Source organism: Clostridium ihumii AP5 (assembly GCF_000612845.1).
Classification (GTDB): Bacteria; Bacillota; Clostridia; order Clostridiales; family Clostridiaceae; genus Clostridium_J; species Clostridium_J ihumii.
In genome coordinates this window covers 1-57,671 of sequence record NZ_CCAT010000008.1, presented here as the reverse complement: position 1 = coordinate 57,671, position 57,671 = coordinate 1, and the positions used below count along the sequence as shown (strand labels likewise).

66 protein-coding genes and 3 pseudogenes are annotated in these 57,671 nt (G+C 28.6%); 4 read left to right on the top strand and 65 right to left on the bottom strand.

All coding sequences use genetic code 11. The features are described from left to right. Window positions 1–289 precede the first annotated feature (289 nt). The 5 genes from BN346_RS02175 to BN346_RS02160 all read right to left on the bottom strand — a co-directional run bounded on the left by BN346_RS02175 (window position 290) and on the right by BN346_RS02160 (window position 3,628). Window positions 290–859, bottom strand: coding sequence for a TetR/AcrR family transcriptional regulator C-terminal domain-containing protein (locus BN346_RS02175; RefSeq protein ID WP_034438878.1), 570 nt, complete (start codon window positions 857–859; stop codon window positions 290–292). A gap of 161 nt (window positions 860–1,020) precedes the next feature. Beyond that, entirely contained in the window at window positions 1,021–1,203 is a 183-nt protein-coding gene (locus BN346_RS02170; protein WP_081770893.1) for a hypothetical protein, read from the bottom strand. After that, the gene (locus tag BN346_RS21485) at window positions 1,203–1,355 is read right to left on the bottom strand and encodes a hypothetical protein (protein WP_158644438.1); all 153 of its coding nucleotides are present in this window, start codon (window positions 1,353–1,355) and stop codon (window positions 1,203–1,205) included. The genes BN346_RS02170 and BN346_RS21485 overlap by 1 nt, the downstream gene beginning before the upstream one ends. 170 nt (window positions 1,356–1,525) lie before the next feature. After that, the gene (locus BN346_RS02165) at window positions 1,526–2,761 is read right to left on the bottom strand and encodes an aminotransferase class I/II-fold pyridoxal phosphate-dependent enzyme (RefSeq protein WP_034438876.1); all 1,236 of its coding nucleotides are present in this window, start codon (window positions 2,759–2,761) and stop codon (window positions 1,526–1,528) included. A gap of 63 nt (window positions 2,762–2,824) precedes the next feature. Beyond that, a complete protein-coding gene (locus BN346_RS02160; protein WP_034438874.1) occupies window positions 2,825–3,628 on the bottom strand; it encodes an SDR family oxidoreductase in 804 nt (267 codons plus the stop codon). A gap of 206 nt (window positions 3,629–3,834) precedes the next feature. On the opposite strand from BN346_RS02160, the gene BN346_RS02155 reads away from it, so the two are divergent. Then, window positions 3,835–4,263 (top strand): Lrp/AsnC family transcriptional regulator, encoded by a 429-nt coding sequence (locus BN346_RS02155; RefSeq protein ID WP_034438873.1) that lies wholly within the window; start codon window positions 3,835–3,837, stop codon window positions 4,261–4,263. Between the two features lie 167 nt (window positions 4,264–4,430). Here BN346_RS02155 and BN346_RS21100 read toward each other — a convergent pair. The 14 genes and pseudogenes from BN346_RS21100 to BN346_RS22015 all read right to left on the bottom strand — a co-directional run. Further along, window positions 4,431–4,635 (bottom strand): annotated as a pseudogene (locus tag BN346_RS21100) (GreA/GreB family elongation factor); the annotation flags it as partial. 240 nt (window positions 4,636–4,875) lie between these two features. Continuing rightward, entirely contained in the window at window positions 4,876–5,100 is a 225-nt protein-coding gene (locus tag BN346_RS02145) for a hypothetical protein (protein WP_034438871.1), read from the bottom strand. Next, a complete protein-coding gene (locus tag BN346_RS02140; protein ID WP_034438870.1) occupies window positions 5,097–5,318 on the bottom strand; it encodes a hypothetical protein in 222 nt (73 codons plus the stop codon). Before BN346_RS02140 ends, BN346_RS02145 begins: the two co-directional genes overlap by 4 nt. 631 nt (window positions 5,319–5,949) lie before the next feature. Continuing rightward, window positions 5,950–6,459, bottom strand: coding sequence for an RNA polymerase subunit sigma-24 (locus tag BN346_RS02135; protein WP_034438869.1), 510 nt, complete (start codon window positions 6,457–6,459; stop codon window positions 5,950–5,952). A gap of 220 nt (window positions 6,460–6,679) precedes the next feature. Further along, window positions 6,680–7,468, bottom strand: a complete 789-nt coding sequence (locus BN346_RS02130; RefSeq protein ID WP_034438867.1) for a hypothetical protein — start codon at window positions 7,466–7,468, stop codon at window positions 6,680–6,682. A 113-nt stretch (window positions 7,469–7,581) separates the two neighbouring features. Continuing rightward, complete coding sequence (locus tag BN346_RS02125; protein ID WP_034438866.1) at window positions 7,582–10,740, bottom strand: sacsin N-terminal ATP-binding-like domain-containing protein; 3,159 nt, start codon at window positions 10,738–10,740, stop codon at window positions 7,582–7,584. Between the two features lie 18 nt (window positions 10,741–10,758). Beyond that, window positions 10,759–13,455, bottom strand: a complete 2,697-nt coding sequence (locus BN346_RS02120; protein ID WP_034438864.1) for an ATP-dependent helicase — start codon at window positions 13,453–13,455, stop codon at window positions 10,759–10,761. 200 nt (window positions 13,456–13,655) lie between these two features. Continuing rightward, on the bottom strand, window positions 13,656–14,987 hold the full coding sequence (locus BN346_RS02115) for a recombinase family protein (RefSeq protein WP_034438863.1): 1,332 nt from the start codon (window positions 14,985–14,987) through the stop codon (window positions 13,656–13,658). Continuing rightward, window positions 14,932–16,221 carry a recombinase family protein gene (locus BN346_RS02110; protein WP_034438861.1) on the bottom strand — a complete coding sequence of 430 codons (1,290 nt, stop codon included), beginning with the start codon at window positions 16,219–16,221 and terminating at the stop codon, window positions 14,932–14,934. The genes BN346_RS02115 and BN346_RS02110 overlap by 56 nt, the downstream gene beginning before the upstream one ends. A gap of 226 nt (window positions 16,222–16,447) precedes the next feature. After that, on the bottom strand, window positions 16,448–17,005 hold the full coding sequence (locus BN346_RS21480; RefSeq protein WP_034438860.1) for a hypothetical protein: 558 nt from the start codon (window positions 17,003–17,005) through the stop codon (window positions 16,448–16,450). Window positions 17,006–17,107: 102 nt separating this feature from the next. Further along, window positions 17,108–17,781 (bottom strand): annotated as a pseudogene (locus tag BN346_RS02100) (N-acetylmuramoyl-L-alanine amidase). Further along, on the bottom strand, window positions 17,774–18,181 hold the full coding sequence (locus BN346_RS02095; RefSeq protein WP_034438858.1) for a phage holin family protein: 408 nt from the start codon (window positions 18,179–18,181) through the stop codon (window positions 17,774–17,776). The pseudogene BN346_RS02100 and the gene BN346_RS02095 overlap by 8 nt, the downstream one beginning before the upstream one ends. A 40-nt stretch (window positions 18,182–18,221) precedes the next feature. Next, window positions 18,222–19,580: a hypothetical protein gene (locus BN346_RS02090; RefSeq protein ID WP_101541662.1), complete on the bottom strand. Its 1,359-nt coding sequence runs from the start codon at window positions 19,578–19,580 to the stop codon at window positions 18,222–18,224. A 51-nt stretch (window positions 19,581–19,631) separates the two neighbouring features. Next, the gene (locus tag BN346_RS22015) at window positions 19,632–19,871 is read right to left on the bottom strand and encodes a hypothetical protein (protein ID WP_034438855.1); all 240 of its coding nucleotides are present in this window, start codon (window positions 19,869–19,871) and stop codon (window positions 19,632–19,634) included. 287 nt (window positions 19,872–20,158) lie between these two features. Between BN346_RS22015 and BN346_RS02080 the strand changes: the two genes are divergently transcribed. Then, window positions 20,159–21,610 carry a hypothetical protein gene (locus BN346_RS02080; protein ID WP_148361069.1) on the top strand — a complete coding sequence of 484 codons (1,452 nt, stop codon included), beginning with the start codon at window positions 20,159–20,161 and terminating at the stop codon, window positions 21,608–21,610. Between the two features lie 38 nt (window positions 21,611–21,648). Beyond that, window positions 21,649–21,861 (top strand): helix-turn-helix domain-containing protein, encoded by a 213-nt coding sequence (locus BN346_RS20835; RefSeq protein WP_074432664.1) that lies wholly within the window; start codon window positions 21,649–21,651, stop codon window positions 21,859–21,861. Between the two features lie 175 nt (window positions 21,862–22,036). Here the strand turns inward: BN346_RS20835 and BN346_RS02075 are convergent, their stop codons facing one another. Together BN346_RS02075 and BN346_RS02070 are read right to left on the bottom strand one after the other, a co-directional pair. After that, window positions 22,037–25,975: an N-6 DNA methylase gene (locus BN346_RS02075; RefSeq protein WP_034438852.1), complete on the bottom strand. Its 3,939-nt coding sequence runs from the start codon at window positions 25,973–25,975 to the stop codon at window positions 22,037–22,039. 830 nt (window positions 25,976–26,805) lie between these two features. After that, window positions 26,806–27,294 (bottom strand): hypothetical protein, encoded by a 489-nt coding sequence (locus BN346_RS02070; RefSeq protein WP_034438850.1) that lies wholly within the window; start codon window positions 27,292–27,294, stop codon window positions 26,806–26,808. 474 nt (window positions 27,295–27,768) lie between these two features. Here BN346_RS02070 and BN346_RS02065 point away from each other — a divergent pair, with 474 nt between their 5' ends. Continuing rightward, a complete protein-coding gene (locus tag BN346_RS02065; RefSeq protein ID WP_034438848.1) occupies window positions 27,769–28,458 on the top strand; it encodes a hypothetical protein in 690 nt (229 codons plus the stop codon). 237 nt (window positions 28,459–28,695) lie between these two features. On the opposite strand, the gene BN346_RS02060 is transcribed toward BN346_RS02065, so the two are convergent. From BN346_RS02060 to BN346_RS01860, 44 genes and pseudogenes are all read right to left on the bottom strand, one after another. Beyond that, complete coding sequence (locus BN346_RS02060; RefSeq protein WP_034438846.1) at window positions 28,696–30,201, bottom strand: hypothetical protein; 1,506 nt, start codon at window positions 30,199–30,201, stop codon at window positions 28,696–28,698. Between the two features lie 11 nt (window positions 30,202–30,212). Next, window positions 30,213–31,274 (bottom strand): nucleoid-associated protein, encoded by a 1,062-nt coding sequence (locus BN346_RS02055; RefSeq protein ID WP_034438844.1) that lies wholly within the window; start codon window positions 31,272–31,274, stop codon window positions 30,213–30,215. 218 nt (window positions 31,275–31,492) lie between these two features. Further along, entirely contained in the window at window positions 31,493–32,233 is a 741-nt protein-coding gene (locus BN346_RS02050; RefSeq protein ID WP_051539891.1) for an N-acetylmuramoyl-L-alanine amidase, read from the bottom strand. Between the two features lie 3 nt (window positions 32,234–32,236). Further along, complete coding sequence (locus BN346_RS02045; protein ID WP_034438169.1) at window positions 32,237–32,431, bottom strand: hypothetical protein; 195 nt, start codon at window positions 32,429–32,431, stop codon at window positions 32,237–32,239. Between the two features lie 12 nt (window positions 32,432–32,443). Continuing rightward, complete coding sequence (locus BN346_RS02040; protein WP_034438842.1) at window positions 32,444–32,677, bottom strand: hemolysin XhlA family protein; 234 nt, start codon at window positions 32,675–32,677, stop codon at window positions 32,444–32,446. A gap of 212 nt (window positions 32,678–32,889) precedes the next feature. Continuing rightward, complete coding sequence (locus BN346_RS02035; protein WP_034438840.1) at window positions 32,890–33,084, bottom strand: hypothetical protein; 195 nt, start codon at window positions 33,082–33,084, stop codon at window positions 32,890–32,892. Between the two features lie 157 nt (window positions 33,085–33,241). Continuing rightward, window positions 33,242–33,385, bottom strand: coding sequence for an XkdX family protein (locus tag BN346_RS20830; RefSeq protein WP_081770892.1), 144 nt, complete (start codon window positions 33,383–33,385; stop codon window positions 33,242–33,244). Window position 33,386: 1 nt separating this feature from the next. Then, complete coding sequence (locus BN346_RS02030; protein ID WP_034438838.1) at window positions 33,387–33,716, bottom strand: hypothetical protein; 330 nt, start codon at window positions 33,714–33,716, stop codon at window positions 33,387–33,389. A gap of 40 nt (window positions 33,717–33,756) precedes the next feature. Then, a complete protein-coding gene (locus BN346_RS02025) occupies window positions 33,757–34,323 on the bottom strand; it encodes a hypothetical protein (RefSeq protein WP_034438836.1) in 567 nt (188 codons plus the stop codon). Then, entirely contained in the window at window positions 34,324–34,737 is a 414-nt protein-coding gene (locus tag BN346_RS02020; RefSeq protein WP_034438834.1) for a hypothetical protein, read from the bottom strand. After that, entirely contained in the window at window positions 34,730–35,323 is a 594-nt protein-coding gene (locus tag BN346_RS20340) for a putative phage tail protein (protein ID WP_051539887.1), read from the bottom strand. The genes BN346_RS02020 and BN346_RS20340 overlap by 8 nt, the downstream gene beginning before the upstream one ends. Continuing rightward, window positions 35,316–36,374, bottom strand: a complete 1,059-nt coding sequence (locus BN346_RS02010; protein WP_034438832.1) for a baseplate J/gp47 family protein — start codon at window positions 36,372–36,374, stop codon at window positions 35,316–35,318. The genes BN346_RS20340 and BN346_RS02010 overlap by 8 nt, the downstream gene beginning before the upstream one ends. After that, entirely contained in the window at window positions 36,367–36,789 is a 423-nt protein-coding gene (locus BN346_RS02005) for a DUF2634 domain-containing protein (protein WP_051539884.1), read from the bottom strand. Before BN346_RS02005 ends, BN346_RS02010 begins: the two co-directional genes overlap by 8 nt. Beyond that, window positions 36,789–37,091 (bottom strand): DUF2577 domain-containing protein, encoded by a 303-nt coding sequence (locus tag BN346_RS02000; RefSeq protein WP_034438830.1) that lies wholly within the window; start codon window positions 37,089–37,091, stop codon window positions 36,789–36,791. The genes BN346_RS02005 and BN346_RS02000 overlap by 1 nt, the downstream gene beginning before the upstream one ends. 12 nt (window positions 37,092–37,103) lie before the next feature. Then, window positions 37,104–38,096, bottom strand: coding sequence for an XkdQ/YqbQ family protein (locus tag BN346_RS01995; protein ID WP_034438828.1), 993 nt, complete (start codon window positions 38,094–38,096; stop codon window positions 37,104–37,106). Continuing rightward, entirely contained in the window at window positions 38,093–38,548 is a 456-nt protein-coding gene (locus BN346_RS01990; protein ID WP_034438827.1) for a phage baseplate protein, read from the bottom strand. Before BN346_RS01990 ends, BN346_RS01995 begins: the two co-directional genes overlap by 4 nt. Then, entirely contained in the window at window positions 38,541–40,895 is a 2,355-nt protein-coding gene (locus BN346_RS20335) for a phage tail tape measure protein (RefSeq protein WP_051539880.1), read from the bottom strand. The genes BN346_RS01990 and BN346_RS20335 overlap by 8 nt, the downstream gene beginning before the upstream one ends. Before the next feature lie 3 nt (window positions 40,896–40,898). Next, on the bottom strand, window positions 40,899–41,060 hold the full coding sequence (locus BN346_RS21475; protein WP_158644437.1) for a hypothetical protein: 162 nt from the start codon (window positions 41,058–41,060) through the stop codon (window positions 40,899–40,901). Between the two features lie 8 nt (window positions 41,061–41,068). After that, complete coding sequence (locus BN346_RS01980; RefSeq protein ID WP_034438824.1) at window positions 41,069–41,482, bottom strand: phage tail assembly chaperone; 414 nt, start codon at window positions 41,480–41,482, stop codon at window positions 41,069–41,071. Between the two features lie 72 nt (window positions 41,483–41,554). After that, a complete protein-coding gene (locus tag BN346_RS01975) occupies window positions 41,555–41,983 on the bottom strand; it encodes a phage tail tube protein (RefSeq protein ID WP_034438822.1) in 429 nt (142 codons plus the stop codon). Window positions 41,984–41,997: 14 nt separating this feature from the next. Continuing rightward, complete coding sequence (locus BN346_RS01970; RefSeq protein WP_034438820.1) at window positions 41,998–43,062, bottom strand: phage tail sheath subtilisin-like domain-containing protein; 1,065 nt, start codon at window positions 43,060–43,062, stop codon at window positions 41,998–42,000. Between the two features lies 1 nt (window position 43,063). Continuing rightward, a complete protein-coding gene (locus tag BN346_RS01965) occupies window positions 43,064–43,483 on the bottom strand; it encodes a phage tail terminator family protein (protein WP_034438817.1) in 420 nt (139 codons plus the stop codon). Between the two features lie 9 nt (window positions 43,484–43,492). Beyond that, the gene (locus BN346_RS01960) at window positions 43,493–43,897 is read right to left on the bottom strand and encodes an HK97 gp10 family phage protein (RefSeq protein ID WP_158644436.1); all 405 of its coding nucleotides are present in this window, start codon (window positions 43,895–43,897) and stop codon (window positions 43,493–43,495) included. After that, window positions 43,890–44,261 carry a phage head closure protein gene (locus BN346_RS01955; protein WP_034438813.1) on the bottom strand — a complete coding sequence of 124 codons (372 nt, stop codon included), beginning with the start codon at window positions 44,259–44,261 and terminating at the stop codon, window positions 43,890–43,892. Before BN346_RS01955 ends, BN346_RS01960 begins: the two co-directional genes overlap by 8 nt. Beyond that, window positions 44,261–44,533, bottom strand: a complete 273-nt coding sequence (locus BN346_RS01950; RefSeq protein WP_034438811.1) for a phage head-tail connector protein — start codon at window positions 44,531–44,533, stop codon at window positions 44,261–44,263. The genes BN346_RS01955 and BN346_RS01950 overlap by 1 nt, the downstream gene beginning before the upstream one ends. After that, window positions 44,533–45,684, bottom strand: coding sequence for a phage major capsid protein (locus BN346_RS01945; protein ID WP_034438809.1), 1,152 nt, complete (start codon window positions 45,682–45,684; stop codon window positions 44,533–44,535). The genes BN346_RS01950 and BN346_RS01945 overlap by 1 nt, the downstream gene beginning before the upstream one ends. Before the next feature lie 3 nt (window positions 45,685–45,687). Next, window positions 45,688–46,344 carry an HK97 family phage prohead protease gene (locus BN346_RS01940; RefSeq protein ID WP_034438807.1) on the bottom strand — a complete coding sequence of 219 codons (657 nt, stop codon included), beginning with the start codon at window positions 46,342–46,344 and terminating at the stop codon, window positions 45,688–45,690. Next, a complete protein-coding gene (locus tag BN346_RS01935; protein ID WP_051539877.1) occupies window positions 46,325–47,440 on the bottom strand; it encodes a phage portal protein in 1,116 nt (371 codons plus the stop codon). Before BN346_RS01935 ends, BN346_RS01940 begins: the two co-directional genes overlap by 20 nt. 57 nt (window positions 47,441–47,497) lie before the next feature. Next, entirely contained in the window at window positions 47,498–49,126 is a 1,629-nt protein-coding gene (locus BN346_RS01930) for a terminase large subunit domain-containing protein (protein WP_034438803.1), read from the bottom strand. After that, window positions 49,113–49,619, bottom strand: a complete 507-nt coding sequence (locus BN346_RS01925) for a P27 family phage terminase small subunit (RefSeq protein WP_423219649.1) — start codon at window positions 49,617–49,619, stop codon at window positions 49,113–49,115. The genes BN346_RS01930 and BN346_RS01925 overlap by 14 nt, the downstream gene beginning before the upstream one ends. A gap of 157 nt (window positions 49,620–49,776) precedes the next feature. Further along, on the bottom strand, window positions 49,777–50,082 hold the full coding sequence (locus BN346_RS01920) for an HNH endonuclease (protein ID WP_034438799.1): 306 nt from the start codon (window positions 50,080–50,082) through the stop codon (window positions 49,777–49,779). A gap of 76 nt (window positions 50,083–50,158) precedes the next feature. Further along, the gene (locus BN346_RS01915) at window positions 50,159–50,383 is read right to left on the bottom strand and encodes a hypothetical protein (protein WP_034438797.1); all 225 of its coding nucleotides are present in this window, start codon (window positions 50,381–50,383) and stop codon (window positions 50,159–50,161) included. 193 nt (window positions 50,384–50,576) lie between these two features. Then, window positions 50,577–51,122 (bottom strand): site-specific integrase, encoded by a 546-nt coding sequence (locus tag BN346_RS01910; protein WP_034438795.1) that lies wholly within the window; start codon window positions 51,120–51,122, stop codon window positions 50,577–50,579. After that, a complete protein-coding gene (locus BN346_RS01905; RefSeq protein WP_034438793.1) occupies window positions 51,119–51,358 on the bottom strand; it encodes a hypothetical protein in 240 nt (79 codons plus the stop codon). Before BN346_RS01905 ends, BN346_RS01910 begins: the two co-directional genes overlap by 4 nt. A 243-nt stretch (window positions 51,359–51,601) precedes the next feature. Beyond that, the gene (locus tag BN346_RS01900) at window positions 51,602–52,750 is read right to left on the bottom strand and encodes a helix-turn-helix domain-containing protein (RefSeq protein ID WP_034438892.1); all 1,149 of its coding nucleotides are present in this window, start codon (window positions 52,748–52,750) and stop codon (window positions 51,602–51,604) included. An 18-nt stretch (window positions 52,751–52,768) separates the two neighbouring features. After that, on the bottom strand, window positions 52,769–53,425 hold the full coding sequence (locus BN346_RS01895) for a hypothetical protein (protein WP_034438791.1): 657 nt from the start codon (window positions 53,423–53,425) through the stop codon (window positions 52,769–52,771). A 171-nt stretch (window positions 53,426–53,596) separates the two neighbouring features. Further along, complete coding sequence (locus tag BN346_RS01890) at window positions 53,597–54,043, bottom strand: sigma-70 RNA polymerase sigma factor region 4 domain-containing protein (RefSeq protein ID WP_034438789.1); 447 nt, start codon at window positions 54,041–54,043, stop codon at window positions 53,597–53,599. A gap of 14 nt (window positions 54,044–54,057) precedes the next feature. Continuing rightward, the gene (locus BN346_RS01885; protein WP_034438787.1) at window positions 54,058–54,318 is read right to left on the bottom strand and encodes a hypothetical protein; all 261 of its coding nucleotides are present in this window, start codon (window positions 54,316–54,318) and stop codon (window positions 54,058–54,060) included. A 108-nt stretch (window positions 54,319–54,426) separates the two neighbouring features. Then, complete coding sequence (locus BN346_RS01880; protein WP_034438785.1) at window positions 54,427–55,044, bottom strand: hypothetical protein; 618 nt, start codon at window positions 55,042–55,044, stop codon at window positions 54,427–54,429. 199 nt (window positions 55,045–55,243) lie between these two features. Continuing rightward, entirely contained in the window at window positions 55,244–55,783 is a 540-nt protein-coding gene (locus tag BN346_RS22010; RefSeq protein WP_074432663.1) for a DUF3850 domain-containing protein, read from the bottom strand. A 12-nt stretch (window positions 55,784–55,795) separates the two neighbouring features. Beyond that, complete coding sequence (locus tag BN346_RS21470) at window positions 55,796–55,969, bottom strand: DnaJ-like cysteine-rich domain-containing protein (protein WP_158644435.1); 174 nt, start codon at window positions 55,967–55,969, stop codon at window positions 55,796–55,798. 58 nt (window positions 55,970–56,027) lie between these two features. Further along, entirely contained in the window at window positions 56,028–56,201 is a 174-nt protein-coding gene (locus BN346_RS21465) for a hypothetical protein (protein WP_158644434.1), read from the bottom strand. A 13-nt stretch (window positions 56,202–56,214) separates the two neighbouring features. Next, complete coding sequence (locus tag BN346_RS20330; RefSeq protein ID WP_051539874.1) at window positions 56,215–57,351, bottom strand: ParB/RepB/Spo0J family partition protein; 1,137 nt, start codon at window positions 57,349–57,351, stop codon at window positions 56,215–56,217. Window positions 57,352–57,393: 42 nt separating this feature from the next. After that, window positions 57,394–57,671: pseudogene (locus BN346_RS01860) on the bottom strand (ParA family protein); the annotation flags it as partial.

Here is a 57,671-nt window from a genome sequence, read left to right as displayed (position 1 = left end):
ATTTCAAAACTTGGATACCTAAAATAGTGAGACATGCTCCGAATCACTTAAAATTCAACACTGTATCTTGTCTGAAAATATTTTAAAGTTATTGAATAAATTTAAATTGGAGCTTGTTTCCCTATATCTATAAAATCTCTATAAATCTATAATATAGTTTTTTTGTGTTTTTTTCATTAGATAAATAAACTGCGGTGTTCGAAATTTAAACACCGCAGTTTATTTATCTAATTATTAGGCATCTACGTCAAAGTGTCTAATAAAAAAGGATTTTTCTTATTGATTTCAACTATACATTATTTAAATCAGCACTTCTCTTAAGAGATAACTCAATGTTCCCATCGAAAAGCTGCCCGATTCTTCTAATAATAGTATCAGGATCATCTTTCATCCCCACAGCAATCCATTGTATTACCATTTCAGTAAGAGCACACTGATAAAATGAAGCAATCAATTTTATATCCTCCAAAGAAGCTGAGATACCATCGCTTACTCTTTCAATATACCGAATCATCACATTTCCTGATACATTGTATATATAGTTCACTAGTTCTTCTCGCTGCATAGAATTATATACATGATAAATGGCTATTTTGTTTTCTAAAGCAAATTTGGTAGCTACAATAAAACTCTCCTCCCAGGAAAGTGTATCATTATATTCATCAATTATTGTCTGAAGTTCTGTTTGGAATATCTCTGACAAAAGTTTATATATGTCTGTGTAGTAATAATAAAAAGTATTTCTATTTATTTCACATGCTGTAGCAATATCCTTAACTGTAATCTTGTTAAGTGGATGTTCATTCAGCATCTTTATAAATACCTCACGAATCATTTTTCTAGTATATTGCTTAGCCAAATTTCCACCCCCCAATGCTTTATCTATATTGAAAATTATAACATAGGGTAGGTTATTTTTAAATAATCCAGCATCATACGTTTGAGTCAAGTAAAAGTTGGCAATTTATATTTTAAATAATATGTCTATATTTTAAATTTTTTCCATTAAATTATTTGATACTACCTCATTGAAATAACTATTAATAGCACTTTGAATCTTATTATTAACTTTAGTTTAGCACTAAGAATCTTAGCAATATTATTAGCACCTATTTTAGACCAGCTTCTTTTTCCACCTTTAAGTCTTTTAGCTAAAACATCACAAACTGTTTTATATATTTTTTCATTATTACTTTTTAACACTATAAATTGGGAATTTTTAAGCTTAGCTTTACACCTATAGACATAACCCATGAAATTGATGAAAGTGAGAACCCCATCACATCTACCATTTCATTTTGTATAGGAATTATTTTTAATTGACTTAAAGATATTACCACACCGCCTAAATACAATAATAAAAAGTTAGTCCATTTACTTTTTTTTATTTATCATAGAGTTAACCCCCTTAAATTATGCAAATAAATATACCTTTATATTTTCTTAATAAATACGCTAACCACTATATTAGTATCTATATACTTGTTAAGCGGTTAGCGTAATAATTGAGTACTATCCCCAATTTTTATTTTAATGTACTAAGTCTTCTTATAACTTCTTCAATTATTGAAGGTTCTAATGCATAACATATTCGAAACCACCCAGGTTCATTAGTTGCAAATATTCTACCTGGAGAAATATTTAACTTTAAGTCACAAAACATTTTTTCCCATAATTTATTTTCAGCTTCAAATGTTTGTTCTTCTAGATATTTTGCAAAATTAGCAAATATAAATATACCTCCCTGAGCTTTTTTTGTTTTAATATCTAACTTATTTAGAGCAGCTTCTATTCTTTGATAACTTATGTGTAATTGTTTTTTATTATCTTCCATTAATTTAGGAAGTTCTGATGATTTTAATAATTCTGTCAATAGTCCTTGTGTATGTGTAGACACACCTGAGTAATACGCTAAGTTTTGCATGCCTTTTATTAAGTCTTTATTAAATGAAATAGCAAAACCTGTTCTAAACCCTGAAAGAGCAAAATCTTTTGCAAAACTACTAGTAACATGTACATGTTCAATATAATTATCTGGAACTAATTTTAAAGTACTAATCCATTTCGTATTTGGATCATGAATTGTTTGACCATAAATTTCATCTGAAACAATATCAAGATTATGACTAATACTAAAATCAATTACATTTTTTATGGCATCTTCTGAATAAACAGTTCCTGTTGGATTATTTGGAGATGAATAAAGCACTCCTACAACTTTTTTACCCTTTAAAATTTCCTCATTATATACTTTTTCAAATATATCCTTATCCATATTTTCTCCACAATGGACTGGAACTAACTCTATTTTTGCTCTTTCTGAGAAATCATCTTCAAAACCTGAATAATATGGAGCTGGAACTAAAAAGACATCCCCTGGATCACCTAACATTGTTGCTAACATTTCTAACGCTAAAGAACATCCTGATCCTACAATTATATTGTCTGCAGTGATTTTTCTATGATTTTCATCTTCAAAAATAACTTTTTGCCAATGATTAGCTATTGCTGTTCTAAAATCCTCACTTCCATAAAAGAAATCATAGTGAAGATGCTGTGGCTTTATATTCATTGTATTTTGTAATTTATATAATAAATTTATAATTTCATCATCAATTAAATGTGTCTCTGCTGTTCCTAAATTTATATATCCATCTTTTCTTGTTACAGGATTATATCGTTTGTCTCTCGTACTAAAATCAGCATGCATAAGTGGAGACATATCTTTAACATTGGACATTCCTCTTTTTGATAATGACATTTTATATACACCCCTTTAATTTTTTTGTAAAATAGTCTTTATATCTGTATGATATTTTAAAATTTAGTGACTTAATCCTGCCTCTGTTTGTATTCCTGGTCTTGATGCAAGTCCCATGGTAGCATCAATAACCGCTCCATGTAATACAGTAGATTCTTCTCTTAATAACTTTTCTATCCAATAAGAAATTTCATCTGGTTGAATTAGACGTTGCTTTGATTGAGCAAGATCAAATTTTCTTCTTTCTTCATCTGACATTTTAGATAATGTGCTAGACACAAACATTGGAGTTTCTGTTGCACCAGGACAAACTACAAAAACATCTATTAAAGTATGTGTATTTTCAGCAGCTAATTGTTTTCCTAAAAATGCTACTGCTGATTTACTCATTCCATCACTTAATGTAAAATAAGGGAAAGCTGCTAATCCACCACCTACAGATGAGATAAATATTAGTTTACTCTTACTTTCTTTCTTTAATAAGTTTTCTTTCACAACTTTATATATCCAAAGTGGACCAAGAGCATTAACCTTAAACATTGCCTCGTCTCTTTCAAAACCTAAATTATCATCATCCTTTGCATAATCTTTTACTGTTCCTGACCCTAAAGCTGCATTAAAGATAATTCCGTCCCATGAATGTTTAGTTAAAAATTCTGCTTTTTTTATAGCTTCTGGGTCTCCTTGGTCTAACTTGTATGCAAATACTTTTCCTGAGTATTGCTCAGTTAACTTTTTTGCCTTTTCTGAAGAACTTCTATAGGTAATATGAACTTCATAGCCCATTTTAGCAAGCAAATGTACTGTTGTTTCTCCAATTCCTTGTGTTCCTCCAGTTAGTAAAATTTTTTTATTTGAATTCTCCATAGGTATCCCTCCAATTTAGTAATAAAAATTTTATTTAAAATCTTCTCAATATTTTTTATTTGTTTACATTCTATATGTTTGTAAGCTTAAGGTAAATATTATATAATAAATACAAATAATAATTTATTTTTTAACTTTTAAACAAAATATAATTACAAATTATATTAAAAAACTTTATATTTTTTTGTCATATAGGAGATATATTAATGGATAAAATTGACTATGAAATAATGAAACATTTAGAAAAAAATGCGCGAATTTCTATAAAGGAACTTAGTAAAAAAGTAAATTTATCTCAACCTGCCGTTAGTGTTAGAATGAAAAAATTAGAAGAAACCGGTTGTATTAAAGGTTATTTAACATTGATAGATCCTAAAACTATTAATAAAAATTTAATTTGTATTTGTTTGCTTTCATCTAAAAATAAAATTATAGATCAAAGTTTTTTTGATTTTGTAAATCAATGTGAAGATATTGATGAATGTCATTGTGTTACAGGATATTATGAGTTTTCACTTAAAATATCCACGGAATCTTCATTTACACTTGGTGTATTACTTGATACTTTAAGAAAAAAGTTTGGATTTAAAAGTGTAACTTATCCAATAGTTAAGTCTATAAAAGAAGGTATATAGTATAGAGTTTATATTATGTTTATGAAATTTATTTACATATTTAAATTAGTTCTTTGCAATAATTTAATGAGATTGCAATTTTTAAAATTACATTTAAATAATTTGCAATAAAAAAATCTTGGATTTCTCCAAAACTTTAATTTAATAATCAAATAAATTTTATATAATTATAGTATTTCTAATATCTCTACTTTATATTTTTTAACCTGGGGCATCAACTTCCACTACATCTCCAGCTTTTTTCTCCATTAACACTTTTCATAAATATGATTCTACACTTACAATCATATTTTCTCGATCTGTATCCATAGTAGTTACTAGTGATACAATTGTTTCAAATTCATCTTCTACAAATTCAACTTTAGATTTACTTTTAAATAAAATTGATTCTACATTTTTTACTTGAGTTTTAAATTGTTTATTAGCTATATTAGTTATCATAATTATTTGTACATTCTCATCTGGAAATATATTGTTTACTGAAAAAAATCCAGGTATTCAACCACTATGAGATATTCTTTTTACTATTTTATCATTAAAACTTAAGTCATTTATAAATACATCATACCCATAATATCCATCTTTACCTGCCGAAACATGCCTTTCAGTCATTTATTTTAATAGAGATTTATCAATAACATTTCCATTAATTAAAGCCTTGTTCCAGATGTACAAATCTTCAATAGTTAAATATAATCCACCAGCGGCAAAGGGTACGCTCATATCAATAAAGCTTAAGTTTACAATATTCTTATCATTATTATAAATTTTCAAATCATAACCACTAACTCTATTTTTAACTATTTTAGTATTGCTATCATATCCTAAATTGTTCATTGTTTATAACTACCTTCCAATATAGATTGCCTAAAACTATCGCCATTTTCTTTCAGATATTGTAGTGGTTCATCTACTTTCATACCATCAATTCTATGATTTCCTTTATTAGATTTCCCCCTCTTAAAGGCTTGATTTAGATTGTTTCTGTCTATAATCTTCTCAATCAATCCATTGGCATATTTAATTTCAGCATTCTGTTTCTTATCTAACGTCAATGAAATGTTAGTCTCTCCTACATATTCTTCTGTTCTTCAAAGTTTCAAAACCTCCTATCGTTCAGTCCTTCCACCCGCTTTCGCGATTAGCAAGAGTACTATGACTTCTGCTGACTTCTTAGATTTCAGCTATGTATCACTACATAGGTTATTGCTTCAAAATTCATTTCTACAATGTATATCTAAGACCTCCCCAGGTAAGAACGTAATCTTTCTCTCCATCTATCTGCCACATTTACATCATCTATTTTCGAGTAGTTATAGGACTTAGATTTGTTGTGCAATCTTACCCATAGGCGCTGCCTTGTATGTGTTTTAACTTCATCTAAGAATATTTTTTGAATTAATCATATAATTCAAGTGAATGATTATATTTTCTATAGAAAAAGAACCCTGATTTTTCAAGGTTCTTTGTTTGTTATTTATATAATCTACATACTGTCTCCACATGTGTGTAGACAAACCTTCAATACAATTTGGCAAATATTTCTTAGCGACCCCTTAGGTCTTTTTATAACAAGGGGGTTAGGCTTAAAACTGGGATTATAATTGAATTTGCAATACCCATCAATCTATCTTTTTGGGTTTTGCATGTTGAAAGATATCCAAACTACGCCCCCCCTTTATATGCCTATACCTCTTCATCTCCAACCAGCAATTCTTTAAGCCATTTAGGTAATTTGTTAACCTTCTTAAACTCTAGAATTTTATCAGCAATTTCTTTAGCATCCTCTTTCCTCCAAAATCTATCCTTAATGTAGCAGTCTCTACAACAATACTTTAGATGCTTAATGCCTAAAGACTTAAATTCTTTTCCACAGTATGAACATTTTAGATTATATGATTTATGATGTGTTTTGTCCCATATTCTCTTGCATTCCATGCAGCAGTATTTTCTCTTCCTTCCAGTTGCATTCTGTTTGATTTCTTTGCCACATTGGAGGCAAAGTACATATAAGAATTCTTCCTGCAATAACATCTTGCGTTTCATGGCTAACTCTTCACCAAAACCATCCAATCCATGCCTCCTGCAATATCCCCTTACAGAATCACGTGATAAGCCAATTTCATTTGCTATCTGTTTGTATCCTATACCTTGTTGTCGCATTTGTTTAACTTTTTCCTTTTGCTCACCTGTCATTACTACATCACTCCTTTTTGAGTATTCATCACTCAAATCGAATAAGGAGTCAAGAGGTAATTTAATTACAGTTCAACCAGAATTTTATTTAAACTATTAATTTCATTTCTAAATAACCCTCTCTTAAATATTATCATCTATTTCCGGCTCATCAATATAATATAAACAAGCATCTGGAACTACTTCCATGAATTTTTCATTAAAATTGGGATACTACTTATTAGTACATCAACTTCCTATATTCATCTACGATATCTTGTCTCAATGAATTTATTTGTAATTTTACCTGTTCATTTCTTATTACACTATCTTGGGCATTCATTTCAACAATATAAGATAATGAATTCAATAAATTTATCAAAGAACTGTTATAGAAAAATGTATCAGCTCCATATATCTCACATAATCTATCAATTTCATTTAAAGCATTAAAAGCGTTATATGCAAAATCATTATTACAGATATAATTAATTATCCACTTAAAATCTTCATTTACTTTAGCTTTTTTGTCAGAGCCAATCAAATTATCCACAAATCTTTTATCAATCCTTACTGTATTAAAATACTCATCATATAAATTAGTTTTTTTCAACTCTGATATAATTCTATTTTCATCCCATAATTCTATGTTTATGCCATGCTTTTGTCTTTTTTCTTTACTCCATTTACTCCACCACATCTGATTTTCCAACGTAAGTACTACTGGTACACATAATACCCATGTACTTAATGAACTTCCTAGGGTTGCAAGACACTTCTTAAAAGATTCTCTTATCTGTCCTTTTTGTGAATCCGCAAAGCCATCGATAAAAAATTTGCATTGAAATACCATTACTTGTGAATTAAAATTTCCAACAAAAACATCAATTCCCCCATCACCTTGTTGTACTTTTATTTGATATGAACTTCCATATAACGAATTCGTTAAATGCCAGCATATTTTTTCGAATTCACTCCTCGCTCCATCACTATTGTATTTGTCAACTAAATATTTAAATCCTCTATTCATATATCATTCCTCCACATACTTAACAACATTAAATCTTCACTATATAACTTATTGATTAATAAAAGTAGTTTTATCCAAATATAGGTTGTTAAAAATCATATATACTATTCCCATTATAACTCCAAATGAACAGGATGAGCATACAGTTTGCCTTCGAGCCAAGTCTTATACGGATTAGGAATCTTTTGTATTCTAGAGTTAGGCTTTCCTGCGTTACTTACAACATATAAGTTATACATACTACCTTTTCCTTCCAAGTGCAGTTTCTTAGCAAACTCCCATTGTGATCCTGATACTGATAATAACTCTTTACCCTCTCCAGACTTAGATTTTACTTCAATATACTCTTTGATTACGCTGTTTTCCTTTATTACAATATCATACCCTACTGAAACCTTGCCTTGAAAATTCATATTTTCAACTTCAATTACCTTATCATCAGCAACTACCTTAAATCCCTTTTGTGTTTCCTCAATATTTAAACCTTTCTTCAAATAAATTTGTTGCATAGATGCTATTACTTTCTTTTCACCCCAATTACCTATAACTTTATTTTTGTTAGAAGTAGGTCGTATTACTATTCTAGTTTTAACATCATTACTATTATTTTCATTATTGTTTTCATCTTTTCCTGGATTGCTTTTTTCATCATTATTGCCTTCTTCTTGACAGCTAGATTCTGGATTAGTATCTTCTTCCTTTTTTTCGTTCTCTTCTTCATTAATATATTGCCAATCCTCAATCTCTGTAATACTCTGTTCTGGAGATTCCTCTATTGCAATCTCCTCAGTTTCTTCAGTTTCATTAATTGTATTAAGTAATTCACAAACCTTATTCCACTTTTCATCTGTTAAATCCATAATAACATTTAATCTTTCCCTTACATCTTCAGGTAATTGCTCAACAATGTCAGGTTTAAATTTTAGATATGAAATCAAAATATTTGAATTATCACAGTTATATTCCTTAGAAAGTTCTTTTCTGAGAATTTCATTTGGCGAACACCATTCTTTATCTTGGTTTAGAAGCCATTTCTTTTCATTTAGAATATTAATAAAATATGCATAGAAATATTTTTTATAAGCAACATGGTAAGTCCATTCATAAGTTCCTAAAAAAAAGTCATTAGTAACTCTTGACATTAAATTCCACAAAGCAATTGATTTGTCTATTGTTATAGATTTCATTATCTCATCTAAGCTATTCACAGTAAAATCATTTACACTTTCCCATGAATATTGAGTACCTCCCCTAAGGTTTGATTTAAAATCATAACTTAATGTAGAATCTATAGGAATACGTTTTAGATTTCTATTTACTCCTATCTTATCCAAAAAATTTATAAACTGATTTTCACAACCATATCTATCATAAAGTTCACTTGTAATAAACCATTTGTTCTCAATATCTTTGAATAGCACTATTAAATCTTCATCTCTAAAATAAATATTGTATGGATAATTTAATACAACTGACGAGTGATTTATATCTTCACATATCATAATTTGTTTATTTTTTATTTCATTTATTATCCGACTTTGACCATTACTATCAGCTTTACAAAAAACCTTATAGATACTCTTAAAATCATTATAATATTCTTCTCTAGTAACTTTTTTATCTTGTAAAGGATATTTCTTTGTTACTGTTTCTATAATAATATCTATAGAATCTGCTGCCTTAAGTCCAAGCTTGTCCATACACTCCTTAACTTTTTCTTCATTAAACAAAGATTTTTTTAAGGTTCTTTTAGATGTAATATTTTCATTTGGTATGAAAGCATACTGTTCTTTATTTAAATAGGGTTGTATATGATTATTTTCTTCATTTCTAATAATTGGCTTCGATCTTAAAACCCCATTATAACCTACTCCCAAAAGTGCTGGTCTTTCATTTGCAGCCTTATAAAACTCTATCATCCAATCATCTGATTTACTTGATAAAAACTCTTCAGTTAAGCTTCTTGAAAAATCATCAAATGCAATCTCTTTTATTTCAAGTTGCTTTAATAAATACTTTCTTAATTCTTTTGTTTTATCTTCTGTAATATTTGTATCCAACCAAGTGTTTCTGTTATACAACATTTTCAAGTCACAAGAATCTAATAATTCCACCATATCACTACCACGTGCAAGTACTAAATTATATGCATTTTCAAATTTACCATCAAAAGTCGGTAATACTTTATTTGTTCTAAGAACATCTTGTACCGAGTCAAAGCACTTCTTGTATATGATATTTTTCTCACAGTATTCAGATTCAATAGGTAATAATTCTAGAAATTCTATGTTAATAAGATTGAGATTTTTTACTTTTAGTATACTATCGGCTAACAACGCTGCTGTTTCTTCTAATATCTTCAAGTTTTCTGGATTATCAAAAGGTATGTTTTCTCTATTTGGTGTTGTTCTATATGGCCCATGCATATAAAAATTCAATAATGTATCTTTTTCCGTAGGAAAATATACTATTAATTTCGTATTAAACTCCTTAACAAGGCTCTCATAAAAAATATCATTATCTTTCTTTACTTCAGCCTTAAAGGCTATTCCTAAATTTAATTTATCACTAGAACTAAACTTACGTTCAAAAACAAGATATCGTGCTTCTTCTTTTTCTGATAAAATATTTATAAATTTACAACCTTTAATCTCTTTAACTAATTCAGGTTGTTTAACATACGTCCCCTTTTCATTTCCTATTTCCCAATGAATCATCTCGATATTTCTTAAAAATAGTAATGTCTTTATATCTAGACTCTTAAGTGCAGTTTCTATGGAATCATATAACACTTCCTTACTCCTGCTAATATGATTAAATGGTAAAATTATATATGTACCTGATTTATTATATTTTATATTGTCAACCTCTTCAGGAACTACAAAATCATGTATCTTTACAGAATATTCACCAGAATAAATATATGGTGTCTGAGTAACTGCAAAAACAGACTTAAATCCAACTCCAAATTTTCCAATATTATTAATATCATCTTTTTTAGTTGATTGACCAATTCCAGTTATAGCTTTTATATTATCAAAATCAAAGTCCTTCTTACTGTTGTGAAAAAACTCCAAGTTATCTTCACAAAGCCTAAAAGTAACTTCTGTAGCCCCTACATCTTCAGCATTTTGAATTAGCTCAAAAATAAAATGTGATGGATCATTATATAAACCTGCTAAAATATCATGAAAGTTAAATCCATTATTCATGCTTATTTCAAGCCATTTCTCACGTATTAATTTAAGACTTTCAAAATCAGTTATATTCACAATAATCTCCCCCAAATGCTATTCTATGTTTAACAGCTTTTTCTTTTCATTTGAAATGCACAAATGCATCATATAGCAATTTGAACATTTTTCTTTTGAACATTTCTTTTCTAGTTTATTTCTTCTTATACTATTAGCAGCTAAAATAATTTTCTCTTCTGTATTTCCAAGCATCCTTTCATTGACTTTCTTTCTACTTTGTTCATTATTGTCCAAATTATAAATTTCAATAAAATCAGCCTGTTCACCTGTCAATTCTTTATAACCTAGTGCATATATCTTCAACTGCTCTTCCCCAATGCATTCAACTACACTTCTATGTGCCGTCTTAAAATCTACAATAAATGTCTTTTCAGCTTCGCCTATTTCTTTTCTTTTTACAAGGTCTACCCTTCCATTTACCCTTATGTTATTTCCTAAATCTAGTTCTATATCCTTTTCTACAAATCTAATATTTCTAAAATCATCCAAATTTTTATTATAGTAATCTTCTATCGATCTTTCTGCATTAGCTTGCATTAGAATTTTCATCTTTGCATTAGCATATGGTAAATAAAAATGTGTGTTTACAATATTATTGAGTTCATTAGATTGTACAAACTTTCCATCCACATATCTTTTATGAATATCCATAACAATATTATGGAGCGATCTTCCATAACCCATCGGGGCTACTAAGGGCTGTACAAAGCCATAGAAAAAAGTAATTTTAAATCTATACTTACAATCAAAGTAATCCTGAAGTATAGAAAAATTGAGTCCTATTGGCTTTTCATCAAATTGCGAGATTGGTAAAACCTTTCCTTGTTGGCTAACAGTTTCATCATGTTCAAATATATATTTTGAATGTTTTGCTTCTATAAAAAACTCAGAAGGCTTTTGAGAATTCTTCTTGTATGGTGAACGAGTTAGATATAAAATTTTTTTTGATCGTGTTACTGCAACATAAAATAATCGTCTTTCATCTTCTAATGTCCCATCATATCTAGATGAATTAACAATTGCTTCTCTAGGTATATAATGCCATATATTTTTGCCACCAATTTTTTGTGCAGGAAAAATATTATGATTCATTTGTGGAACAAAAACTGCTGAAAATTCTAAACCTTTGGATTGATGAACTGTCATTATATTTATAGCATCTGGTCTAATGTAAGTATTTTGCATATGTCCCTCTGGATAATAATCTTGTGCTGTGTATTCTAAAAAACTACAAAAACATGCTAATTTAAAAGCAGGAGCTGATGCAAAATAGATTGCTTCAAAATCATCAATAACCTGACTAAACTTACCCAAATTATATAAAATTATTTCAGTATTGCTTACTATACTCCCTTCCTCTTCTTTTAGTTCAATTTGGCTTATAAAATCATGAAAAATTTGTTGTAAAACAAATGCATGATAAAATTTAATTTTAGCAACATCGTAATTTTTAAGATTTTGTATTGCATTTTCTATATCATTTTTCTTTAACTGATATTTTACAGATAGCCATGCATCTAACAATTGTTTTTCATCCACATCTCCTTTTAAGAAATCAAATATCATTTTTGAAGCCAATGCCTCTGGCGTTAAAAAAAGTTCATTTACCCCTTCAACAATATATGGAATTCTATACTTATCCAAAATATTTACTAATTCAGAGCCAAACTTCTTCATTCTAAGCAATATAGCCATGTCAGAGAACTTAACCCCAGAATCTCTCAACTCAATAATTTGTTTAGCAATAAAATCAAATTCTTCCGCAATATCTCCAAATTCTTTGTAAACTATATCACCTTCTTCATAAGGTAATTCAGAACTTGAAACCATCTTCTTATTTAGTCTTTCAATATTGTTTTTAATTACTGTATGTGCAATATCAACGATTCCTTTTGTACTTCTAAAATTATCGTCTAAAACTATTGATTTACCAACATTATATCTATTTTTAAATGTTAAAATATTACTTGAATCACTTCCTCTAAATTGATAAATAGTTTGATCATCATCACCAACTATACATAAGTTTGCTCCTAGCTCATAAATTGTTTTAATGAGTTTTTCTTGTATTGGATTTATATCTTGATATTCATCAACCGTTAGATACTTAATACGATTTGATATCTTCTCCCTAAGTTCTTTATTAACTTGCAATTGATTTAATGCTTCTTTTAGTATTAATGAGAAATCAAAATAATTGTTACTATAAAATACCTCACAATATTTTTCTTGAACTTGTATTAATTTTTCCGGAATCTTATCATTATCGATTTTACTTTCATTTAAAGCACTTATTATGGACATAAATAATCCTGTTTCTTTAAATCTCCGCATTCCCAAACTTTTCATTCCAATTGAATCATAATTTTTATCTATAAATAGTTTTGTTTTTATGGAATCAAGGACAGTAAATTTTTGAAAAATAGAAACATAATCTTGAAGCAATTTCAAACAGAATCCGTGAACAGTACCCACATACATTTCTGCAAGTCCATTAACTTCACCAATCTCCTCTTTTACATATTTATAAATTCTATTTTTTAATTCATTAGCAGCCTTTTCAGTAAATGTAAAAGCGACTATATTTTCAGGTTTTAAATCTCGTTTAGTTTTTAAGATATTAACTATTCTTCTTGTAACAACACCTGTTTTCCCAGAACCAGCACATGCAATTATCTCTAGATTTTCATCCAAAGTGTTTATTGCTAATAATTGAGAATCCGTAAGCTTCACAACAATCCCCCCCTAAAAATCAAAGTACACTATTTTTCTATTATATATAAAACAAATACTCACAATTCTACATAATAATTGTACAACCATTTACATAATTTTAACAGTGATTTGTCTCAGTAGATTAATATTTAATTATATAAAGTAAAAAAGCCATTCAAAATGAATTCATTCACCTCAAATGGCTATACATTCAAACCTTATTCAATTGCAACTTCTATCTCAGTTCCATCAAGAAAGCTTACAATAATCTTCTCTCCTTCAAACACAGTCATCTTCTCTATAATCTTTAAAAATAAATTTACATCAAATTCTTTTATTGGCTCTGCCTTTTCAATAACTTTTATAAACTGCTTTGACCTATATCTTACTAAAACATCCTCACTCTTTAGACCATCCTTCCACTTCTCCATAAAATAATCCTTATTTTCAATAATAGTATTGAAGATATTTATAAAAGTCTGGTATAAAACCTTATCATCAATGTGTTTATTTTGGCAGCCTTTTTCACCTTTTCTTTTATACCTATTGCTGCATATCCAAACTTTTCTTTTAAGATTTTCATTTGTGGAATGCCATGTCTTCCTACCAAATGGACTGCTGCAACGCCCACATATAACTCTTCCTGCAAAAGGATTATCTAATGTTGCATAGTCTAATTTAAATACACCGTAAGTTTCAGCAAATACTCGCCTTCTTTCCATCTCAAGTTGTACTGCTTCCCACATTTCTTTATCTATAATAGCTGGATGGCTTTCTTCAACATAGTATTGAGGAACTTCTCCATTATTCTCTGCTCTTTTCTTACTAAGAAAATCAACTGTATAAGTCTTTTGGAGCAAGGCATCTCCTTTATATTTTTCATTAGTTAGTATTCCTCTTATGGTGCTTTCATACCATTTAGATTTACCATTCCAACCTTTAATACCTTCTTCTTCAAATTCTCTTGCAATTCTATTTGAGCCTTTTCCATCAAGGTACTCCTTATAAATTCTTCTTACTATCTTGGCTTGTTTTTCATTTATTATAAGGTTGCCTTCCTCATCTTTATCATAACCTAAAAACTTTACATGATTAATCCTAACTTTGCCTTGTTCAAATCTTCGCCTTATGCCCCAAGTGCTGACTTGACTCAAGTTATTAGATTCCTCTTGCGCAAGTGAACTTAAAATAGTTAATAAAACCTCTCCTTTAGATTCTAAGGTATTTATATTTTCCTTTTCAAAAACAACTCCAATTCCAAGTTCTTTAAGTGTTCTTACATAATTCAATGTATCAAGAGTATTTCTAGCAAACCTTGAAATGGACTTGGTTATTATCATATCTATTTTTCCAGCTTTGCAATCCTCTATCATTTTATTAAACTGCTCTCTCTTTTTAGTATTTGTTCCTGAAATACCTTCATCAGCATAAATTCCTGCACATTCATAATCTGGATGCCCATTTATAAAATTAGTATAATATTTAACTTGTGCTTCATAACTTGATAACTGCTCTAATTGGTCTGTTGATAATCTGCAGTAAGCTGCCATTCTTTTTTTCTGTGACTGTATTTGCTCTGCTATGTTGGTTCTGTTTGTTCTTGCAGGTATAACTGTAATGTTTCTTGCCATCTTTAATTTCCTCCCTCACAATAATTTCTTCCTTTATATCAAGCCTGTTTACAACCTCATCATCAATTGATGTTCCAGTACAGGCACCTTTTCCATTTTTAATATAATTACTGCATTGCCATACTATTTTTTTACAAGAATGCTTACTATTCCAAGTTCTCCTCCTTAAGGTAGCGCCGCATTTACTACAGTGGAGCATTCCTGTTAGTGGATACCTATTTGTGTACTTATCTGTATCTTCTGCAACATTTCCTTTGGCTTCTGCTCTTTTCTTTATCTCTTCTTGAACCTGTTCCCACATATCTCTTGAAATAATAGCCGAATGATCATCTTCTACATAATAACTATCAATTACACCATTATTCTTTATAGAACGTTTTTTTAAGTGATTAGGATTATAATATTTCTGAAGTATAGCGTCTCCTTTATACTTCTCATTTCTTAAAACTCCTACGATTGTGGTGTCATGCCATCTTGCTCCTCCAATTGTAGGAACACCTTCTGCATTAAGTTCCTTTGCAATGATAAAACTCCCTTTGCCACTTAGGTATTCATTAAAAATTCTTTTTACCACCTCAGCTTCTTCCTGATTTATAATCAAATCCCCATACTCATCCTTGTCATATCCTAAAAACCTTTTTGCATTAATTATTACTTCACCTTGTTGAAACTTTTTTCTCGCCCTCCATTTAAGGTTATCACTTACACTTTTACTTTCTTCCTGTGCAAATGAAACGAGGACGGTAAGCATTAACTCACCGTCCCCTGATAAGGTATTTATATTTTCTTTTTCAAACCTAACTTCTACCCCTATATCTTTAAGTTCTCTTACTATTTGTAGCATTATTGCTGTATTCCTTGCAAATCTTGATATGGATTTTGTGATTATTAAATTTATTTTTCCTAATCTACAAAACTCCAACATTCTTTGAAATTCTGGTCTATTTTCAGTAGTTCCTGTGATACCTCTATCTGCAAATACTCCTACAAACTCATAGTCTAGATTATTTGATATGACATTTTCATAGTATTGTATTTGATTCTCTAGAGATGCTTCCTGCTTTTCACTATCAGTTGAAACTCTTGCATAAGCACATACTTTTTTCTTCTGCTTTTGTATCTTTTGTATTGGCTCTATAATCCTTACACGCATTGCATTTTCTCCTTTCTATCAAATTTGTACTATTCTATCAAATTTGTACTATCATATATCACTCTAAAAATGATAGAAGTCAATCCCCTAATGATAAATATATCTATTATTTATTAAAACAGAAAAAAGGTAGTACAAATCCCACTACCACCTTTAATCAAGTAAATATCTATACTTTTTACTAAGAGTATCAATTCTTAATGAAAACATTAAAAAACTAATATTGTTACTTATTCTTATTATATATATTTTCAAAGTAAGATCTTTTTTTCTTATTTTTTTCTTCCTCTATAGCTTTTTCTTTGGCTTTTTTCATACTTGTTTCTCGTTCTATTTCTTTTCTCTTACTATCAATTTCATACTTCAAGGAATTAATTTTATTGTAAATCTCTTTACACCAATTTCCTTTCTCCACCCACTTTAATTTTGAATAGTATTTTACAAAGTAACTATCCTCATTCCAATTGATATATTCATTTGGTATAAGTGACTCAGCAACTTTTAATTCTTCACCCTTATTAAAAAGTGTTATAGTAATTGTCCAATCTGCCCATTGTGATATATCTACTCTTATACCCTCTAATTCTAAAGTTCTTCCTAAAGCCAAAAATTCTCCACATTCATGTGCATCATGATTATTGATTTTCAGATTAATCTCCTCTCCATATTTAGCTACATAAAATAGTGTATTTAAATCTATTTCATCATTTGTAGATTCTATAGTTTCTATTATGTTAGTTTTATTTTTTTCTTTTCGTGATATAAATTTCTTTATATTTAACACTTAGTCCCCCCCCCTAAAATTAATTTTGTGAATGTAATAAACACTTACATTCAATACTATATTATGAATATTCTTATACTAAATATGATTTTAACACTAAAATTAGCTATTAAACACCATAATCGTTGCATCAAAACCTACTGTCTTTAACTTCTTAACTTGATTTTCAGCATTTTCTTTTACATTATAAGAACCTGCTATTACTCTATAAAGAGTTTCTTCATTTGTAGATTGTATTGGTGATGAAACTTCAATATAATCAACTCCTATTTGTGCTAATATTGCTTTTGCTAAAGCCGTAATTATTTCATTTCTCTTTGAATCAAATAAATTATTATCCCCTGTGTTATCAATAAAGCCAATCTCTACAAGAACTGCTGGTGCTTTAGTTTCTCTTAACACATGATAGTTGGCTTCCTTAACTCCCCTATCTACAAAACCCAAGGCTACAAGAGATGTTTGTATCCTTTCAGCTAATGCCTTTGCTCTTGTGCTTGCATTTAAATAAGTATAGGTTTCACCTTTTCTGGCTCATAAGCATTTCTATGAAAGGATATAAAACAATCATAGCTATTTCTATTTTCAAAATTACTTCTATCGTTAAGACTTACTGTAGCATCTAAAATTCTTGTTTCATCAACTGTAACTCCATGTCTTCTAACTTGTTCTGCTACAGCTCTGCCTATACTTAGTACATCATTACTTTCTTTTCTTCCTTCATAGCAAGCACCTCTGTCTTCCCCACCATGTCCATAATCAAAACACACTCTAGCCATTCTTCTTCTCCTCCTTTAACTGTTCTAATATATTTTTTAGCTTATCTGGTATTGGAAGTCCTATCTTTGCTGTGTTTTCTAATATGCTAATTCCTTCATTAGAAATGTAGAAAAAAATAACAGCAGTGCGAATTGCACCACTGCCTCCTAGTAAATAACAATCAATAATATGTGCTACCCCTACCAAAACAAAGGTAAGCACTTTTTTAAATATTCCTCTAAAGCCTACTTCACTTGATAGCTTTTTCTCAAGTATTGATGCCATAATTCCTGTTATATAATCAATAACAACAAAAGCTACAAGTGCATATAAAAAGCCATCTGCCCCACCTAAAATCCATCCAATCCAACCACCTATGGATGCAAATATTATTTGTACTGTTTCAATAATATCTTTCATTCTTAAGACCTCCTTTTTATATAATTAAAACCCACTCAAATCAATGGGCAGGCATCTCAAGTGGATTAACATAATCACATGTAAAGTCATATTGAATTTTCATTGTGTTAACTGGTGTCTTTGTTACTGGTTCTGGAAGAAGTGTATGCGCTGATGCTGGTACAATATAATATTCATCTATGCTTCCTCTATTAAAATCATTAAAAGCAAATAGTGTTTGAGTTTCTTTATCCCAACTTATACTATAGTAATCTTTTGAAGTAAGGCTTGTACTCCCATAAATATTTAAATTACTATTTAATTGAATACCTCTATAGCTACTTACTATTACATATAATTTATTGTTTGGTATTCTAGTAATGTGTAACTTAGAAGATGTTCCTGAATATACTTCTACTTTTTTAACAAATGTACCATCCTTATCATACATAACTATACAGCTTTTATAATCTCTACTATTACCATCTTTATTAATACATCCGTTATATGTTATATAAACATTACTTTCTGTAACAGCAATATCGTAATATTGAACATCATATACTAAGTTATCTGGTACTTTAGCACTTTTAGAATAACTTCCTATTACACTAAAATTCTTATCTAACTTTTTAAATGAACCATCTTTTATAAGTACCCAAAAATATTCTCCATCATAAGCTATAGCTTTTGCTTCCACTTTTAATGTTAAATTATTCTTCTTTTCAGTAGTGAATTTGTCATATACATTAACAGTAGTTTTATCAGGCTCTAATGCATAAAGGTTATGCTCATCAGTACATAAATTATACTTTGGGATATAATAGCTTTCTTCTCTTATATTCCTCTTTTTATAAGTACAATTCATCCTTGGCTTTTGAGCCTCACTGCTATTATCTTGTCCACCTGTCCAATAAATGCTTTTAAATGTTCCATTGGCAGCATGTGTTGGAAAATCAAATACAAAGTGTTTTATTCCTTTGCCACCTTTATTATCTCTTGACCATTCCCCTTTGTTTATAGTTCCCATAAATTCTAAATCTCCACTATATGTGTACCATGCATCGGCATAACCTATAATATCTCCCCATGTAAAATAATCATAAGGATCTTCTTCTATATCACCTGTAGTTAAATTTAAAACCCTAAAGGGATATGTTCTAAATATTTGTTCAAGCAACCGCTCCTGTTTATTATCAAGCATTGGATAATAGTACCCATCCAAAAAAGCTGGATTTGCTAAAACTGCTGTTATTCTATTTTCACTTTTAGCTTCATAAATTTGCTTTCCAGTTAAGTCATCATAAAGCTTTACTGTAGCTATTCCTTGAACTGGCATTATTAATTTATTCTTTACTTTTTCAATTCTTCTACCTGTTAATAAATCTTTACTATATGATATACTTTCTCTAACCCCCAAATTATCATCTCCTTCCATATAAAATTTTATATATGAGTAGGTAGGAATTTTTTATTTAAAGCTTATATTATAATTAGTTGTAATTTTTTTATCTCTAAATAAATTATTATTTAAGTTCATACCTTCACCAAATATAACTGGTATCGGCTTTTCAAAAGTGATTATCTTATTTTCTGCTTTTAACTTATCAAAATACATTCCATTAATATTAATAAGTGGCTGATATTCTTTAACCTCTGCATGAGGAGGTTCTGAACTAAGTCCCCCTTGAAGATTTCTACCATCTATCATACATTGAAGATTAAACTTAGATATTTGTATATTTCCACTATCAACGCATAAAAAAATACCTAAATAGTGAGCACCACTTTTAACCTGTGGTATTCCTATAGGTATTCCTACAACATTATCTCCTTTTAAAAGCTTTTGTTTTGGTGTGAAAGTTATGTCTTTTCCATCAAGTTGAATTTGAATTATAATTGTACAATCTGTACATCGATTATAACGATAAAGAAGGAAATAAACGTCCAGTTATCAACTCTGTTTGGTTAAAACTTATTGGTATAAATCGCGTACCAATGATTATTAAAAATCAGCAGTTTGTAAGAAGACATTTAAAATGGACTACATTCCTTCGTTCTTTCTATTTAAATGAAGATGATATAGGTACACCTGAATCAATAATGCTTCCATCACAAAACACTGCTGCACCTTTATTTTTATCAGCACTTGTCTTTTTATTTACAGCACAAGATTTTGCGGATATGGACGTTCAAGAAACTGCAGCAATTTCAACTGCACGAAAAAATGCTGTAGAAACATTTGTCAATAAACATGTTTCTATAGTATCCAAAAAACGTAATGCACTTCAAAAGGAACTCAAAGCATTTGATGGTGTTGATGTAGAATCTGAAATTCAGTATCTTGTAGATAAACTTTCTGATGCAGAAGCTGCTATCACTGCTGCTACTGAAGAAAGCAAAGATTTACTTGGCACATTATTGGAATATAAAGAAAAAGAGGCTGAATGCCAGATGATTCATTCTCGCTACCAGTCACTTAAATCTCAATATATTTCTGATATTCAACGTTTGACCTTTATTACTGAAGGAGATGCTTTGATGAAAAATGTTCCTTCAAATGATAAATGTCCATTTTGTGATAGTGCTATCACTCATCAAAGCAGGAAATCTTATATTGAGGCATCTCGTTCAGAATTAGCAAGAATCATTTCCCAATTACAAGGGTTGAACGAAAGTGAGTCTGACATTATTTCAGAGCTGGATGAAGTTCGTGGCAAATTAGAAAAACTCGAAAATCGCCATTCTGAAATTGAACTGTTAATTGAAGAAGAATTAACTCCTCATGTGAATGAACTTAAAGCTGCAATAGCAAAATATCGCACCTATATAGAATTACAAAATAAAATTGAAGTGTTACATACAGTTTCCCAAGACTTGCAAGCTACTCTTATTGAAGAGCCTGAAATACCAAAAGAAAAAATAATCTTTAGACCAAAAGACCACTTTCCTAAATATTTCAATGCCAAGATGGATGAATATGCATATAACATTTTGGAGGAATGTCAGTATCAAGGCCTTAATGCTGTACATTTCAATTTAGGCAGATTTGATTTAGAAGTTAATGGAGAACGTAAATCTGAAAGCCATGGTAAAGGATACCGTGCTTTTATAAATACCGTCCTTGGTTTGGTATTCAGACGCTATTATATTAATGATGCTGTATATAATCCTGGATTATTCATGGTCGACTCTCCACTTCTTGGCTTGGATCAAGGAGTGGATGATCAAAATCCAGAAAGCATGAAAAAAGGATTGTTACAATATTTCATTAAACATCAATCAGAAGGCCAAACCATTATTGTAGAAAATTCAAGAGATCTTCCTGATATAGATTATGAAGTAGCCGGAGCTAACGTCATTGAATTCACTCATGATAATTATGTAAGCAAGTATAAAGAAAGTCGATACGGTTTTCTTATTGGAGTTGTTGGTAAAGAAAATGCTTAATTGAATGCAATTGTCGGCTAGACAAGGAGGTATCAAAAATACGTATTAGTTATAACAAATTATGGAAACTACTCATCGACAAAAATATGAATAAGCAGGACTTAAAAAATGAAAGTAGCATCAGTTCTGCATCAATTGCAAAGTTAGGTAAAGGCGATAATATCACTACAGACGTACTACTTCGAATTTGCAAAGCACTAAATTGTGATATATCAGATATTATGGAAATTACTCGAGAAAATGCAGAATAGGTATTTATCATAGGACAAAAGAATCAAATAAGCCTACCCAGATATAAATATTGGCTGGGTAGGCATTTTCTTTTACATCAGTTTTTATCTCAATAAATCCACTACTCTAAATGTAAGCGTAAAAAATTAAGTACCTAGATATGCTATCTAGGTACTTAATTTTTTACGCTTACATTTAAACAAGATATTTTTTCAATATAGATTTCTTCTGAGTCGCATAATTATCCAATTTTGCCTTGAGATTTACTAACTCATTCTCATACTTTTCTATCTCTACGACAATTTCTTGCTGAACAGAAAGTGATGGAAGAGGAACCCTAATTGTGCCCAATAAATTTTGATTTACATTTTTTATATTTGTACCATTGCTTCCTCCTGTCAATCTCTTACGAACAGACGGCGCCACAAGGCAATAATACAAATATTTACTATCAACCATTTTTTTATCAGGTCTTATCCGAATGGTAAACCCAGAATATGAAGTATTTTCCTCAGGTTCTTTATCTATTAACAAAAAACGCCCAACAAGATTTGCCGAACCATTGGATCTGACTACCAATAAGTCTCCTTCATGAAGCAAATAATCAGTGGATATATTACCATCAAGAGTAACCATACCAACAGAATTCCAATCTGGTATTTTATTATCTTTAAAATCCCCAACACCTATAATTTTTATTTCTTCTCCTTGATTGCTCCTACTATAATTTAAACCATTTTTAAATTCAGCGAGGTAGCTTAGTTTTGCTTCTTCTCCAGAAATTTGACCAATCTTATCAGTTATTCTATTGTCAATAGACTCAATTACTCCCTTTGTACGAGTTTCTTCCTCTTCCAATTTTTCAAACTCGGTTACTATCTGCTTCTGAATTGAGAGAGGTGGAATTGGAATTGGAATTGTCAAATATCTCTCTATATCAAGATTCTTTAATCCACTTGAACCATTTTGATACCCAAAAGTTGCTCCTGATTGATAAATATCATTAAGCACTAAATATAAGTATTTTGGAATTACCTCTTTATCTATAGTCCTTAACCGAGCAGTAAAATTTGAAAATGAATAATCTCCTGTTTCTTCCTCAAAAAAAACAACTCGACCAACTGCTTGATTTTGACTCCCCCCGGATTTTTCTATTATAATATCCCCTTTTTCTAATTTTCTTTTTAAAAAGGCATTTTCTTCAACCTCAATCACGGCAACATCATCAAGATTCAATTCACCTTTCATTGTGAAATTTGTATTTCTGATGACATTTACAGTCCTAAATGGAGGCTTCTTACCCGTCCAAAGTCCACCTATAGTTTCTACACAATACCCTAACTTCACTGATTTATATTTGCTCTTTATATCAACATTTCTCACTGCCGTTGTGCGAATAGTCTTATCAAATGTTGTTCTTGAGAAGTCAATCATATCCACTAACCGATAACATTTAACATAATTCATAAGTGATTCAGGAATAACAACATCTTCGCCATTAAAGTTCTTACGAATCATCGTGTTAATCTTATTATCATCCTCAAGGTTAGTAGGATTAAACAAAGGGGTATCTATTGATTTTATCCCTCTTAAACGGTCTACTGTTTCTTGTACTTCATCTACTCCTTCGCCCTCTTGAACCTCTTGTTTAAATGAACCTATATATTTTATGCCTTCATTCCCCTTTGCACCACACCATTCATAACCAAGAAATTTCTTAATGTCTGAATTTTTGGACGGGCTTTTACTTATCAGAACATATGTTTCATTAGCAAGTGCTAAGAGATAATAATAAAGTTTTTCTTTTTCTATTTCAATACAAAAATCTAGCAGGAATTTATTTTTTTCTTGTTCCTGTTGTCCTTTATCTAACTTTTTAAATGTTTTAGTATTAATACGCTTCTTATACTGCTGACGTATTTTTTTTGCTTTTTCTAACCCATCAATTTTCATTTTTGTATCAACAAACAGAGCCTTTTTGTATTCTAAAAATATCTCTGTAGCCATTAATTCCTCACTAGGATTTTTTTGCATGAGTGTACGATATTGAGCCGAATCAAAACCTACATGTAAGCAGTAATTGTCAATAAGACCTTCATCATCGAATACTTCATTTTTGTTATTATTGTCATTAAACCAACATTCAACGCGGTTTTTATAATGTTCGGCGATATCTGGATTGTTGCTTTTTCGGCGCAAAAATAATGTTACAGTGTTTGTACCCGTCTTACCAAATGTGCCCCTTCCAAACTCACTTATTGCGATAATATCAAAATATTTTAATATAATTTCTCGACAACGAATATATATATTCCCATTACTTAAAATAGAGCTAGGTAAAATGATAGCTGCCACACCATTAGCTTTTAACAACTGGCAAGCACGCTCTACGAAAAATGTTTCAATACTATTATTTGTAGTGATATCCATGTCTGTGCTAAATAGTTCATATCTTTCACGTTCTTCTTCTGTTAAAGTTTCAAGAAATCCTTTTACACTATACGGAGGATTTGCCACTAAAATAGAGAATGTGCCATTTTTAATTCTTTCGTTATGAGCAAGCGAATCACCATAAATAATTTGTATATCATCTTCGCCATACATAAAAGCAGATACTTTTGCCACCTTTGAAAGACGATATTCTTTTTCAACACCTGTGATAGCAGCATAATATTCTTTAACGGGAATAGCCTTTTGCTTTTTCACTAATGTTTTTATTTGATTTGCATATTCATTTAAAAAATGTCCTGCACCACAAGCATAATCTATTACTTTCGGAATTTCATCACTACTCTCAATTATCTTTGCAAGAGGAAGCGCCGATACAAGAAAACGTACTATTGGTAAAGGCGTAAAAAATTGTCCTTCACTCTGTTTTATTCCCTGATCAAGAAATCCTTCAAAAAAATCTCCCAAAAATTGATTTTGCTCATCAGTTTTCAACTTGATATCTTGTAACATCTGTACAACCTCTTTTAAAATAACTACATTTTGATTAAAAAGTTGCTCATTGTGTACATCTAAAAAAGCAAAATCATTATTGGTAAAAAATTTCAATTGTCGGAAGTAATCAAGGATTTTGTCACGTGTAGCATCTGGATCATTCTTAAAAAACTTAAATGCATCACTGATTGTTTTCTGGTCTATATATGTTACGTCTTCACTTAAAAACTTTTGCATACCATCTTTATACATTCTTTGTAAACGGTCTTGAAATTGGAAATAATCATCATAGGCTGCTCCACGCCAATAGAATTCAAGTTCATTCGGATGCTGTGTTTCATCCACAATTTTTGCAAGAAATAGATTTACTAGCTTATCAAAAGCATTTTCACGTCCAGATACATTATATTTTCTTAAAGTTGTTGCAAACTTATGATATTTCTTTTGAATTGTATCATTATCTACTTCCTGTAGAGTATTTACAGTGAATTTCTTTTTTCCAATATCATAAACAGGCACATCATCTTCAAATAATCCTTGTGTGCTATAGTCCTGACCATAAGTGTTTTTCCATATTTCAAAATAATCAAATTTCGTTGCATCTCTCTGAAGATCTCTAAAACCTCTCAATTTCTTATTTGATTTTAAAAATTCATCATTATCTTTAAGAGTGACTAAATTAGATGCTGGAAAAAGATTACCATCTTTTAAATCAACGGTGTATAGACAAAGAAACTGTGCTTTCTGAAATGAGTTGAAATAATTAAACAACTGGCCACCATCTTTAATCATTTTTGCCCATGCATCATCAAACTCTTTTCCAGCAGTCTTGCATTCAATTAATAGATATGGATCCCCGTTTTTATCATTTACCAAAATATCCAGGTACGAAGTTGAAAGACCATGCCCACCGACAGCTCCTTTTTCAAGCAAAATACAATCAGGTGAATATCCTTTTTTCAACAATCTAACAATACACTCTAGAACAACAAAGTTTTCAGGCGCAGAAAAGTTAAGTGTTGTATCCCGTTCTGCCACAAGCCCTTCTGGATAGATTATTTTTTTATTTTTAAAATCAACCTTCACATCACAGTTTTGTATATCAAAATGATAAATATACATCTCCCTGTTCACTGCATTATTAAAACCTATAGTTTGTAACATTTCTTTTAAATTATCAATAGTAATCAAAATATCCTCCTCTTTTTCTAAAATCTTTATATACACTAACTGTTTATTTTAACACTTATATCATCTAATTTCTTTTAATATTTTAGATTAGTAAGGTGCCCCATTTCTGTTTATATCCTTAATTCTACCCTATTGTTGGTCTAACCAAACAGCATTTTGTATTAAGTAAAAAGATAGACTTTAACGAGGCCACTGAAAGAGTCAATTTTTTTGAAAAAACACAACGAAATCATGCGGTTTACAAGGTGTAATTTTAGAAAAAACGATACTTTTTCAGTGGCCTCACTTTAACCCATATTTTTCTATATAATTCAAGAATTTTGAATACCCATTTCGAGGTTTTAATCAACTATAATTATACATTATTCTATTCCTTTTGCAAAATGATTATTATATCCTTGGTAGCAAACTTACCGTTTCCACGTAGCGAAAGTGAGTGGGCGTTTTCCTCTATCAACATAAACAAATACGCAAAACCTCTCAACTCTGCGTATTTGTACAACCCCCTAACCCAAAAATCCCCTCAAACCGTAGTCCGAGGGAACATAAAACACACGTCAATATCTACTTAAAATCTTTCAAAGCCTTTGATACCAGGCTATTTCTTTGATATCTTCACAACCGTTTCCACGTGTGGTGTGTGTATTCACTAATATAAAATATCATTTTTTAGGGAATATTTGAATAGATTATGATAACTTATTAACCCTATACTAAAGAATGAAAATTATAATTCAATATATTAGAGCATATTAGAATACATCTAAGAAAATATGTACAGGTGGCAATTAGGTGACAAATTAGAATTTGTCACCTTTATATAAATTTGATTAATTCTTCAGACTTGGTAATACCCATAAATCTTTCGCTTGTGATATAATTTGATTACCTACAACACTTTTAGATTTTATAGATTCTATAAGAGCTTTGTCTATTGTAAATGAAACAACTTTGGCTTCAGAACCATCTTCCATGTCTGCGACTGCCCAATATTGTATTTCATTATAAGCATCCATTCCTTGATTTAATACTAAATCTTCTATGTTAAAACCATTTTGTTGTATAGTTGATCTATTATTCATAGATGGTTTAATTTTTGTTTTTATGACAACAGTATCATTATTAATTGTTGTATTTACTAATTCACCAAACTTCAAAGTAATTTTATTATCGCTCTTCTCTATATTCTCACTTTGTTCTGACTTTATATTATTTGATTCACCATTCTTATTCTGTTTAACATTATTATTTCCACATCCAACAAGCAAACTTCCTCCAATAAAACATATTATAATTGCTTTCAAAAAATTTTTTCTCATTTTAAATTCTCCCCTTAACAAGTACTCACTATATTTTAACAATTTAAGATTAATTATACAAGAAAGTACTTATAAAATACCTATAATTATATAGCATCTAAATAAAAAGGATTTTAAAATTTGAAACATAATAGTTATATTAGAATAGATATTTGTATTCTTATAGGTCTATTTTTTATAGCATTCCTATTTATACACAAAAAACTAATCCTAGGTTAAATACCTAGGATTAATTAGCTAATGCGACTTAATTTTATTATAAAAGTTTATTATTTCTTTTTCTATATACTTTATTCACATCATATTTATCAAGTGGCATAAATATTGAAATTCAAAATATGAATAATGTTCTTTGAAAATTGAATAGTGTATTATTTACAAAATATGTTATAATTGTTAAAAAGATAATCTTAAGTAAAAATTATTTGTATTAGATATACAAATAAACAGGAACTTGTAAGGGAGAAGAGATGTATGAAAAGTATAGAAAAGTCAAAAAAATTTATAAGGAATGGTGATAAAATTAACAACGAACAAGTTAAGGAGTATAAATCAGAAAGTCTTAATAAAATAGATATTGAAACTAAAGAAAATGATGTTAACATAGTTAGATCACCAATAATAAACAGTAATTTTCAAAAGGACACAGAAACAGAACAAACTATTAAAGATAATAAAAAGGAGAAGAAACAAATGAATATAGAAACAGTTAATATTGCATTATCATTGATTTTTTCTTTTTCATTGATTGTAGTGAGTATTGGACAATACATAACTTACAACAAACAAGCTAATATAGCTGCAAACGCAAATAAATTAGTTCAATATCAATATAGATTTGAATTTTATGAAAAGTTGAAGGATTTACAAAAGGATACTTCAATGATTAAGAAAGATCCACAACGTGGTATGGAAGAGTTTGCTGATTTAAATTATAAAATATTATCTCTTTACAGGGAATCATCAATGCTTTTTGATCAAAATATATCTAAGAATATAAATGATATTTTAAATGAACATTTAATTTTTTTAAATGAGCTAAATAATAACGGAATGGATTATGATGAATATAAAAGTGAAATAAAAAAATTGAATGGTGATTATGGAGATTTTATAAATAGTGATAACTTTAAAAAATATTTAGATATCAATATAATAGAATGATATTACTATCTGGAAAAATATATTTAAACAGAAATGCTAAAAATTTAGTAAATAGATTTAATATAAGTTGTAGTAAATAATTTCTTACAATACCGTATTATTCAGAAATGAAGTTACGGTATTTTTTCATCTTTTAAATCATAATGAGAATTAATTTCATGCAAATAAAAAAGCAACCTAAATACTTATTATATATTTAAATTACTTTTTAAGTGCAATATATTCATTAATTTTTTATTATACCATATTCTGAATACACATTAGATTCATTATTATGGATTTTATATTATTATATCCTAATTTATATAATAATATAATCATAATTGCAAGTACTGCTACCCAAAAAATCAAATATACTATAGATTTTTTTATTACATAAATTCTATCTTCATTTAAATATATATCGTTTTTGAATACTTTATCTATATCCTGAGAGTTTAAGACATCATCATAACTATTTTTTACTCTGTAATAAACTTGCTTATATCTTTTAAATTCAAATAATATTTCCAATGTAGAAATAATCATATATACTATTGATCCTATCCAAAGAGCTAAAGATATGTACGTTATATCTTTAGTAAATATATTTTCCAATCTGTTCTCACTAAATGAATTCATTATAACTATAGTTGCAAAAAATGTTATAACAGTAATTATGTTATTAAATAATGCTTTGCATATTCCACTTGCTAGTTCGCTTGTTTTCTGTGTTAAATCGAAAATAAATTCTGTAACTTTAGCTTTTACGCCTAAATATTCCTTTATGTTTTCTTGTAAATATATTTCATGAGCAGTATTTATAGATTCATATAAGTCATTACTTACTGCATCAAGATTTTCATTCAATCCTAATGATAAAATATTCCTTGAAAGACCTATTTTATCACTTATATTGGGGCTTGAGTATACCCAACTATATATATTATAAAGTTGATTAATTACACTATCATCTATATGTTTATCTTTATCTATAACTATACTTAATGTTTTATATCCAATTATACGACAATTAAGTTCATTAACATCTTTAAAAACAGATACATTACTTATAAATACAATAGAACTAATTAATTCTAATTTTCTTATTAAATTATTCAGTAATTTATTTTTACTCATTATAATTATTTTAAAATCTTCTGGAATAAAGCTTAACTTTTCCCCACATATCACAGAACTATTAAGATTTCTCTTTTCTAAAATCTCTTCTCTTTCTATAACTTTGTATGATTTTGTATTATTTTCTAATTTATTCGAGAATATAAATGTATTTGTAATCAATTCATCTTCTATATTCACTAATCTAAATTTACATACTCCACCTTCCCTGTTTTTTTCAAAAAATTTAAATTGTTCAAGGATTGATAAAGTATTCATGTAATTCATAAAACTATCTAAGTTATATATATTAAAAATTTCATTACTTTCATTTCTAGAGATTGTCACATTTAATATATACTTTTCGTCATCATCTTTTGATTTTATAATTTCATCATCTAACTTTTTCAAAAACTCATCTACATCAGTATCATATCTTAGTATAGCTTTGCTTGAAAATTCTGAACTAATATCAATATTTACTTTATCTCCATAATCAAAAGACTTTAATATTGATTTATAAAAATTAGAATCTTTATTAGATATATCATTAAAAGTCACTTCAACTACAAATTCAATCAAATTTTCACTTATCTTTATTATTGGATTGTTATCGTTAACTATTTCAAGCAACTTTTGATACATCTTATTCCCTCCTATTCCTTAAATAAGTTATATACATCTTGATTTACTCCTAATATTTTAAGTACTTTAAATCCATTTTCCATTACACCTTTTATTTTCTTTTTTAATTCATCTGGGTTTCCTTCATAGGATAAATCAATTCCATCACTAACTGTTACTTGTTGTTTTAATCCTTTTTGAACACTTTTTAAGTCAATCTCAAATTGAGAATCAATAGAATATTTTTCAGGTATATTCTTAAGTTCTTTAATCATTTGTGTTTTATCTATATCTAATCTTTCATCTGGTGAAAAGGTTCCCATTAAATAGTCTATCATTTCTGAATGCTTATATTCTGGATTAGATGCAATATAATGATTAACCTTTTGTTGCATAAAATTAAAGTCTTTTGGCGATTTTGCTTTTAAATATCTTCTTAACACTTTATTTACTGATGAATACATAGTTTTGGTATTGTCTGTATTATTTATTAATGTATTTACTTCTAAAAAATCTTCACGCCAATACTTTGCTATAGATGATGCAGTATCGCTGACTTTTATTTCTACAATGTCAAAATTCTCATTCATATCAATAGTGCAGCACTTTAATGTTATTTTCTTATATGGTAATCCATAACGTTTTTTCATTTCTTCATTATCTATATATGGCTCATGTTCTATTTTAGATAATATAAAGCAATAACCTGATTCCGTCTCTACTAAAGCTTGTAATAGACTTCCTTTTGTAATTTTCATTTTTAAATTTTCTTCATGTTTCTTAGCCTTTATTTCAGCATTAAGTAATTGCTCTGCTATTTTTCTCTTATTATCATTTTGTCTTAAAATTTCTTTATCTTCAATAGTTATAGCAGCTTCATCATAATTTTTAGTAATATCGTCTATAAAAAATATTAATTTAGCATCTTTTTTAAATTCACACTTTCTTGTATTAGATATTACCATAAGATCACTTATAACCTGAGAAACATAGTTTTTCACATCATTCTCGCCTAATTTTTTTTCAAAAACCTGTTTAATATCATTATCAATATGATAAATGCTAGAATATAAAATGCTTATAATTTTTTCCATATATCCTCCATCATACTTATATTCTATTAAGCTGTCATCTAGTACAAAAAATTTAATAGAATATCTTTAAATAATCTTTTAATTTATGGTGTTTTCTTCTTAATTTTACTGTTTTTAAATTATTAATACAACCTTTACCATAAAATTCTCAAAATTATTCTAGCATATTTACCATATTGTATCTTTTAATTCCCATTTAATATATTATTTAATAAAAATTACACTAAACTTGCAGCATCTTTTAAACTATCATCCCTATTAGTTCCTGGTCTGCCACCTATTTGAATTATCTTTTCAGCCTTTAACCCACTAACCTCAAAATCACTTTTCTTCATCATTGGACATTGATTTTTTTGTGCTACATATATAGCAGCATTTGCATCCATATCGCCGAAATAAAGTACTATTATTTTCATATCTACTTTCACCTCATTATTTACTGTTTGACCAGTTAATCCTTTTACTATTGCATTAGCTACTTTTTCAGCATTATATATTTTCATATCTGATTGATTATCACAAAAACATACTTCTACAAGCATACTTTCGCAATTTGTACTATTGATTACATATAATTCTGAACCATCTTTTATCCCACGATTTCTAAATCCTAATGCAACTAAGTTATTTAAAATATCATTTGCTTGTTTATAACTCTTCCCCCCATAAGTGAATACCTCTGTTCCATAAGCTTGAGTATTAAAACAATTAAAGTGAATTGATACATAAAAATCTAAATTATTACTATTTGCTACTGATACTCTTCTTCCTAAACTATCTCCTAAACTTGAACAAGTATCTACTGTACAATTAATAACTGTATGACCTAATTGTTTAAGCTTAGATATTACTAAATTACCAACTTCTCTAGTTAAATCACTTTCTGTTCTAACACCTACTGCACCATAATCACTTGAACCTGCATATTTTGTATGACCACAATCTATTCCTATTTTCATTAATTATTCCTCCCTATTGTTTTCTTTAATAGCTTGTCTAGCTGAACTTTGTCCAAAGTAAAATCCTATTATTAGTGTAAACACAGAAAGAAATTCTGTGCTGCTTATTAAACCTTTAATTGATAAAAAGCAAAATACTATAGTAGTTAGCAATGCAATTATCTTTTTTATTTGAAGTAAATTTTTTAAAAATTCCATTTATAACACCTCCTATCTAAATAATCCTGATTGAATCGCATAAAAAAAGAAGCTTACAAAAGCTCCTACTAATAATCCTATAAACCACTTCATTACTATGGTTAATTGTTTTAAGTTTTCACATAAATTCTTTATCTCTGTTTTAAGACTTGCATTGTCTTGTTCAATTTTATCTAGTCTTTCTCCATGATTATTAGTTCTTTTTTCAAGAACCTCTAATTGATGTTGTACTAATTCATCATTCATTTTTTCACCTTCCTATGAAAAAACAAAAAGATTATAATTACGAGACCACTGAAGAAGTCCTTTTTTGAACAAAATCACAACGCAATAATGCGGGTTTGAAGGGTGTGATTTTTAAGAAATTGATACTTTTTCAGTGGTCTCATAATTACCTAATCTTTTTATTATTATATATATTTAAAGTAGCTATATTTAAAAATATAGCTACTTTAAAATTACTTACTTAAATGTACTTTTATAGCTTCATATGTTGCCTTATCTATACTGTATTCAACATCGCCTTCAATAATTACTGAATAAGCTGAAACTTCACCAGTAACAATGTCTTCATCACAATTAAGCTGAATATCATAGTTACTAATTGGTAATCTAACTTTATTTCCATTTAAATCCTCAAAAGTTTTTGCCATTTTAAACACCTCCTGTCAAAATTAATTATAATTGTAATTTTTTAAAAATTCAATACATTTCATTGAAAATAGGCAAAATTAAATACTATTGTTTCTTTAAAAATATTTAGTCCCTACTTCTCCTTTAAATTATTTAATTTTATGTCGTCTTAGATTTCTATTGTACAAAATCTTTTCCAACTATTATTTTATACTCTTCTTTAGTTAATACACCGTTTCTAGTTGCTTTATATATCATAGCATCATCATATATACCCATATCATAAAAAAACTTGTAGTATGCTAAATTGCTATATTCCATACTATTTCACCTCACTCTCTTTAAAATTTTGTCTTATAAATAAATTTATTTTTTCTAACTCAACTTTTATACCTTTTATAGATTCATCATGTTGATTATCCTTATAAGTAAGCAATTGAGTAACTTTTAAAAATTGTTCCTGTAATTTTTCTAGCTTTATTGGTGGAGCATCTACATATATTGGTTTATGTATTTCTCCACTTACATCAACTGCTTGTACTATTTTATCCTTATTATCGGGTACTTCCATAGCTTTAAGCTGTCCAATTATTTTATGCTTTTCTGTTTGCTCTGTAATTATTTTTCCTTGTTCATCATATATAATTAGCAAATTTCATCATCCTTTCTTTTCTTATCAATGTTACAGCTTTTTATTTTAATTCTAATACATAATAATAACTTTTTACAAAACGTGAAACTGTACTTATATATCCACTACTATTCAAGATTAAATTTATCGTGCCATCATCTTTTTTTATTAAATCTTCTGTTATACATAGCATAGAACTAAATTTATTATCATATTCATCTACAGCTGAAGATTTAAAAATTAAACATTTATTTATATCTATATTTTTGCCTAGTTCTATAGTGTTTGTTTTCCCAAAATAAAGTTTGTTTTCAAATTGAAATAAATTTTTAAAATTTTTTAATCTTATAATTTTAATTATATAATTAATATTTTCCGTTGCAGAATTACGTTCTAATTTTATAGAATTATTATTTATTGGATTAATTTTAATCATTATATCGCTATTAAAACCTCCAAAATTTATATCACTTCTTGATGTTATTGTAAAAATTGTATTTGCTTTATCATATTGAGGTACTGTTATTGTATCCATTAAAACATTATTGTTTAGTGTTCCTTTTATAATATCTATTTTTTCAATTTGCAATCCACTAGAACCACCAACATTTACTCTACCATAAGCCATTTATATCGCCCCCTTATGTATTATCATTGTTGCAGTTAAATCTATTTGTAATTCTGTTTTTTTATAAATCCATACCGAACCATTTTCAGCACTTGTGCAAGGCAATATCCCCTCTGTATTTCCAAGTGCAGTATCTCTGCTAGTAAAATTTATATCTACAACATCCTCTTTTTTTATATCTTTATCATGATAATAATATGCATACCATGTATCAAGTGGGTCACCAAAATGTATTCTAGTCCAATTATCTTTGCTTATAGTTATATTCTTTATAATATTATCTTTAGTGTTTGCCTTATCAGAAACATTTTTGAGTTCTATATCTATCTTGTCTAAACTACCATTTATAAATCTAAAATCACAATTTGTATTATCATCATATTTTTCTAACTCATAATTCGTTGTTTTACTCATTCCATCTACTTCCTTTCTGTGTTATTTGAAATTTCAATTCTAATAAGTTTGTTTCTATTAAGTCTTTAACTTTTATATTTATGTCTGCTAATTGCTTTACAGTTAGTCCTAATTCTCTAAGGTCTTTTACAGTATTATATTTAAAGTCATAAATTATCTGTAAATAACATGGTTTATTTTCTTCTACTGCATCTTTTAAATCCTGTAAGTTTGGTGGTATTCCAACAGTACCTACAAATTTAATTGTTAATTCAAAATTACCTGTTTCATCTTCTATTACTTCAACTGTTCCATTGGAGAACGATTCACAAACATTTTTTAAATTACTTCTTGTAGTTGTTGCAGCACCTCTCATTTTTGCCTTTACCACTGTCCTACGAAATTCAATAGGCTTGGTTATATCTGTCGGTATACCGTACACCTCTTCCCAATATTTAAGTCCCCATGTAGCAGTATCTATGAAACATTGGTTAATTATATCCTGTATAAATTCCCTACACTCGTTATCTTCTATATCTGTAGCTTTTTTAATGGCTAAGTTTTCTTTCTGTTCTGCAACAAATGGCGGTATTTTAACATTAAACACTTGCTACCACACTCCCTAAGATTGGAACTTGTAAATCAGTTACAACTATATTTTCTGTTTTACCATTAACAGTTAAATTACTATAGTCTTTTACACCAGTTACATTTAATACGCAATTACAAATTCTACTGTATCTTATAGTGTTATCTTTAAATGCTAAAGATTTTATATACTCACTAACATTGTTTTCTATATCAGTTTTAATATCTTCTAAACTTCTACTACTATCTATTACTAGCTGTACACTTAAATTTATAGCCACTTCCTCTGCACCTTGTACAATAAGTTGTCCACTTAAAACTGGTCTTTCTTCATTTATGTGATTTTTACAGTTATTAATTATTTCTTCTGTTGGTTTTCTTTTATTACCATCTATAATTACAACTGTTACTTTTCCCTTTTCAGGCAGCACTCTAGCACCACCTACACCATTAGTTTCCATAGCCCACAAATAATAGTGATGCTTATTTCCACTTGTTGCAGGAGTTCGGTTTTTAACTAAATAGCGACTATATAAATCATCAATACTTTCTCTGTCAACTCCACCTGTAAAATTATTTGGATTATTTACTTCTAATACACCCACTAGCTGCACAGGCATTTCTACAATTGTATTAGCCATTACATTATATTTACTTCCAACTTCTATAGCTTCTACCTTTACTGTTGTTATTTCTGTAGTAGTTGTGACTTCTTCTAATGTTTTATATTGTAATCCACCTTTAGTTTGTACAATAAAATCTTTAGGTATTTCTGTACCAACTACAGTTTTAAAATCTACAGTTCCAGTTGCTTTAGTCCCTTTTTTTCTATCTGTACCTGATTCTGCACAACGCATTTCAACTGCATTGTAATTGCCAACTGCATAGGCATTTTGAATAAATACTATATCTAAAATATTATCTAAATCATCTCGTATTTTTTCATATTCACAGGCACCTGCACTTAAAACATCTTGTGTATAAGTACCTTCACTTGTATTTACTTCATTGGCAATATTAGAAATCATCCTTTTAAGTATTTCTTCTTTGCTCTGTTTAAATTTATACATCTAGTTTCACCTCCCCATAAACAGTTTTTATTTTTATAGTTGCTATTACTTTACTTCCTTCAAATTTAGATTCTACACCTTCTATACTTTTTATATATCTATTAACAAGTAAACATTCCTCTACAAGCCTATATATTTCACTATCAATAAATTCTTTACTATATCCCTTCCCAATTAACTCTTCAAATTCATTTCCATAGTTTTTACTATATATACGATACTTGTTTCTATTTACTTGTAGAGCTTTCCATATCCATACTTTTATAGCTTCATTTTTTTGTAAAATAATGTTTTTCCCATTTTCAGTATATAAAAAAGAGCCATCATTAAAATTGATGGCATACTCTCGAAACATTGGTAATTGTTCATTATTTTCTATTTGAATTTCTTCTATAAATTCTGGGAAGATACTCATTATATCACCTTCTCTAAAACTACATATTTTTGTCCATCTAAAACTGCATAGCAAACAACCATATTCCCATTATTAAGTGTTGTTTCTAACTCATATTCTTGGCTATCTGTATATTTAAGTATTCTTTTATGCGTTAGTAGATGTTCCGCAACTAATAAATTATCTTTATCTAATTGTAATCCACCTATCTTTATAACTAATGGTTCTATACTTACAATTATCCCTAGCTCAATAGTTGGTGGATTTAATTTTGAGCCTTCTCCTTGCATTAATTTTAACATTTTGCTATAAGGATTATTCAAATTTACATCCTCCTATTCTTCTTTTAAATCCATGTCTTTACTAAAACTCAATGTTAACTGTGTTGCAAATGTACCAGTTTCAACATCCCATGTATGAGTATCTGCATTTACATACATCTTTCTATTGGCTAGTTTAGATATAAAAGGTACTTGTACAGTTACTTCTCTTCCCGTAAGGTATTCATAATTTCCCAGCACTTCACACTCAATCTCTGTATCAACATCATGTATCATATTATTTGCAACTATTTTATAGTTTTTATCTTCTTCTTTTACGTAGTTGTCTTGTAAAACTCCATAACTTTTTATCATGGTGACATTTTGAATAGTATCTATTAAATTATTTTTATCATCATAGACTTTAATTCTATTTATCATATTACCCATACTATCTTTAAAGCCTAGATTTAATAAATTTCCATCAGCAGTAAATACATCTTTACATGGTTTTATAACCTTATCACACTTAAATGCTCCAATATCAGGTACGTTTAATCCCACTCCTGTCATTAAGATATAAAATCTTCTGCCTGTCTGTTTAGAAACTTGGGTATAAAGTTCCATAATTGCATCATACACAGTTTTTTGTGCTATTAATCTATTAATTTTAATGTTACTATTACTTAAACTATCTACTCTTACACCTACTTCTTTGCAAATATCTTGAACTGCACTCATTACAGTAGTGTTTTTAAAGTTTCTAGTTACCTTATTTTTAGTAAGATAATATGCAAGATCAAAGGCTGTAAAATTTAACTCCTCATTAGCATTAATACTTCTATCTATAACAATACCTCGAAATATTTCTTTTCCTTCTAATGTAGCCCAAACTAAATTACCAACACCAACTTGCTTATTTATCTGATGTTTATCCCAAATTTTATAAAACATAGATGCCTCTAATTTTCTTGCAATTTCTGAAAGACTTCCACATATATTTATACTAGTACAAAACTGAGTTAATTCTTGTGCTTGCATTTTATAGCTATTAAAAATTCTAATCATATGACAACACTTCTTCCTTTAATCCCTACAAGCTTATGCTCTCTAAAACTTATTGTAAAATATACATCTCCTGTTCCATCTTGTTCCTTATAACTAAATTCTTCTATAGTACAAGCATTATTAAGTCTTGTTCCTGTAGCAATAAATCTACATATGCCTTTTGAATATTTAATTTGATCTATTATTTTACAGTAAGCGTATGGATCATTTTTAGGCTCACAATCACAAAATGAATATTTTTGTGCTGGGAAAAAACCACTTACAGACCATTCTCTTAATTTATTTTCTCCTGTAATATTAACTTCCCCAAAATTTAACAAATTTATTGTTTTGTTAAGTGAACCAAATTTAACTTCAAAGTTATCAAAGTTAATTGGAAATTGAAATGTCTCTATTGAATTTTTTAACCAATATTCCAATATTACACCTCCATCATTTTCAATTTTATACATTTTGGCTCTGTATCTCTAATTTTCTTACTAATGCATCTGCTATTTTATCTATGTCTGCGTCTTCTCTAACAATTATTTTATCTGCTAACTTTTCTATTACTACTTTAAAATTGCTTTTGCTTTGTTGTTCTGTATTCTGCACTTTAGGTTTAAAAGTTAGCATCTCTTTAGTTGTATTTGCATCATGAACTGCACTTCCCTTTGGCAATTCTAATATCTCTGGTCCATGTTCTCCTATTAAACTTAGACCACCTCCCCAGTAAGAAGTACCTAACGCATTTTTGCCATTAACTTCAATACCACTTAAATCTCCATTTTTGATAAGAGAGATTGTACCTTGTATTGGATGCTTTAACCATTCCTTTATTCCATCCCAAGCATTTTTTATTCCTGCAATTTTTTCATGAAAAATACTGTCTAATATATCCACTAATGCTTGTACTGGAGCAGTTAATAAATCCACAAGTCCACTCCAAAGTGATTTTAAAATATCTATAACACCAGTAAAAGTTTGTTTAACACCTTCCCATGCTTGTTTCCAATTTCCAGTAAATACTCCAATTATAAAGTTTAAGACCCCTTGGAAAACTTTTAATAATCCACCTACTACACCACCTATTACATTTACTACTGCACTTATAACTGTCCCCATTATACTAAATGCTCCACAAATTCCAGTTACAAAAACACCAGCAATAAATATTAGTATTGGTTTTATAATAGGCATTAATTCTTTAATGCTAGTAGCTATTACTTTTATTACTTCTTTAAGTGGAGGAAGTATTTTCCCAGCTAAACTTTTTACCGATTTTGCTATACTGCTAACAGCTTTTTTAATTACATTCTCAAAGATTTTTATAAAAGATTTAACATGTTTTCCACTTATGCTTGTATATTTAGCAATATTATCTCCAACTTTTTTAAATGTAGCACTTATTTTGTCCCAGTTCTTTATTACAAGTAATGCTACTAGTGCTATTGCTGTCATTATCAATACGACTTTATGTCCTGGTGAAGATAGATAGGCCATAACCCCACCTGCTTTTTTAATTCCCTTTGACAAATTACTAATACTTTTTATTGTTTTACCAATCTTTGTCGTAAGTTTACCAAATATTAAAATTACAGGTCCCACTACTGCTGCAATCATAGCAAATTTTACTATAGTTTGTTGAGTTTCTGGACTTAAGCTATTAAGCTTATCTGTTAACTTTTGAACTACTTCTACAGCTTTATCTATTGGTTCTTTAAGATTATCCCAAATCTTTAATCCTAGTTCCTCTAAAGCAGACTTAAGTCTTGTCACCGCACCTTTTGTGTTCTCTTGCATTATTATAGCCATGTTTTCTAATGAACCCTTACTATCAGTTATTTTGCCACTTAATTCTCCATATTCTTCACCAACACCAGCTAATAATTTTTGAAGAGTATCAAGTTGCGTCTTACCTCCAATTTGAGCTAATACTAAATTTCGTTGTTCTTCTGTCATATCCTTAGTTTTATCTTTTAATTCAAGTAGCACATTAGCCATGCCCTTAAATTTTCCTTCACTATCAAATGCACTAAGATTTAATGTTTCCATTGCTTCTCCTGCTTGACCTGCACCTGTAGTTAAATTAACCATTATTGAATTAAGTGCATTACCCGCTTCTGAACCTTTAGTACCCCTATTGGCTAAAACCCCCATAAGTGCACAACTTTCTTCTAATGGCACGTTTAAATTATTAAAAGTTCCACCTGCAACAATCATACCTTCCATAAGTGCATCAATATTAGTATTTGAACTTGCAGACGTTTTTGCAACTTTATCTAAGTAATCTGGCAAGACATCTTTTATATTTTCTATAGATAATCCTAAAGAAGAATATGAATCTGTTACCAAATCTGATGTTCTTCCAAGTTCCAAATTGCCTGCTTCACTCAGTCTAAGTGTTGGCATAAGTGCATCCATTGAAGTTTGTACATCCCATCCTGCTAAAGCCATATATCCCAAAGCATCTGCTGAATCTTTAGCACTTTTTGATGTTGCTGCTCCTGCATCCCTCGCAGCCTTTTCTAACTGCTCCATTTGCTGTGCATTTGCCCCACTTAAAGCCTGTACATTACTCATACTTTCTTCAAAATCCATACCAATTTTTGTTGCAACTGCTCCTATACCAACTAATGGCATTGTTACACTTTTAGTTAAATTTCCACCTATGTTTTCTAATGTTTTTCCAACCTTTTGAGTATCTCTAGCCACATAATTAGTTTGCTTCTGAAAATGAGACATGTTTTCTGTTACATTTTGTATTACTCCACTAAACTCATCTTTTAATCTAATAATTGCATCAAACATGTGAGCCATTAATTATATCTCACCTCTTATCGATTTAGATTCTTTTATTCTATCTTCTATTTCTTGATGCATAAAAGCTCGGAGTATTTTTCTTTCTCCAAGCTTTGCATTATAATATTCTGTTGGTTTAAAATTTTTATAATAAAAGAGAAGATATGCTGTTTGAGCATCCACATCTTCTCCTATAAGTTTTTTATTTCATTTTGTTCCTCTTCGTCTTTTTCGGGTTCATAACCATTTAATTCATTGATTTCTTTATATAAATCATCTAATTCACCTGCTAATAACAACTTCTTCATTAGCTCTTTGGGAGTTACAGCATTAAAATGCTTCATTACATCACTATTTCTAAATATAGGACAAGCTTCTAATATTATCAAAAATTTAACTGCTGACATTCTTGTACCTTTAAATTGTCCTTTTTTTGAAAACTCTACTGCTTGCTCTTGTAATTCTCCTAACCTTTCAGGGTCTATTGCTCTACACTCAAACACTATTTCCTCTCCACCCAATTTTTGTAGCTTTAATGGTACATTTCTATGAGGTGCTTCTATTTTACCCGCATCCATTTTTAATAATTTTTCTATTGTATTCATATTAATTCCTCCATTTTTATATTCATTATATTTTCTTAGTAAAATTAGACACACTAAAATTATTTTAATCATTTATATTAAATCTAAAGGTTCCCAATCTGTAAACGTAAATGGTATACTCTCCTCACCATTTTTCTTAGCTTCCCAATCTGCTAGTGTCAATTCACTAAATACACAATCTTTTAAACAAATTCTTTCACATCCTAATGAATCTGGATCTGACAATTTAGATATTATCGTACATGATGTTTGTTTACCTTTTTTCATATTGTCCGACATTAACTTTATAAAAGTACTATCTGCCTTATTTAGCTTTACAGTACCTTTTCCCTCATATCCAACAACTTTTTTATGCTTTGCTAGACTTCTTGTTTTTTTAATATCTGATGTTTCTAATGTTACCTTTGCTTGTAATCCAATAACATTAGACATATACATATCATCAATCCATAATTCCCCCCATGTACCATTTATGGTATTTTCCGCTCTAAATCCTTCCATGTATATATTCCCTCCTACATCTCAAATTCAAGACTTAAATCTTCCATTGCATCTAATGGACGACATTTTCCTTTTAAAAATACATTAGATCCACTTCCAAGCTCTTCTAAATCTTGTTTATTTAATTTTTCAACATCTATGCCTTTATTTTTGAAGTATGCTTTAAGCTTATTATCATTTATTTCTGTAGAATTTTGTCTCTTTGCTAAAATTTTATCATCCTCTAATGTTTCTAAATATCCATTAACACCTATAGAAAATAACACTTGATTATCATAACTGTTATCATATTTACCTATATAGTCATTCTCAAATGTTCTTCTAATATCTCTATCTATAAGGTCCATAGTGCTAACTATTTTTACTTTTTTATATTCTTCTCCCTTACCTTCACTAGTTGTAGTCAAAGAATTAACTGCTCTTCCTATTTTGCATTTTTCTCCATCATTAATTACTATAAGCTCTCCTGAATCTATTTTCTTATTTGCATCACTTTTCCTTAAATGTGGGTAAATATCTCTTAATTCTTGAAGCACAAAATAAGTAGCACTAATATTCAATGGTGTACCTGCAAAAATGCCTGCAAATCTACTACAATAGTCCTTTGTACTATACTCCTTTGTTTTTGTAATAAATTTTTCTGTTGTAATATTTATAATTCCTTCACTATCAGCCTTACAATTTGGTAATACTGCTTGTACCTTTATATTGTCTTGCCTTAAGCCTTTAATCCAAGTTGCAACTTTGTCAATTTCATTCTCTTCTATAAAAGGTACTGCTAAGTAATCCCAAACCTCTGCTTCTAATTTTTCTAATGCTTTTTCAATACTTTCTTCTGCTGCTATTGAATAATACATTATTTTTTGTGGTATTCTGTATCCTCCTTTAAATGCAAGTTCTATTTGTTCTTTATTGCTTTCATTTAATTCCTTAGGTATTTCTTTTATACTTTCTATAGTAATTACATTTTCTGTAGTCTTTGTATCTCTTAAAATTAAAGCTACAGTACCTTTACTACTTCTTTCTATAGCACTTGCACCTAAGCTTTTAAAAATTATCTCTATACTAGGTAATCCCATATTAACCCTCCATTTCTAAAACTAATGTATCTGCTTTTTCAAACTCTACTTGAAGCCCTGAGCTAGTTTTAAATTCTAAATCAAACTTAATAGACAATATATCATCTATACGTTCTCTCCTAAAATTTCTAACTAGTACCCTTCTATCTTTAATCTTCAATATTGGAAATATCTTAGATTTCAATAGCTCATACATTTTTATATTCTCTAATTCTGTTTTATCTTTAGAAAAATACACTATTTCAACCATAATAATATTTTCTACAGTATTCCTATTTTCTAAGTTACTTTCTAATGGTATTAACTGCATGAAAAAAGAAGGTCTATCAAAACCTTCTTTAACTTCTTGGCCATAAATTTTAAAGCCTATACTTTTCACAATATTATTTAACTCTTCTTTTATATCAACTAAATCAATCAATTTAACCACCTACTTCAACATTTTATTCATCCACCCATCAATTAATATTGGTAACTCTTGCTCAACTTCTTTAAAACTTCTTTCTACCATTTTTACTCCTGGAACAAAGCCAACTTCCTTACCACTTTTAGTTACCATCTTATGACCTTTTTCAATCAGATGAAGTTTAGATGATTCATTGTATAGTTTTATCTCCATTCCATCCCTATCATAACTAATCCCAGATAATTTATATTGGTCTTTTATATGTTTAGATGACTTACCTGTTGGTGTCTTTTCTTTACATTTTTTTTTAAGATTATTACCTGCTTTCCTTAATATTTTTTCTTGTCCATCAGGTACTTTTCTACTTATTTGATTTAATCTACTTTCAAAATCTTCAATCCCTTCAATTTTAAAATTAATATCACTCATTTCTATACATATCCTTTTCATCCTGTTTTTCTTCAACAAATAAAGTTGTATACGGATAGCTTATATCTACTATATCTTTTATATTAAATATTTTATCTTCAAATTTAATAAACATACTTTGATTAAATTTAATATTAGTTTTCCTTAATATTATTTTATAAACTAATTTTTGTTGTATTTTCTTATTTTCTAAATACTCTTTTCCACCAGTAAGACTTGTTATAAACACCCACATTGTACATATTTCTTTAAGCTTTTGCTCCATATCTCCAATTTCATTTTCTACTTCTTCAAATTCTAATATAGAAATTTTCCTATTAAAAACAATAGATAAATTATTCATTATTTGCTTTTTACTTAACATCACTTATCAGCTTCTTTATTTAATACTACATTTTGTATCTGCAATTGAACTAATTGTCTTTGAAAATTTTCTTCAAAATATTCCATAGCATTGTTATATGCATATCTACAATACTCAAATAAAAGCTCTTTATTAAAAGAACTAGTCTCAAAGTCAAGACTAGTTCCTGCAACTCCATTTAAATATTCTTTACCTGCTTCAATGCTTCTTATTAAGTTATTATCTTCATCATTCCATGTTATTTTTAATTTTTCTTTTAATTCTTCAATCATTATTTAGACTTTGCTTTTGGAGCTTCTGTATTTAAATTTGTAATATCAAAGACTAGGAATGATTCATTATCTTTTGGTTCACCTGTTGCATATTGCTTTGCTAAGTAAGTTCTTTCATCTTCTAAAAACTTGTATTCATCTGAGTACTCTATTTTTTGTCCTGAACCTACACCCATAAAATAATCCTTACCCATACCAGCTATTAATTTTCCTTTTGGAACCGCTATTGATTGCACTATTTTTGCAGGTATAGGCATAACTCCAAAAACATAGGTTCCTTGTTGTGTTAAAAATGTTGTTGCAGCAAATATTTTTTCCCAATAATCAACTGGATTCACTAATATTAGCACTGATGGAACTGCTCTCTTACCGCCTTTAGTTAATGGAGCCATTATATTTTTACCTAATGTTTCTGGTGTAAGGTCTGTTAATACTGATGCTTTTTTATCTGGATAAACCCCTTCAACTACAGCTCCTTTTAAATCTTTTATTACTCCTATTGGTTGGTCTTTTCCTGTGCCAGCTACAATTGCACCTTCTAAGGCTATAGCAATTGATTCGCTTAAAACAGTTCGTACATATTTATCTAGCCATTCTGGTCCTAAATCTAACATTGCTTTGCTAACTGGCATAAATGCTGATAATTTATACATATCTGTTTTAACTTTACCAAATCCATGAGAAAGTTCCTTTTTAATTGAATCTGTTAACTTACCCCACCATGCAGCTTCACAATCTGTTGTTCTTATAATCCATTCTGTTACAGCAGTAGTATTTTGAAAAGTAATCTCACTTAACAATGGATGATTTTGTTCTAAATCTTCAAATACCCTATCAAACACTGTTTTAGGTAAAGTTACATCTAAATCAGTAAATCCCCTTTTTTCAATTACTTTGTCGTAATACTTTCTTTCCTCTGTTGTTAATGTATTGCTCCCTCTTTTGTTTAAAACATTTCTATCATTCATTTCTAAATTTAACATTGACCTTGTTTCTTGCTTAGCTTCTTTTAATATGTTTTGTTGAATTCCCTCAGCCATTCTTGCTAGTGCTTCTGAAATTGCCTTTTCATCCTTTCCTTTCATAGCTTCATCTACCTGTTCTCTAATATTTTGCATGTCTACATTGTTATCTAAATTTTCCATTGCCATTATTTATTCATCCTTTCCATTTTTAAAATTAAATCCATAAAAAAAAGCTGATAATATTTCAGCTCCTCTCTTCTCATTTATTTCATTTTCCTTATTATCATTATTAGTTATTTTTGATTTTTCTTTTTCTCTCATTTCCTTTATTGAAATACTTGATAATTGTTCTGAACGACAATTAATTTCAGTATCTGAATATGCTGGTAATGGAGTTGCTGTAACTTCAAATAAATCAACTTCTGTTATATCCCTATAAAAATTCCAATCATCATCCCACCTAGTTTTTTGATTAACAATATTAAATCCAAAACTACATCCTTTAATTAATCCAAGTCTAACATTTTCTAATAAATCATTACCATCTGATGTATTGGGAATTTCTAGGCTAAATTTAAGCCCTTTTGAATCTTCTTCTAGTTCTAAATTTGAATTTGTTCTTCCTACAACTTTATTCCAATCATGATTTATTAGCATAAATTTATCTCTTGTCTTATCTGCTAAAGTTTTTAAAAATGCTCCTTGTGAAATTTTTTCATAAAAAGAATCTCCCCACCTATCTCTTAATTTAGTATATTCATCACTAAATACTGCTGCATATCCTTCAATTTTTCTTTCTTCAAGATTAGCTTTTCTAAATTCAAGGTTAACTGTTCTTTGTTCCATTTTTATCACCTCCCTTTAAATCTGGATTAAGAACTGATTGATAATTCTTAGTTACATAATGTTCCTTAGACCAAGTTTCATTAAGTGGCTCCTTACCAAGTAATTCTAAGTTGTCATCAATTGAATTTACTCCTATTCTAAATAGTAAATCCGCAGCCTTTGAAATATTAGATATATCAACATTTCTAATCCTTTGAGTATCCATTTTTACATATGTTCTATCTATAAAATTCTCCTTACCATACATTTTGCGATTAATCTCACTTGTTATAAGTTTTGCTATTGGATTTATACAAAACATTAAAAAATTATCTGTTTGACCTTCAACTCCTGCAATATCTCCCTTAATTACTCCAGCTGGAACATGAAATGCAGCTGCAACGAAATCTATAATATCATTTATTACTGCTCTTACATCTCTACTATCTTTATTTATTGTGCTATTCTTATTTGTTTCATTAAATTTATAAGTATTGGAAAGTGGTAACACCGCATTATCTGCTTCTAAATATTTTTTAAAGTCTTTTTCCATTAATCTATCAAAATTTTCTTTTGCTGGCCCTTGAATTGGAGCCTGTCCTTGTATTTCTAAAATTCCTTTTGTTCCATTCGCTTTTCTGAATGATGCCATTGATACACCTAATAACTTACTATAATCATCATAAAGTCCATCAATTACTTTTTTTATATTTGCATCATTTAGTTTTAAATAAATTACATCTGATTCTTTAAATAATTCTCTTAATGTATATCCTCTAACAACTACATTTTTATAAATATCTTCATAATAAACATATTCTGAGTGATTAAAACTATCAGCTACAAATAATTGTTCATTTAATTGGACTATTAGACATTCATTTTCATAAACTAAGTTTGAAACTACTTGCATCCAAAATTCAGTAGCATTTTGATTTATGTTAGGCTCTACATTAAATAAATAATAATTGTTCTTTTTAATAGGCTTTCCTCTTTCATATGTTTCAAATTCTGCAAGTACTAAAGCATTAGTTATTATTGAAATGCATGATTGTATTGCAAATTCCTTGTAAAATATCTCTGCTTTAATATTACTTGATATAGTCTTTCCTTCCATTTGTGCACTGAATATATTGTTAAAAAAGTTCTTTATCCCTATTTCTTCTCACCTCCTTTAATATGAATAGCATCCAAAATAAGTTGTGTTTAAAACACTTTGAGGTATATTTTCATCTTCTGTTAAAGCATGTAGAAATGCAAAAAAGCCATCAGTTTTCCTCAACTTAGGCTCAATTTTTTTATAACTTTTATTTCCTTTTTTATCTGTATCTACATAAACATTATTAGTATACCAACGCATCATAGGATCATCACCAAATATAACATTTTCATTAGCAAATAATTGTTCTATTAATGGTGCTAATTTATTATGCGTTATATATCCATTTCCAACTTCATTTAATGGAAGTCCTACCTCACTAAATGCACTTGCTAACAAAGATTTCCTAAATCTATCAGCTTTAATATCTAATATATTATATTTACTAGACATATCTAAAAACCACTCTGCAATATATTTAGGTTCTACAGTATCTTCTTTAAGAATTGTACATAATCCCATTTGCTTTGCCAGTTCAACATCAAATTTAATTGGTCTGCCTGGTATTTCTAAAGCTTTATGACAAATAAATGTATGATGCAGCCATATTCTTTTTTCTCCATACTTAAATAACAATCCACATCCTACGAAATCTCTTATACTCGCATAGTCTACTCCACCTATACAAGAACAACCCAATATTTCAGGTATTTCTTGATTAGTAGCTTTTATCTTATCCCATTCAGCTACAACAGTGTATGCATCTTCTGCTGGTCTATTCATTCTCTTAGTCATAAATTCAATAGCTAGTTGTGGTTGATATTGCATGTCCTCATATTCCTGTTCCATTTCAAGCTTTAAATGTTTGAAATATCTTATAGATGGATTAGCTTTTTCCCAAAGTTCTTTTTTATCAACCTCTTTATCATCATCCAATCTATAAATAATTGGTAACATCCTCATTGTTTTATTTTCACCCTTTAAAATATCTTCAGCAATTTCCAAATAATCATCAAGTACACCGCCTCTGACATTTCCATTAGTAGTAATCATAAATATTCTTGAATGTTCTTTTTTACCTAAAGCTGATTTAAAAACTTTAATATTAGAATAATCTTCATATTCATGTATTTCATCAAAAATTACACAAGCAGGTCTTAAACCATCTTTTGTTCTAGCATTGGATGTATTAAATTTTAAATATGATCGTGTCTTTTTATATACTATTTTTTCTTTAGTATAATAAAATGCTTTTTGTAATTTTTTATTATCATCTATAACTTCGTAAACATCCTCAAAGCTTGTTTTAGCTTGACTTTCACTATTAGCAACTATATCAACATTATATCCCCTTTTACCATGAAATGAAGTAGTAAAGTACCAACTTAATGGACTTATAAATCCATTTTTCCCAGCACCTCTGCCCATCATTATAAGAAAGGTATTCCAAACAACAGTATTATCATCATAGTAACAATGAACTAATCCTATGATAAATTTTTCCCATGGTAACAATTCAAATGGAAAGTACTCATGTATCTTTTCTATTGCCTTATCAATCTTTTCTGAATCTATATACACATTAGATTGTGATAACTTTTCTTTTACCAATCTTATCATTGCTTTTATATCTTTATTAGTTACTACAGTTCCACTTTCAACAAAGTTAATATATTCATCAATATGTTTATTAAATATCGTCATAATCATCAACCTTTGGTGATGGTTTTAGTCCTAGCTCACTTAAAATCTTAAGCATCTGTGCACTTGTCTTATTAAGTTCTGGTATACTATCATTTTTTTTCATTCCAACTTGTTTACCATTATTCCATTCAACTGATACACCTCTTTCTTTTATATCAGCTATTAATCTATTTTTTATATCCCATAGAGCCATATAGTCATTTACTAAATCCTCATAATGCTTTCCATGAGTTTCATTTTCTTTTAACTGTTTTAATAAATCTTCTTTTATTTCAACAGCTACTTTATTATTTCCCAAATTTTGCACACTTGCACCCTTGCACCCTTTTTTTTGTGTGCAACTTCTGCTCCACTTATATCTTTTTTGCCAACTCTTAACTGTATTTAAAGATACTTCATATTTTTCTGCTATATCTTTATATTTCATTCCTGAAATGTAGTCTTTATATGCATTTTCACTTAATGCTAATTTTTCCCTTTCATTCAAAATCACCACCTCACTTTATGATTTATTTTTATACTTTGCACCCTTTTTTTCTTAGGGTGCACCCCCCTCATGAAAACCTTCAAAAATATCTCTTGTCCATAACACCCCCCGGTCTATAGAAAATCTTTAAAATCCAATTTTTTTAATAGGGGGGCTATATATTTTACCACCGTTCTTCGTTAGTAAACTTAGGTTTAGAAGTTTTTAAATGTTTCTCATGTATAAGGTTGTGACACCTATTACATAAACTAGTTAAGTTATTAATATCTAGTGCTAACTCTGGATATTGTTTTAGCTCCTTTATATGATGTACACAATCAGCATGTCTAAATCTTCCTTGCCTCTTGCACTCTTGACATTCAAAGTTATCTCTTATCAATGCCTCTTTCCGTTTCTTTACCCACTTGTAAGTCTTGTAAAACTTATTTATTTCTTTATCAGCTTCATATCTTTTAAATCTAACTACCATTTAATCACCATTCTTCACTAATTTTAAAATAAAAAGAACCCATATTAATGAGTTCCTTTTATCAAAATATTTCATTTTAATCTACTGAATTTTCTTTTAAAAGTATCTGAAATTCAATTTCTTCATCACTCACATTTAAATGTGTTCCTGTTACATATCCCCAAAATGAATCCTCTCCACTAAAATTTACTTGTATTTCACTTCCCTTTCGTGAAATTATTGGAAGTATATCTTTTAGTTCTTCTAATTCTTTAGATATTAACTCATTTCCTCCATCTTCATCACAAAATATAACTTTCATTTTATATCATCCCCTTTTAAAATTCTAATTCTATAAAAATATCTAAAATCCTTTTTAAATCAAACATATCTAATATTCTGTTAAACTCATTCAACATATCTTAAGTATTTATTTTTCAATACTTTAATATCATTTCTTAAAAATCAGTTTAACATAGTCTCATTATGTTAAGCTTTACTGTTTTAAAAAATATTTAGATACTAAAATTCCTTCTAGCCTTATTCATTTCATCTTGAATAATTCCAATATATCTTAATGTTATTGATGGATCACTATGGTTAAACATCTTCATTAATGTTCCTACATCTTTGGTTTGCCTATAATAGTGATAACCGAAAGTTTTTCTAAGTGTGTGAGTTCCTAAGTTTTCTATTCCAAAATCTTCTCCAACTTGTTTAATTATTTCATAAGCTCTTACTCTTGATAATGGTTTATTAACTCCTTCTCTACTTCTAATTAAGTATTCATCTAATTGTTTATCTGAGCAATACCATTTGTATTCTTTTTCTAAAAGCTTATTAATTTCTATTATGTTTTGTTTTGAAGTCTTTTTCTCCCTAAGATATATAAATCTTTTTTCTTTAACATCTTGAACTTTAAGCCTTAGTATATCTGATATTCTTAAACCTGTATAAACTCCTGTAATAAAAAGAATATAATCTCTTTCATTTGTTCTTTTTAAATAATCCTGTATATCTCTAACCTTTTGATTATCTCTAATAGGCTCAACAAAATTCATTTTGTCACCTGCCTTATAGCTCCATGTATCTTTTTATATACTCTTTCATTCATACACTCTTTTAAACTATCTTCAATTTTCAAGCTTTTTACTTTTCTATTGTTGCAGTAAGGACATGCTATATATCCTTTAAATTTTTCTACATCTTCTGTTAATAATACAAATTCTTTCTTACAACCTGTACACTTATAGGAACTATATATCTTTACCACATCCTCACCTACTTTCTTTTGCATATAAAAAAGACTAAGATTTCTCCTAGTCTTTTAGAACAGCTATATTTTTCCCTGAGTGCTTGCCGTTTTATTTTTTTTACTATCTATATCATAACACAAGTTTCATATAATTTTGTTTCTATTTTTTTCTTATTGTTGTTCATTTGTTTCATTTTTAACTTTATTTGTTTCTTAAAGTTTTATTAAAACTTATAAAAAATAAAGTCACTATATCTATATTAATTTTATTTTTAGCTAATGTTCCTATTTAATTAACTGTAGAATATTATTAGATTTCTCAAAGAAATTTTTTTCCAATGAATACAGTTCTATTGCTTCATTTGGATTTAATTTTAATTTATCTAACAAAGATTCTTTAGTAAAAATATTGTTATCTAATAGTACCTCGAATGCCTGTTTGAATAGATATGGTTTTTCTTTATTAATCTCTTTATCTAATGGCTCATTTTTATAGTAACCATATTTTATCATCTGAGAATTTAAATATCTTATCTGATTATCTGTTAATATATTAGCCATTTGACACCTTTTTATCATTGCACTTATAGATACATTCCATTTGCCTTTCAGTAATATAAAACTATCTATAGATGATGATATCACTTCTCTATTAAATTCTTCTAATGGTAACAAGAATGCTGATGCAAAATAGTTAGCTTGATATTCTATTCTAGCTGCTAAATCTTTGTCATTTTTTAATTCTTCTTTATCTATTTCTCTATGCATCAATAAATGACCTAATTCATGTGCTAAATCAAATCTTGATCTACATGCTGATTCCTTATCATTTCCTAAAAATATATATGGATACTCATTATCCCAAGTTGAAAATGCATCTATTTTCTTATTTCCTATTTTTATTCTTGTTATAATAAATCCATTATCTTGCAATAATTCTACTAGATTTCCTATTGGTGCCTGCCCTATTCTCCAAAAGTTCCTTAGTTTTAACACCATGTCTTCTATATCTATTTCTGTTATACTATCAACATCTAGTTCACCAAAATTAGGTATATTTATGCTTGGAAGTCTAAAATATTCATTTAAGAATTCATAAGTATTTTTTATCCACTTTATTTTTACTTTGCATGCATCTTTAAGCTTATTTGTTATATTTTTATTGCTTCTAAAATAGATTATATTATCTTTTTCTTCTATGCTTTCATCATTACAGAAAAATTTAATTGGAAAATCTAATTTATCCATTATTTTCATAAGTATTACTGGACTAGGACTTGTTTTCCCTTGTTCATATTGTGATACCGCTTGACTTGATACACCTATAATCCTTGATAATTCAGCTTGTGATAATCCTCTTGCAATTCTTGCTTCCTTCAATTTTTTTGGAACTATTTTATTGTTTTTAATAGAACCAAATTCGATAACTTTCATAGCCATCATTTCACCTTTCTAGTTTCCATATATAACCTTCTTTGCCTTATCCTTAAGTTCAACTATTCTCTTCTCTACATTTTCATCCTGTGCACTAATTTTAACTGTTTCATTAAATTCATCTAGTGCATTAAAAGTTTCTATTGAAGATTTCATATCAGAATTTGGAATTATAAAATCTATATGATCAAATTCTTTTCCATTAATTCCATAACTCAGAATTACAAATGTTCTTTTTTCTTGTTGTACTTCTAACTCCCTATTATCAAGTATAACTAATTTAATTTGTTTTTCATGTTTTGAGTTTATCTTTGCTTCATCAAGCATATATTTAGAAATTTTATTACCATTATATAATTTATTAGATTTATTTTTACTTATTTTCATTCTTGCGAAATCATTTTGTAAAAATAAAGCCTTGTTTCCAAATCCATTTATTTTCTTTATTTCAATTTTAAAAGGAAAATCTTTTGATAATATGTCTTCTTCAAATTGCCTCTTTACAAAAAAATTTAGAACTCTTGATCTTATTTCAGAGAAAAACTCAGAATCTTCTAGTTGTGGATTATCTTTCAATAGCCTATTATATACCGAAACTCCAATATAAATTACTTTGTATATTTTTTCCCTATCATCCTTTTTTATTAAAGACTCTACCGCAAAATTTGTTTTCATACCCATCACCCTTTTTTTATATATTATATCTGTAATATTATCACTCATTTTTGTATATTTCAATATTTTCATCAAGTAAATACATATTTTTTAGTTTTTTTATCAATTACAAATACTATATATTATGATGATAATTATTTTTAATTCATTTGTTTTTTAAATTATATATATTTATAAGAAAACTGCTTGTGCTATCCTCTTCATTGTATTCTTTTTCATTTTACTTAATGCACTTTTGCTCAAGTTCATTTGGTTTGCAACATTTTTAAATGATATTTTTTTTCTATAAATACTTTCTATTATATCTCTTTCTTGCAATTCTAATGCCTCTAGTGCATTATTAAGCTTTGTCATAATTAGTTTTTTTTCACTTAATATAACTTGTAATTCTTTTATTTTATCACTGTTTTGTACTACTGCTCTTTCTACTGGATTATTAACTTTATTAGTTCTTCCTCCACTTTCTGAAGAATAATCTATACTTTTATATCCTTCTTGCAAATTCTTAAAATACTCTATTTCTAACTCTAAATTAGTTATTGTTGCATTTTCCATATCATATTCTCTTAAAATACTTTCAACTTGATTTTGATATTCAATTTCCAATTCCTTATTCAATTTGTTTCCCACCCTTACTTCAAACTCTTTAATCTTTTATTATGTTTTTTCCTCTTCTCTTTTTGCATAACTCCTTTTTTTCTTAAAATATTTGCTTTAGACATTACTGTTTGTATGGTTCTCTCAAGAGCATAACTTATTTCCTCTGGACCAATTTTGTCATACCAATTAATCAAATAATCTAATTCATCTTTTGACCATCTTTTCCCATTATTACTATGGTAAGCAGGATTATATTTCATCCTGCCCCACTTATCATATTGAATTTCATTCATAACCTCACCTTATTTTTGCATTTTGACATAAAAAAATACCGCAGATTCATTTCTGAATAATACGGTATTTTAACAATATAAAACTAGAAACAATCTTATACATTGTTTCTAGTAAAATAGTGCTCCTAGATTTATAACTGATTCAACCTTATTAAGAATATCTATATTATTATCTTTACATTTTTTAAGAAACTTTTTATAAACTTTGGCATTTGGAACTAATATTGATACTTGTGATAAATCAAATTTAAGTTTATCTGGAACTCGCCATTCTCTCTCATGAGTCCAATCGATAAAATTCTTCTCGTCACTTAAATCCAGATTAACTATTCTCCACCATTCATTATGTGGAAGATACATTTTTGCATCTTCAGTTCTATCATAAATTACTGGTCTTCCGTTATTTTTATAAACATATGATTTTGAGAATAACAATCCAAACCCTAAGTAACGAATTTTCCTATTTTCATCATTTTCGCGTAATTTTTGTTCATAGTATATATTTTGAGTAAGTGAATATAATGGGGTATCTTGTAGACATACGGCTCTTTTATTCCCACAAATAAAACCAGATTCAGTTGTACTACCCTCTATACACTCGTCATTTAAAATTTTTATAAGCACATCTAAAGCATTCATTGATGCACTTGGCTTAGTTAGATGAACCAATTGTGAAGTTATATCATTTCGTTCAGCTATTCTTTTTTTCCAATCTTTAAAATTCATTACTCTTCACCTTTTTATATGAAAGATAATATTAACTAAGAAATATAAAAAATAAATATATTTGTTAATTTAATTCTCACCAATATTTCATTTATAAGTATAACATATTATTACATATATTTTTAACACCGTACTATTCAAATTTCAAAGAACATTTTTCTAGTTAATTAAGTTGCAATATAATCAAAATTTGACAGAACTAATAGAATAAAACTTCTTTCAAATTTATATATTCTTCTGCATCACACATACTGAACGTATCTTCGTGCCAACCATCTTCATCATGGTCATATTTATAATAATAAACTTCTCCATCCTCATTTATTAAAGGGTTAGTTATAGTATCATATGCTGGTACTCCTACTGGATAATATGTCATAACTTCTTTATTCAAGAATGGACAATATATCTCTCCCCACTCATTCATGTTTGATTTCCACTCTAACTCTACATCTTCATCTATAGGTTTAATTCCTAATATAGCGTAGTCTTTAATTAATCCCATACTTTCTGTTTCATCTTTAAATATATAAGTTATTTGCCTTAATATCTTATTCCCACTAAAGTAAGTTTCAGCCCCTTCAATGGTTTCATATTTTTCTTTCAAGTTAAATTCTTTAAGCATTAGAACGTCTCCAACTTGAAAATCTCTATCATCTTTTCTTAATTCAAAGTTCTTTTTTTCTTCTTTAATTGCATTAAAGTATTGTGGTAATATTTTTAATTCATGTATTTTCATTATTCTCACCTCTTAATTAATCTCATATGTTGTATTCAGCTTACACATTCTACATGTTTCGCAAGGTTCATCTCCATCTTTATTTGCATATCCTTCGCATAGGCTATCATATTGCTTAGGTGTTCCGATTCCTAAAGATATGCCTTCTTTAATCACACTACAATTTTTTAAAGTTCTCTTAGCCAACTTTAAACACTTCCTTTATTCGTTTAATAATCAAATCATTCATTTTCTAACTTTTAAATTATTTTATATTTGTATTTGGAATATAAATTATAGTTTCACTCACTTCTAACACCATTACATCCTTTTTACCTTTTTTATATAAGTTATTAGCTTTTATCTTTGCTGCGTCTAATCTTTTAGAAGGTATATGGACAATTCCGCCACCATAACCTTTATAAGTAACAACTAACATAAATTTACCTCCTCTATATCCTAAATCCACATATAGGACAACTTATATATTCAATTTCATCAACCACTCCAGTATTGTTGTCTACAATAAAAGATTTACGTGATGTTGATTCAATGTAAAATGAAAAATTTCCACCTTTAGATGATATTGAAGTTTCTCCTCTACAAAAACTACATCCTTTCTTTTGTTCTATCTTTGTTTTTTCTATAATAATGCTTTCTTTTTCATTGCTTTCTTCTACTGTTATTTGCTCTTGGTTTTCTATATCATCTATTTCATTAATCGTTTCTGCTTGATTTTCTTCTATAATAGTCTCTTTTATAAATTCTTCTTCCTTTTGTTCCTCTTGGTGTATATCTTCCTTATGTCCTTCTACTTCACTTTCATTTCTTAAAATATCTATTTGACCTGGTATTTGTTTACACTCTTCTGCTTGTCTTTTTAGTTCCCTTACATCCTCTAATGAAACATCATTGTTATTTAATAAATCCTCTAATTTGTCTTGCATAGATTCCGAAAGTTGAGATGCTTCATATGCAACTGAAAAATTAATTCTATTATCTTTTAATGCATCAATTAACTTTTCATTAAGATTATTTTTAACAGCCTTATACCTAGCTAATTTTGTTGCTGAAATACTAGTTATTTCTGAAAGTAAATCTCTAGTTCTTCCTTTAATACCCGATTCTTTCTTTAGTTCCAATACCAACTCTTCTATTTCTATTACTTGTCTCATTTTTTCATAATCACTCAATTCCCTTTGAGTTGAATTGGTCATTATTATCGTTAATTTATCTAATATTTCATTAGTTTTATTTTTAACTCTACATGGTACAAACTTATATTCTTCTTTTCCTTCTTTGACCAATTCTATAGATGCTAATCTTCTTCTATGCCCTGCAAGTACTTTGTATTTACCTTGTGCCAATTCTTTTACTATTAAGTTTTGTTCTATCCCTAACAGCTCTATAGATTGTTTCATTTTTTCAATATCTTTTATATCGTAAAAATTTTCCTTTGATGGTTCTAAGTCAAAAACATTTATTAATCTTATATCAAATGTATCTTCCTCTGTATCTTCCTCTATTTCCTCTTTAATGCTTTCCTTTGAATGTTGATTTAATATGTCTGTTAAACTGAACTTTGACACTTTAACACCTCCAAATGTGTCCAATTTGGACACATTTTAAAATTAACTTTCTAAATATTCCTCTACCAGCTTTAAATAATCTCTTGCAGCTCCACACCTTCTTGAATATAGAATTATTGGCATTTTAGCAAATGTACTTTCATCTACTTTTTCTGTTCTCCTAATATGTGTTGTAAAAATTGGATATTCCTTTTGAGCCTTTAGCCATTCCTCTCCTTGCTTGTTTACTTCATTCCTCGCATACTGAGTTACAAAACACCCTTTGAAATTCAACTTAGAATTTAAGTCCTCTTTAGTGTTTTCTATTTGCTCTTTTAACT

Bases quoted from the DNA above. Each gene is read 5' to 3' on its own strand.
- BN346_RS02165 (WP_034438876.1), bottom strand. From the start codon at position 2,761: ATGTCATTATCAAAAAGAGGAATGTCCAATGTTAAAGATATGTCTCCA.
- BN346_RS02160 (WP_034438874.1), bottom strand. From the start codon at position 3,628: ATGGAGAATTCAAATAAAAAAATTTTACTAACTGGAGGAACACAAGGA.
- BN346_RS02155 (WP_034438873.1), top strand. From the start codon at position 3,835: ATGGATAAAATTGACTATGAAATAATGAAACATTTAGAAAAAAATGCG.
- BN346_RS02145 (WP_034438871.1), bottom strand. From the start codon at position 5,100: ATGAACAATTTAGGATATGATAGCAATACTAAAATAGTTAAAAATAGA.
- BN346_RS02135 (WP_034438869.1), bottom strand. From the start codon at position 6,459: ATGACAGGTGAGCAAAAGGAAAAAGTTAAACAAATGCGACAACAAGGT.
- BN346_RS02130 (WP_034438867.1), bottom strand. From the start codon at position 7,468: ATGAATAGAGGATTTAAATATTTAGTTGACAAATACAATAGTGATGGA.
- BN346_RS02115 (WP_034438863.1), bottom strand. From the start codon at position 14,987: ATGGCAGCTTACTGCAGATTATCAACAGACCAATTAGAGCAGTTATCA.
- BN346_RS02110 (WP_034438861.1), bottom strand. From the start codon at position 16,221: ATGCGTGTAAGGATTATAGAGCCAATACAAAAGATACAAAAGCAGAAG.
- BN346_RS02095 (WP_034438858.1), bottom strand. From the start codon at position 18,181: ATGAAAGATATTATTGAAACAGTACAAATAATATTTGCATCCATAGGT.
- BN346_RS22015 (WP_034438855.1), bottom strand. From the start codon at position 19,871: ATGATAGATGGTAGAAATCTTCAAGGGGGACTTAGTTCAGAACCTCCT.
- BN346_RS02080 (WP_148361069.1), top strand. From the start codon at position 20,159: ATGATTATTAAAAATCAGCAGTTTGTAAGAAGACATTTAAAATGGACT.
- BN346_RS02070 (WP_034438850.1), bottom strand. From the start codon at position 27,294: ATGAGAAAAAATTTTTTGAAAGCAATTATAATATGTTTTATTGGAGGA.
- BN346_RS02065 (WP_034438848.1), top strand. From the start codon at position 27,769: ATGAAAAGTATAGAAAAGTCAAAAAAATTTATAAGGAATGGTGATAAA.
- BN346_RS02060 (WP_034438846.1), bottom strand. From the start codon at position 30,201: ATGTATCAAAAGTTGCTTGAAATAGTTAACGATAACAATCCAATAATA.
- BN346_RS02055 (WP_034438844.1), bottom strand. From the start codon at position 31,274: ATGGAAAAAATTATAAGCATTTTATATTCTAGCATTTATCATATTGAT.
- BN346_RS02050 (WP_051539891.1), bottom strand. From the start codon at position 32,233: ATGAAAATAGGAATAGATTGTGGTCATACAAAATATGCAGGTTCAAGT.
- BN346_RS02045 (WP_034438169.1), bottom strand. From the start codon at position 32,431: ATGGAATTTTTAAAAAATTTACTTCAAATAAAAAAGATAATTGCATTG.
- BN346_RS02040 (WP_034438842.1), bottom strand. From the start codon at position 32,677: ATGAATGATGAATTAGTACAACATCAATTAGAGGTTCTTGAAAAAAGA.
- BN346_RS02035 (WP_034438840.1), bottom strand. From the start codon at position 33,084: ATGGCAAAAACTTTTGAGGATTTAAATGGAAATAAAGTTAGATTACCA.
- BN346_RS20830 (WP_081770892.1), bottom strand. From the start codon at position 33,385: ATGGAATATAGCAATTTAGCATACTACAAGTTTTTTTATGATATGGGT.
- BN346_RS02025 (WP_034438836.1), bottom strand. From the start codon at position 34,323: ATGGCTTATGGTAGAGTAAATGTTGGTGGTTCTAGTGGATTGCAAATT.
- BN346_RS02020 (WP_034438834.1), bottom strand. From the start codon at position 34,737: ATGAGTAAAACAACGAATTATGAGTTAGAAAAATATGATGATAATACA.
- BN346_RS02010 (WP_034438832.1), bottom strand. From the start codon at position 36,374: ATGTATAAATTTAAACAGAGCAAAGAAGAAATACTTAAAAGGATGATT.
- BN346_RS02005 (WP_051539884.1), bottom strand. From the start codon at position 36,789: ATGAGTATCTTCCCAGAATTTATAGAAGAAATTCAAATAGAAAATAAT.
- BN346_RS01995 (WP_034438828.1), bottom strand. From the start codon at position 38,096: ATGATTAGAATTTTTAATAGCTATAAAATGCAAGCACAAGAATTAACT.
- BN346_RS01990 (WP_034438827.1), bottom strand. From the start codon at position 38,548: ATGTATAAAATTGAAAATGATGGAGGTGTAATATTGGAATATTGGTTA.
- BN346_RS20335 (WP_051539880.1), bottom strand. From the start codon at position 40,895: ATGGCTCACATGTTTGATGCAATTATTAGATTAAAAGATGAGTTTAGT.
- BN346_RS01980 (WP_034438824.1), bottom strand. From the start codon at position 41,482: ATGAATACAATAGAAAAATTATTAAAAATGGATGCGGGTAAAATAGAA.
- BN346_RS01975 (WP_034438822.1), bottom strand. From the start codon at position 41,983: ATGGAAGGATTTAGAGCGGAAAATACCATAAATGGTACATGGGGGGAA.
- BN346_RS01970 (WP_034438820.1), bottom strand. From the start codon at position 43,062: ATGGGATTACCTAGTATAGAGATAATTTTTAAAAGCTTAGGTGCAAGT.
- BN346_RS01960 (WP_158644436.1), bottom strand. From the start codon at position 43,897: ATGAGTGATATTAATTTTAAAATTGAAGGGATTGAAGATTTTGAAAGT.
- BN346_RS01955 (WP_034438813.1), bottom strand. From the start codon at position 44,261: ATGTTAAGTAAAAAGCAAATAATGAATAATTTATCTATTGTTTTTAAT.
- BN346_RS01950 (WP_034438811.1), bottom strand. From the start codon at position 44,533: ATGATTGAAGAATTAAAAGAAAAATTAAAAATAACATGGAATGATGAA.
- BN346_RS01945 (WP_034438809.1), bottom strand. From the start codon at position 45,684: ATGGCAATGGAAAATTTAGATAACAATGTAGACATGCAAAATATTAGA.
- BN346_RS01940 (WP_034438807.1), bottom strand. From the start codon at position 46,344: ATGGAACAAAGAACAGTTAACCTTGAATTTAGAAAAGCTAATCTTGAA.
- BN346_RS01935 (WP_051539877.1), bottom strand. From the start codon at position 47,440: ATGGAAGGAAAGACTATATCAAGTAATATTAAAGCAGAGATATTTTAC.
- BN346_RS01930 (WP_034438803.1), bottom strand. From the start codon at position 49,126: ATGACGATATTTAATAAACATATTGATGAATATATTAACTTTGTTGAA.
- BN346_RS01920 (WP_034438799.1), bottom strand. From the start codon at position 50,082: ATGGTAGTTAGATTTAAAAGATATGAAGCTGATAAAGAAATAAATAAG.
- BN346_RS01915 (WP_034438797.1), bottom strand. From the start codon at position 50,383: ATGAAAGTTATATTTTGTGATGAAGATGGAGGAAATGAGTTAATATCT.
- BN346_RS01910 (WP_034438795.1), bottom strand. From the start codon at position 51,122: ATGAATTTTGTTGAGCCTATTAGAGATAATCAAAAGGTTAGAGATATA.
- BN346_RS01905 (WP_034438793.1), bottom strand. From the start codon at position 51,358: ATGCAAAAGAAAGTAGGTGAGGATGTGGTAAAGATATATAGTTCCTAT.
- BN346_RS01900 (WP_034438892.1), bottom strand. From the start codon at position 52,750: ATGAAAGTTATCGAATTTGGTTCTATTAAAAACAATAAAATAGTTCCA.
- BN346_RS01895 (WP_034438791.1), bottom strand. From the start codon at position 53,425: ATGAAAACAAATTTTGCGGTAGAGTCTTTAATAAAAAAGGATGATAGG.
- BN346_RS01885 (WP_034438787.1), bottom strand. From the start codon at position 54,318: ATGAATGAAATTCAATATGATAAGTGGGGCAGGATGAAATATAATCCT.
- BN346_RS01880 (WP_034438785.1), bottom strand. From the start codon at position 55,044: ATGAATTTTAAAGATTGGAAAAAAAGAATAGCTGAACGAAATGATATA.
- BN346_RS22010 (WP_074432663.1), bottom strand. From the start codon at position 55,783: ATGAAAATACATGAATTAAAAATATTACCACAATACTTTAATGCAATT.
- BN346_RS21465 (WP_158644434.1), bottom strand. From the start codon at position 56,201: ATGTTAGTTGTTACTTATAAAGGTTATGGTGGCGGAATTGTCCATATA.